57 protein-coding genes, 2 tRNA genes and 1 pseudogene (1 of these 60 cut by a window edge) are annotated in these 56293 nt (G+C 69.3%); 23 read left to right on the forward strand and 37 right to left on the reverse strand.

Annotated features, from left to right (window positions below; all coding sequences use genetic code 11):
* Positions 1-94: 94 nt before the first annotated feature.
* Positions 95-1075, reverse strand: coding sequence for an NAD(P)H-dependent glycerol-3-phosphate dehydrogenase (locus KIH27_RS10075; RefSeq protein WP_372451345.1), 981 nt, complete (start codon positions 1073-1075; stop codon positions 95-97).
* Positions 1076-1181: 106 nt separating this feature from the next.
* On the opposite strand from KIH27_RS10075, the gene cofC reads away from it, so the two are divergent.
* The 3 genes from cofC to mutT1 are packed head-to-tail and all read left to right on the forward strand — an operon-like array spanning position 1182 to position 5083.
* Positions 1182-1865, forward strand: coding sequence for a 2-phospho-L-lactate guanylyltransferase (gene cofC, locus KIH27_RS10080; protein ID WP_250149903.1), 684 nt, complete (start codon positions 1182-1184; stop codon positions 1863-1865).
* Entirely contained in the window at positions 1862-4090 is a 2229-nt protein-coding gene (locus tag KIH27_RS10085) for an RNA degradosome polyphosphate kinase (protein WP_214092814.1), read from the forward strand. Before cofC ends, KIH27_RS10085 begins: the two co-directional genes overlap by 4 nt.
* Positions 4091-4144: 54 nt before the next feature.
* A complete protein-coding gene (gene mutT1, locus KIH27_RS10090) occupies positions 4145-5083 on the forward strand; it encodes an 8-oxo-(d)GTP phosphatase MutT1 (protein WP_214092873.1) in 939 nt (312 codons plus the stop codon).
* An 82-nt stretch (positions 5084-5165) separates the two neighbouring features.
* Here mutT1 and KIH27_RS10095 read toward each other — a convergent pair whose 3' ends face one another.
* The 3 genes from KIH27_RS10095 to leuC form a co-directional block, all read right to left on the reverse strand.
* Positions 5166-5948 carry an HU family DNA-binding protein gene (locus tag KIH27_RS10095; RefSeq protein WP_214092815.1) on the reverse strand — a complete coding sequence of 261 codons (783 nt, stop codon included), beginning with the start codon at positions 5946-5948 and terminating at the stop codon, positions 5166-5168.
* 200 nt (positions 5949-6148) lie between these two features.
* A complete protein-coding gene (leuD, locus tag KIH27_RS10100) occupies positions 6149-6745 on the reverse strand; it encodes a 3-isopropylmalate dehydratase small subunit (protein ID WP_214092874.1) in 597 nt (198 codons plus the stop codon).
* 28 nt (positions 6746-6773) lie between these two features.
* Positions 6774-8198, reverse strand: a complete 1425-nt coding sequence (leuC, locus tag KIH27_RS10105; RefSeq protein ID WP_214092816.1) for a 3-isopropylmalate dehydratase large subunit — start codon at positions 8196-8198, stop codon at positions 6774-6776.
* A gap of 36 nt (positions 8199-8234) precedes the next feature.
* Between leuC and KIH27_RS10110 the strand changes: the two genes are divergently transcribed.
* Positions 8235-8933 (forward strand): IclR family transcriptional regulator, encoded by a 699-nt coding sequence (locus KIH27_RS10110; RefSeq protein ID WP_214092817.1) that lies wholly within the window; start codon positions 8235-8237, stop codon positions 8931-8933.
* A gap of 99 nt (positions 8934-9032) precedes the next feature.
* A complete protein-coding gene (locus KIH27_RS10115; RefSeq protein ID WP_214092818.1) occupies positions 9033-9533 on the forward strand; it encodes a PPOX class F420-dependent oxidoreductase in 501 nt (166 codons plus the stop codon).
* A gap of 59 nt (positions 9534-9592) precedes the next feature.
* On the opposite strand, the gene KIH27_RS10120 is transcribed toward KIH27_RS10115, so the two are convergent.
* The 4 genes from KIH27_RS10120 to KIH27_RS10135 all read right to left on the reverse strand — a co-directional run bounded on the left by KIH27_RS10120 (position 9593) and on the right by KIH27_RS10135 (position 12169).
* Positions 9593-9665 (reverse strand) — tRNA-Glu (locus KIH27_RS10120).
* A 74-nt stretch (positions 9666-9739) separates the two neighbouring features.
* A tRNA-Gln gene (locus tag KIH27_RS10125) sits at positions 9740-9811 on the reverse strand.
* 109 nt (positions 9812-9920) lie between these two features.
* Positions 9921-11384 carry a glutamate--tRNA ligase gene (gltX, locus tag KIH27_RS10130; RefSeq protein ID WP_214092819.1) on the reverse strand — a complete coding sequence of 488 codons (1464 nt, stop codon included), beginning with the start codon at positions 11382-11384 and terminating at the stop codon, positions 9921-9923.
* Positions 11381-12169: a fumarylacetoacetate hydrolase family protein gene (locus KIH27_RS10135; RefSeq protein WP_214092820.1), complete on the reverse strand. Its 789-nt coding sequence runs from the start codon at positions 12167-12169 to the stop codon at positions 11381-11383. Before KIH27_RS10135 ends, gltX begins: the two co-directional genes overlap by 4 nt.
* Positions 12170-12203: 34 nt before the next feature.
* Here KIH27_RS10135 and KIH27_RS10140 point away from each other — a divergent pair, with 34 nt between their 5' ends.
* The 6 genes from KIH27_RS10140 to KIH27_RS10165 all read left to right on the forward strand — a co-directional run bounded on the left by KIH27_RS10140 (position 12204) and on the right by KIH27_RS10165 (position 18054).
* Positions 12204-13457, forward strand: coding sequence for an MFS transporter (locus KIH27_RS10140; protein ID WP_214092821.1), 1254 nt, complete (start codon positions 12204-12206; stop codon positions 13455-13457).
* A 26-nt stretch (positions 13458-13483) separates the two neighbouring features.
* Positions 13484-13987 (forward strand): diaminobutyrate acetyltransferase, encoded by a 504-nt coding sequence (gene ectA, locus KIH27_RS10145; protein WP_214092822.1) that lies wholly within the window; start codon positions 13484-13486, stop codon positions 13985-13987.
* Between the two features lie 197 nt (positions 13988-14184).
* Positions 14185-15462: a diaminobutyrate--2-oxoglutarate transaminase gene (gene ectB / locus KIH27_RS10150; RefSeq protein ID WP_214092823.1), complete on the forward strand. Its 1278-nt coding sequence runs from the start codon at positions 14185-14187 to the stop codon at positions 15460-15462.
* Positions 15459-15866 carry an ectoine synthase gene (locus KIH27_RS10155; RefSeq protein WP_214092824.1) on the forward strand — a complete coding sequence of 136 codons (408 nt, stop codon included), beginning with the start codon at positions 15459-15461 and terminating at the stop codon, positions 15864-15866. Before ectB ends, KIH27_RS10155 begins: the two co-directional genes overlap by 4 nt.
* Complete coding sequence (thpD, locus tag KIH27_RS10160; protein WP_214092825.1) at positions 15863-16765, forward strand: ectoine hydroxylase; 903 nt, start codon at positions 15863-15865, stop codon at positions 16763-16765. Before KIH27_RS10155 ends, thpD begins: the two co-directional genes overlap by 4 nt.
* 92 nt (positions 16766-16857) lie before the next feature.
* Positions 16858-18054, forward strand: a complete 1197-nt coding sequence (locus tag KIH27_RS10165) for an MFS transporter (RefSeq protein ID WP_214092826.1) — start codon at positions 16858-16860, stop codon at positions 18052-18054.
* Positions 18055-18079: 25 nt separating this feature from the next.
* Here KIH27_RS10165 and KIH27_RS10170 read toward each other — a convergent pair whose 3' ends face one another.
* The 3 genes from KIH27_RS10170 to serA are packed head-to-tail and all read right to left on the reverse strand — an operon-like array spanning position 18080 to position 21547.
* Positions 18080-18943, reverse strand: coding sequence for a 3-hydroxyacyl-CoA dehydrogenase (locus KIH27_RS10170; protein WP_214092827.1), 864 nt, complete (start codon positions 18941-18943; stop codon positions 18080-18082).
* A gap of 10 nt (positions 18944-18953) precedes the next feature.
* Positions 18954-19964, reverse strand: a complete 1011-nt coding sequence (locus KIH27_RS10175; RefSeq protein WP_214092828.1) for a 3-isopropylmalate dehydrogenase — start codon at positions 19962-19964, stop codon at positions 18954-18956.
* On the reverse strand, positions 19961-21547 hold the full coding sequence (serA, locus tag KIH27_RS10180) for a phosphoglycerate dehydrogenase (protein WP_214092829.1): 1587 nt from the start codon (positions 21545-21547) through the stop codon (positions 19961-19963). The genes KIH27_RS10175 and serA overlap by 4 nt, the downstream gene beginning before the upstream one ends.
* Before the next feature lie 167 nt (positions 21548-21714).
* On the opposite strand from serA, the gene KIH27_RS10185 reads away from it, so the two are divergent.
* Positions 21715-22188 carry a DUF4262 domain-containing protein gene (locus KIH27_RS10185; protein ID WP_214092830.1) on the forward strand — a complete coding sequence of 158 codons (474 nt, stop codon included), beginning with the start codon at positions 21715-21717 and terminating at the stop codon, positions 22186-22188.
* Position 22189: 1 nt separating this feature from the next.
* Complete coding sequence (locus KIH27_RS10190) at positions 22190-23623, forward strand: phytoene desaturase family protein (protein WP_214092831.1); 1434 nt, start codon at positions 22190-22192, stop codon at positions 23621-23623.
* Positions 23624-23701: 78 nt separating this feature from the next.
* Here the strand turns inward: KIH27_RS10190 and ilvC are convergent.
* The 6 genes and pseudogenes from ilvC to KIH27_RS10220 form a co-directional block, all read right to left on the reverse strand.
* A pseudogene (ilvC, locus tag KIH27_RS10195) lies at positions 23702-24739 on the reverse strand (ketol-acid reductoisomerase); the annotation flags it as partial.
* 16 nt (positions 24740-24755) lie between these two features.
* A complete protein-coding gene (ilvN, locus tag KIH27_RS10200) occupies positions 24756-25277 on the reverse strand; it encodes an acetolactate synthase small subunit (RefSeq protein WP_214092833.1) in 522 nt (173 codons plus the stop codon).
* Positions 25277-27154, reverse strand: a complete 1878-nt coding sequence (locus KIH27_RS10205) for an acetolactate synthase large subunit (RefSeq protein WP_214092834.1) — start codon at positions 27152-27154, stop codon at positions 25277-25279. Before KIH27_RS10205 ends, ilvN begins: the two co-directional genes overlap by 1 nt.
* 210 nt (positions 27155-27364) lie before the next feature.
* Positions 27365-28219, reverse strand: a complete 855-nt coding sequence (locus KIH27_RS10210; protein ID WP_214092835.1) for a metal-dependent hydrolase — start codon at positions 28217-28219, stop codon at positions 27365-27367.
* On the reverse strand, positions 28209-28853 hold the full coding sequence (locus KIH27_RS10215) for a TetR/AcrR family transcriptional regulator (RefSeq protein WP_214092836.1): 645 nt from the start codon (positions 28851-28853) through the stop codon (positions 28209-28211). The genes KIH27_RS10210 and KIH27_RS10215 overlap by 11 nt, the downstream gene beginning before the upstream one ends.
* Positions 28854-28918: 65 nt before the next feature.
* Positions 28919-29458 (reverse strand): MTB12 C-terminal domain-containing protein, encoded by a 540-nt coding sequence (locus KIH27_RS10220; RefSeq protein WP_214092837.1) that lies wholly within the window; start codon positions 29456-29458, stop codon positions 28919-28921.
* Positions 29459-29600: 142 nt separating this feature from the next.
* Here KIH27_RS10220 and KIH27_RS10225 point away from each other — a divergent pair, with 142 nt between their 5' ends.
* Positions 29601-29939, forward strand: a complete 339-nt coding sequence (locus KIH27_RS10225) for a PH domain-containing protein (RefSeq protein ID WP_214092875.1) — start codon at positions 29601-29603, stop codon at positions 29937-29939.
* On the opposite strand, the gene KIH27_RS10230 is transcribed toward KIH27_RS10225, so the two are convergent.
* Positions 29936-30745 carry a DoxX family protein gene (locus tag KIH27_RS10230; protein ID WP_372451343.1) on the reverse strand — a complete coding sequence of 270 codons (810 nt, stop codon included), beginning with the start codon at positions 30743-30745 and terminating at the stop codon, positions 29936-29938. The genes KIH27_RS10225 and KIH27_RS10230 overlap by 4 nt on opposite strands.
* 149 nt (positions 30746-30894) lie before the next feature.
* Between KIH27_RS10230 and KIH27_RS10235 the strand changes: the two genes are divergently transcribed.
* Together KIH27_RS10235 and gjpA are read left to right on the forward strand one after the other, a co-directional pair.
* Positions 30895-32016 (forward strand): PQQ-dependent sugar dehydrogenase, encoded by a 1122-nt coding sequence (locus KIH27_RS10235; protein ID WP_214092839.1) that lies wholly within the window; start codon positions 30895-30897, stop codon positions 32014-32016.
* A gap of 285 nt (positions 32017-32301) precedes the next feature.
* The gene (gene gjpA, locus KIH27_RS10240; protein ID WP_214092840.1) at positions 32302-33294 is read left to right on the forward strand and encodes an outer membrane porin GjpA; all 993 of its coding nucleotides are present in this window, start codon (positions 32302-32304) and stop codon (positions 33292-33294) included.
* A gap of 59 nt (positions 33295-33353) precedes the next feature.
* Here gjpA and KIH27_RS10245 read toward each other — a convergent pair whose 3' ends face one another.
* The 3 genes from KIH27_RS10245 to tenA all read right to left on the reverse strand — a co-directional run bounded on the left by KIH27_RS10245 (position 33354) and on the right by tenA (position 36192).
* Positions 33354-33686, reverse strand: a complete 333-nt coding sequence (locus tag KIH27_RS10245) for a hypothetical protein (protein ID WP_214092841.1) — start codon at positions 33684-33686, stop codon at positions 33354-33356.
* A 307-nt stretch (positions 33687-33993) separates the two neighbouring features.
* Complete coding sequence (gene gatB, locus KIH27_RS10250; protein ID WP_214092842.1) at positions 33994-35496, reverse strand: Asp-tRNA(Asn)/Glu-tRNA(Gln) amidotransferase subunit GatB; 1503 nt, start codon at positions 35494-35496, stop codon at positions 33994-33996.
* Between the two features lie 27 nt (positions 35497-35523).
* Entirely contained in the window at positions 35524-36192 is a 669-nt protein-coding gene (tenA, locus tag KIH27_RS10255; protein WP_214092843.1) for a thiaminase II, read from the reverse strand.
* Between the two features lie 35 nt (positions 36193-36227).
* Here tenA and KIH27_RS10260 point away from each other — a divergent pair, with 35 nt between their 5' ends.
* The gene (locus tag KIH27_RS10260) at positions 36228-36614 is read left to right on the forward strand and encodes a DUF2237 family protein (RefSeq protein WP_214092844.1); all 387 of its coding nucleotides are present in this window, start codon (positions 36228-36230) and stop codon (positions 36612-36614) included.
* Positions 36615-36623: 9 nt separating this feature from the next.
* On the opposite strand, the gene KIH27_RS10265 is transcribed toward KIH27_RS10260, so the two are convergent.
* The 4 genes from KIH27_RS10265 to gatC form a co-directional block, all read right to left on the reverse strand.
* The gene (locus tag KIH27_RS10265; protein ID WP_250149905.1) at positions 36624-36998 is read right to left on the reverse strand and encodes a hypothetical protein; all 375 of its coding nucleotides are present in this window, start codon (positions 36996-36998) and stop codon (positions 36624-36626) included.
* A 76-nt stretch (positions 36999-37074) separates the two neighbouring features.
* Entirely contained in the window at positions 37075-38106 is a 1032-nt protein-coding gene (locus KIH27_RS10270) for an ATP-dependent 6-phosphofructokinase (protein ID WP_214092845.1), read from the reverse strand.
* A 111-nt stretch (positions 38107-38217) separates the two neighbouring features.
* Positions 38218-39708 carry an Asp-tRNA(Asn)/Glu-tRNA(Gln) amidotransferase subunit GatA gene (gene gatA, locus KIH27_RS10275; protein ID WP_214092846.1) on the reverse strand — a complete coding sequence of 497 codons (1491 nt, stop codon included), beginning with the start codon at positions 39706-39708 and terminating at the stop codon, positions 38218-38220.
* On the reverse strand, positions 39705-40004 hold the full coding sequence (gene gatC, locus KIH27_RS10280) for an Asp-tRNA(Asn)/Glu-tRNA(Gln) amidotransferase subunit GatC (protein WP_214092847.1): 300 nt from the start codon (positions 40002-40004) through the stop codon (positions 39705-39707). The genes gatA and gatC overlap by 4 nt, the downstream gene beginning before the upstream one ends.
* A gap of 103 nt (positions 40005-40107) precedes the next feature.
* On the opposite strand from gatC, the gene KIH27_RS10285 reads away from it, so the two are divergent.
* Positions 40108-40767 carry an ACT domain-containing protein gene (locus KIH27_RS10285; protein ID WP_372451344.1) on the forward strand — a complete coding sequence of 220 codons (660 nt, stop codon included), beginning with the start codon at positions 40108-40110 and terminating at the stop codon, positions 40765-40767.
* A gap of 6 nt (positions 40768-40773) precedes the next feature.
* Here the strand turns inward: KIH27_RS10285 and ligA are convergent, their stop codons facing one another.
* From ligA to KIH27_RS10300, 3 genes are all read right to left on the reverse strand, one after another.
* Complete coding sequence (gene ligA / locus KIH27_RS10290) at positions 40774-42879, reverse strand: NAD-dependent DNA ligase LigA (protein WP_214092849.1); 2106 nt, start codon at positions 42877-42879, stop codon at positions 40774-40776.
* Positions 42880-42988: 109 nt separating this feature from the next.
* The gene (locus KIH27_RS10295) at positions 42989-43315 is read right to left on the reverse strand and encodes a hypothetical protein (RefSeq protein ID WP_214092850.1); all 327 of its coding nucleotides are present in this window, start codon (positions 43313-43315) and stop codon (positions 42989-42991) included.
* 119 nt (positions 43316-43434) lie between these two features.
* Positions 43435-44448, reverse strand: coding sequence for a uroporphyrinogen decarboxylase/cobalamine-independent methonine synthase family protein (locus KIH27_RS10300; protein ID WP_214092851.1), 1014 nt, complete (start codon positions 44446-44448; stop codon positions 43435-43437).
* A 31-nt stretch (positions 44449-44479) separates the two neighbouring features.
* Here KIH27_RS10300 and KIH27_RS10305 point away from each other — a divergent pair, with 31 nt between their 5' ends.
* Complete coding sequence (locus KIH27_RS10305; RefSeq protein WP_214092852.1) at positions 44480-45118, forward strand: sensor domain-containing protein; 639 nt, start codon at positions 44480-44482, stop codon at positions 45116-45118.
* Here the strand turns inward: KIH27_RS10305 and KIH27_RS10310 are convergent.
* From KIH27_RS10310 to KIH27_RS10350, 9 genes are all read right to left on the reverse strand, one after another.
* Positions 45115-45399, reverse strand: coding sequence for a type II toxin-antitoxin system RelE family toxin (locus KIH27_RS10310; protein ID WP_214092853.1), 285 nt, complete (start codon positions 45397-45399; stop codon positions 45115-45117). The two genes, KIH27_RS10305 and KIH27_RS10310, sit on opposite strands and share 4 nt — an antisense overlap.
* Positions 45396-45671 carry a type II toxin-antitoxin system Phd/YefM family antitoxin gene (locus KIH27_RS10315; RefSeq protein WP_214092854.1) on the reverse strand — a complete coding sequence of 92 codons (276 nt, stop codon included), beginning with the start codon at positions 45669-45671 and terminating at the stop codon, positions 45396-45398. Before KIH27_RS10315 ends, KIH27_RS10310 begins: the two co-directional genes overlap by 4 nt.
* A gap of 65 nt (positions 45672-45736) precedes the next feature.
* Positions 45737-46813, reverse strand: coding sequence for a tRNA 2-thiouridine(34) synthase MnmA (gene mnmA / locus KIH27_RS10320; RefSeq protein ID WP_214092855.1), 1077 nt, complete (start codon positions 46811-46813; stop codon positions 45737-45739).
* A complete protein-coding gene (locus tag KIH27_RS10325) occupies positions 46810-47997 on the reverse strand; it encodes a cysteine desulfurase family protein (protein ID WP_214092856.1) in 1188 nt (395 codons plus the stop codon). Before KIH27_RS10325 ends, mnmA begins: the two co-directional genes overlap by 4 nt.
* Before the next feature lie 34 nt (positions 47998-48031).
* Positions 48032-48607, reverse strand: coding sequence for a sugar O-acetyltransferase (locus KIH27_RS10330; protein ID WP_307856839.1), 576 nt, complete (start codon positions 48605-48607; stop codon positions 48032-48034).
* The gene (locus tag KIH27_RS10335) at positions 48555-49385 is read right to left on the reverse strand and encodes a lysophospholipid acyltransferase family protein (protein WP_214092857.1); all 831 of its coding nucleotides are present in this window, start codon (positions 49383-49385) and stop codon (positions 48555-48557) included. Before KIH27_RS10335 ends, KIH27_RS10330 begins: the two co-directional genes overlap by 53 nt.
* The gene (locus tag KIH27_RS10340; RefSeq protein WP_214092858.1) at positions 49382-50227 is read right to left on the reverse strand and encodes a GNAT family N-acetyltransferase; all 846 of its coding nucleotides are present in this window, start codon (positions 50225-50227) and stop codon (positions 49382-49384) included. Before KIH27_RS10340 ends, KIH27_RS10335 begins: the two co-directional genes overlap by 4 nt.
* Positions 50228-50393: 166 nt before the next feature.
* A complete protein-coding gene (locus KIH27_RS10345) occupies positions 50394-51350 on the reverse strand; it encodes an electron transfer flavoprotein subunit alpha/FixB family protein (protein ID WP_214092859.1) in 957 nt (318 codons plus the stop codon).
* 29 nt (positions 51351-51379) lie between these two features.
* Entirely contained in the window at positions 51380-52165 is a 786-nt protein-coding gene (locus KIH27_RS10350; RefSeq protein WP_214092860.1) for an electron transfer flavoprotein subunit beta/FixA family protein, read from the reverse strand.
* A 195-nt stretch (positions 52166-52360) separates the two neighbouring features.
* Here KIH27_RS10350 and KIH27_RS10355 point away from each other — a divergent pair, with 195 nt between their 5' ends.
* The 4 genes from KIH27_RS10355 to KIH27_RS10370 all read left to right on the forward strand — a co-directional run.
* Positions 52361-53146, forward strand: coding sequence for a class I SAM-dependent methyltransferase (locus KIH27_RS10355; protein ID WP_214092861.1), 786 nt, complete (start codon positions 52361-52363; stop codon positions 53144-53146).
* 32 nt (positions 53147-53178) lie between these two features.
* The gene (locus KIH27_RS10360; protein ID WP_214092878.1) at positions 53179-54684 is read left to right on the forward strand and encodes a 1,4-alpha-glucan branching protein domain-containing protein; all 1506 of its coding nucleotides are present in this window, start codon (positions 53179-53181) and stop codon (positions 54682-54684) included.
* A gap of 115 nt (positions 54685-54799) precedes the next feature.
* The gene (locus KIH27_RS10365) at positions 54800-56044 is read left to right on the forward strand and encodes a glycosyltransferase family 4 protein (protein ID WP_214092862.1); all 1245 of its coding nucleotides are present in this window, start codon (positions 54800-54802) and stop codon (positions 56042-56044) included.
* A 5-nt stretch (positions 56045-56049) separates the two neighbouring features.
* Positions 56050-56293: the 5' portion of an LLM class flavin-dependent oxidoreductase gene (locus KIH27_RS10370; protein WP_250149908.1), read on the forward strand. 731 nt of this gene lie beyond the right edge of the window; only the first 244 of its 975 coding nucleotides appear in the window; the start codon lies at positions 56050-56052; the stop codon falls past the right edge of the window.

The raw sequence follows: 56293 nt of genomic DNA on the forward strand, positions 1-56293 counted from the left end.
CCCACCGCCTGCTTGACAAGACCTACAGCCAGTTAGCAAGGCTCGACGTAGGAGAGGCGAAGCTGGACCGCCCCATCAGGTCCGGCGGGTCGCCTCACTCCGGTTTGGTGCGGCGGCCCAGCAACCGGGCGACCGCCTCGTGCACCGACAACCCCTGGTGGCAGACCCGCTCCACCGCATCGGTGAGCGGCATCTCCACGTCGTAGCTGGACGCCAGCGCCAGCACCGACTGGCAGGAGGCCACCCCTTCGACGACGTGGCCGCCCTTGGCCTTGGTGGCCGACTCGATGGTCTCGCCGCGGCCCAGCAACTCGCCGAACGACCGGTTGCGGGACTGCGGCGACGAGCAGGTGGCCACCAGGTCGCCCACCCCGGCCAGCCCGGCCAACGTGGTCTCCTTGGCGCCGAGCGCGACGCCGAGTCGGCTGATCTCGGCTAGCCCGCGGGTGATGATCGCCGCCGCGGTGTTCTCCCCCAGTCCGACGCCGGCCGCCATCCCGCAGGCCAGCGCGATCACGTTCTTGCAGGCACCGCCGATCTCGGTGCCGACCACGTCGGCGTTGGTGTACGGGCGGAAGTAGCCGACGTTGAGCATCCGCTGCAGCGCCACCGCGCGACCGGAGTCCGGGCAGGCGATGACGGTGGCGGCGGGTTGCCCGGCGGCGATCTCGGCGGCCAGGTTGGGGCCGGACAGCACCGCCACCTGCGACGGGTCCACCGCCGTGACCTGGACGATGACCTGGCTCATCCGCATCAGGGTGCCCAGTTCGATGCCCTTGGCAAGACTGACCAGGGTGGCGCCGTCGGCGAGCAATCCGGTCCACGTCTCGAGGTTGGCCCGCAGGCTCTGCGCGGGCACTGCGAGCAACACCGTCGTCAGACCGTCCAGCGCCTCGGCCGGATCCGCGGTGGCCTGCACGCCACTGGGCAGCGGCACCCCCGGCAGGTAGTCGGCGTTGTGCCGGGTCTCGTTGATCTGCGCGGCGACGTCGTTTCGCCGGGCCCACAGTCGAACCCGGCTGCCGCCGTCGGCGAGCACCTTGGCCAGCGCGGTCCCCCACGCGCCGGCTCCCATCACCGCGACCGTGCCTTCGGTGCCGACCACCCGCATCACCTCCCGTGTAGGGGCTTCACCCTAACTTGGGGCGGGTTCGACGACAGCCGAACCCGCCGCTGGCAGGATGGCCGTTGTGAACTCCACCCGGGTCGACCAATCCGGCGTCGGCATGATCATCGCCGTCAAGCGGCTGACGGTTGCCAAGACCCGGCTGGCATCGACTTTCGCCGCCCCGACGCGCGAGGCCGTGGTGCTGGCCATGCTGACCGACACGATCGCCGCGGCGTCGGCCGTGGACGCCCTGAGCCGCCTGGTGGTGGTCACCCCCGACGAGGCGGCGGCCGCCGCCGCGACCGAACTCGGCGTCGACGTGCTGACCGACCCGACCCCGGCGGGTCACGCCGATCCGCTGAACAACGCGCTGATCGCCGCCGAACGGTCGTTGGCCGGGTCGGTGCCGAACATCGTTGCCCTGCAGGGCGACCTGCCCGCGCTGCAGACCTATGAGCTGGCCGAGGCGATCACCGCCGCCCGCAGCCACCCGCGCAGCTTCGTCACCGACCGGCACGGCACCGGCACCGCCGCGCTGTTCGCGTTCGGCACCCCCCTGGACCCGCGTTTCGGCCGGGATTCGGCGGTCCGGCACCGCCGTTCGGGCGCGTTGGAACTGACCGGCGCGTGGCCCGGCCTGCGCTGCGACATCGACACGCCCGAGGATCTGAGCGCCGCGCGGGTGCTCGGCGTCGGCCCGGCGACCGCTCGCGTGCTCGGCCGCCAGCAAGCCGGTGGTGGCAGTCGCCCCCGATGATGAGTAATGATTTCGGGGTGACCGAAATCGAGACTGGCCAGCTCGCTGAGAAACGCACCGACGAAACCGAATGGCGTCCCAACGACGCCGCACCGGCCGCACCGCCGGCCGCGACCGCGGCCGCGTCGGTCGACACCGACGACGGGCTGCCGCAGGACCGGTACCTGAACCGGGAGTTGAGTTGGCTGGACTTCAACGCCCGGGTGCTCGCGCTGGCCGCCGACACGTCGCTGCCGCTGCTGGAGCGGGCGAAGTTCCTGGCGATCTTCGCCTCCAACCTCGACGAGTTCTACATGGTGCGCGTCGCCGGGCTCAAGCGGCGCGACGAGATGGGATTGTCGGTGCGCTCAGCCGACGGCCTGACGCCGCGCGAGCAGTTGCGCCGCATCGGTGAGCAGACCCAGCAGATCGCGACCCGGCACGCACGGGTGTTCCTCGACTCGGTGCGCCCGGAACTCGCCGCCGAGGGCATCCACATCGTCACCTGGGCGGACCTGCAACCCAGCGAGCGCCAACAGCTTTCGACGTACTTCCACGAACAGGTGTTCCCGGTCCTCACCCCGCTGGCCGTCGACCCGGCACATCCGTTCCCGTTCGTCAGCGGGCTCAGCCTGAACCTCGCCGTGACCGTCAAGCGCCCCGAGGACGGCGGCAACCACTTCGCCCGGGTGAAGGTCCCCGACAACGTCGACCGATTCGTCGAACTCGGCGCACGTTCCGACGGCGCCGACGGCGATGAACGCAGCGAGGTTCGTTTCCTGCCGATGGAGGAGTTGATCGCGGCGTTCCTGCCGTCGCTGTTCCCCGGCATGGAGATCGTCGAGCACCACGCGTTCCGAATCACCCGCAACGCCGACTTCGAGGTCGAGGAAGACCGCGACGAGGACCTGCTGCAGGCGCTGGAACGGGAGTTGGCCCGCCGCCGGTTCGGGTCACCGGTGCGCCTCGAGGTCGCCGACGACATGACCGAGAACATGCTGGAGTTGCTGCTGCGCGAACTCAGCGTTCACCCCGGCGACGTCATCGAGGTGCCCGGCCTGCTGGACCTCTCGGCGCTGTGGCAGGTCTACCGCCAGGAGCGCCCGGACCTCAAGGACCGCACATTCGTGCCGGCCACCCACCCGGCGTTCGCCGAACGGGAAACTCCGAAAAGCATTTTCGCAACCCTGCGTGAGGGCGACGTGCTGGTCCACCACCCCTACGACTCGTTCTCGACCAGCGTGCAGCGGTTCATCGAGCAGGCCGCCGCCGACAAGAACGTGCTGGCGATCAAGCAGACGCTCTACCGCACGTCCGGCGATTCGCCGATCGTCACGGCGCTGATCGACGCCGCCGAAGCCGGCAAGCAGGTGGTGGCACTGGTCGAGATCATGGCCCGGTTCGACGAGCAGGCCAACATCAAGTGGGCCCGCCAACTGGAGAACGCCGGCGTGCACGTGGTGTACGGCCTGCTGGGCCTGAAAACCCATTGCAAGACCGCGCTGGTGGTGCGTCGGGAGGGGTCGACGATCCGGCGCTACTGCCACATCGGCACCGGCAACTACAACAGCAAGACCGCACGGCTCTACGAGGACGTCGGGCTGTTCACGGTGGACCCGGACATCGGCGCGGACCTCACCGACCTGTTCAACTCGCTCACCGGTTACTCGCGCAAGATGGAGTACCGCAACCTGCTGGTGGCGCCGCACGGAGTCCGGGCCGGGATCATCGAACGCATCGAACGGGAGGTGGCCGCGCACCGCGACGGTGACGGCACCGCGGGGCGGGGCCGGATCCGGCTGAAGCTCAACTCACTCGTCGACGAGCAGGTGATCGACGCGCTGTACCGGGCATCGCAGGCCGGGGTGCGCGTCGAGTTGGTGGTGCGTGGGATCTGTGCGCTGCGCCCCGGGGTCCCGGGGTTCTCCGAGAACATCACCGTCCGATCGATTCTCGGCCGTTTCCTGGAGCATTCCCGCATCATCCACTTCCGGGCCATCAACGAGTTCTGGATCGGCAGCGCCGACATGATGCACCGCAACCTGGACCGCCGCGTCGAGGTGATGGCTCAGGTCAAGGACCGGCGGCTGACTGCGCAACTCGACGACGTCTTCGAGTCCGCACTAGATCCGGCGACCCGCTGCTGGGAGCTGGGGCCGGATGGCCAGTGGACGGCGCGACCGCAGGCCGGGGCGACCGTGCGCGATCATCAGGTGTCGCTGATGGAGCAGCACCGCACCCCCTGACGACCGGTAGCCGTCCAGCGCCGACGAGGCCCGAATTAACCTGCAGGAGTGAAGGTGCCGAAAACGACCTCGTCCGAACCCGCGGTGGCGCAGCGCACCGTCTACGCCGCGGGCGCGGTGCTGTGGCGGCCGGGCCGAACGCCGCGCAAGCCGATTGAGGTGGCGCTGGTCCACCGTCCCCGCTACGACGACTGGTCACTGCCCAAGGGCAAGGTCGACCCCGGTGAGACCGAACCGGTGACGGCGGTTCGCGAGGTTCTCGAGGAGACCGGCCGGCACGCGCACCTGGGCCGGCGGCTCGGCGCGGTCAGCTACCCGATCCAGCAGGGTGTCAAGAAAGTCCGGTACTGGGCCGCGCGTGATCTCGGCGGCGACTTCACCCCGAATCGCGAAGTCGACGACCTGGTCTGGCTGCCGGTCGCCGATGCGATGAAAGAGGTCGCCTACCCCTACGACCGGAAGATCCTGCGGCGGTTCGCCAAACACCCGGCCGACACCCAGACCGTGCTGGTCGTCCGGCACGGCACCGCCGGGCGCAAGGCCCGTTACTCCGGCGACGACACGCAGCGCCCGCTGGACAAGAAGGGCCGGGCGCAGGCCGAGGCGCTGACCGGTCTGCTGCTCGCGTTCGGCGCCGCCGACGTCTACGCAGCGGACCGGTTGCGCTGCCATCAGACGGTGGAGCCGCTGGCCGCCGAACTCGGCGTCGTGATCGCCAACGAGCCGTCACTGACCGAGGAGGCGTACGCCGACAACCCGAAGAAGGCCCGCCGCCGGGTGATCGAGATCGCCAAAGCGGGCGGCACACCGGTGATCTGCACGCAGGGCAGGGTGATCCCGGATCTGATCGAGTGGTGGTGTGCACGCGACGGGATCCGTCCGGACAAATCGCGTAACCGCAAGGGCAGCACCTGGGTGCTGTCGCTGGCGAACGGCCGACTGGTGGCCGCCGATCATCTGGGCAGCCCGCTGGCGGCGCGGGCCGCTGTGTGATTCGGTCCGACCGCAACTGAGTCCGGCTACGAGTGGGCGCCGCGGGAGATTCCCGCGGCGCCCATCGATGCTGTCTACCTGATTATTTGCGGCCCTTGCGGGCGGGAGCCTTCTTGGCAGGCGCCTTGGCGGCGACCTTCTTCACCGCGGCCTTCTTCGCCGGGGCGGCCTTCTTCACTGCGGCCTTCTTGGCCGGAGCCTTGGTGACCGCCTTCTTCGCGGGAGCTGCCTTCTTGGCAGGCGCCTTGGTGACCGCCTTCTTCGCGGGAGCTGCCTTCTTGGCAGGCGCCTTGGTGACCGCCTTCTTCGCGGGAGCTGCCTTCTTGGCAGGCGCCTTGGTGACCGCCTTCTTCGCGGGAGCTGCCTTCTTCGCCGGCGCGGCCTTCTTCGCGGCGGTCGCCTTCTTGGCGGGAGCGGCCTTCGTCGCGACGGCCGCCTTCTTGGCGGGAGCGGCCTTCTTCGCCGGCGCGGCCTTCTTCGCCGGGGCCGCCTTCTTGGCTGCAGCCTTCTTCGCGGGTGCAGCCTTCTTCGCCGTTCCGCCGGCCGCGGCGCCGCGCTTGACCGCCAGTCCGTCGCTCGGGACGCGCTGCGCGCCAGAGACAATCGCCTTGAACTGCGCGCCGGGGCGGAACGCCGGGACAGACGTCGGCTTCACCTTGACGGTCTCGCCGGTGCGGGGATTGCGGGCGACACGAGCAGCGCGACGCCGGCGTTCGAAGACTCCGAACCCGGTGATCGTAACGCTCTCACCCTTGTGTACCGCGCGCACAATGGCGTTCACGAAGTGCTCGACGGCATCGGTCGCCGACCGGCGGTCGGTGTCCAATTCCTTTGTGAGCACGTCGATGAGCTCTGCTTTGTTCATCCGATCCCTCCGAAACCAGTGGCTCTCGTTGAGCCGACTAGAGCACACGGTAAACCTTGATACCACTGATATCCAAGAGCCACGCGCAATTTCAGCGGAGATTATCGGGAATTCGGGCAATGCGACGGCGGCCGTTAGTCGCCGGCGAAGCCTCGATATCGCGGGTCCGGCGAGGTGAATTCGCCGCACCCGCGAGGCGGTCAGGAGGCCTGCACGGTGCGCGGCTTCCAGCCCGGCCGGGATGCCTCGAAGGAGTCGATCTCGTCGAGTTTCCGCAGCGTAAGGCCTATGTCGTCGAGCCCTTCGGACAGTCGCCAGGCGGTGTAATCGTCAATCGTGAACGGCACCACCGCCGTTCCCGCGGTGATAATTCGATCTTGAAGATTGACAGTGATTTCCAGCCCCGGACTCTGCTCGATGAGCTTCCACAGCAGTTCCACGTCATCCTGGGCGACCTGGGCGGCCAGCAGCCCCGCCTTGCCCGCGTTGCCGCGGAAGATGTCGGCGAAGCGCGACGAGATCACCACCCGGAAGCCGTAGTCCAGCAGCGCCCAGACCGCATGTTCCCGAGATGATCCCGTGCCGAAGTCCGGTCCGGCCACCAGCACCGAACCCCGGTCGAACGGGCTGAGATTCAGCACGAACGAGGGATCGGTCCGCCAGGTGGCGAACAACCCGTCCTCGAATCCGGTCCGGGTGATTCGCTTCAAATACACCGCCGGAATGATCTGGTCGGTATCGACATTGGACCGCCGCAGCGGAACGCCGATTCCCGTGTGGGTCTCAAAAGCTTCCATGATCAAACTCCTTTAAATCCCGTGGCGGTCAGTTCAAGTCGGCCGGGGCCGACAGCGTCCCGCGGACCGCGGTGGCCGCGGCGACGATCGGCGAGACCAGATGCGTCCGTCCGCCCTTACCCTGCCGGCCCTCGAAGTTACGGTTGGACGTGGACGCGCACCGCTCGCCCGGGGCCAGCTGGTCGGGGTTCATGCCCAGGCACATCGAACAACCGGGCTCGCGCCATTCGGCCCCGGCCGCCACGAAAATGTCGGCGAGCCCTTCGGCTTCCGCCTGTTTGCGCACCCGCATCGAGCCCGGCACGATCAGCATTCGCACGCTGTCCGCGACATGGCGCCCACGCAGCACCGCCGCCACCGCACGCAGATCCTCGATGCGGCTGTTGGTGCAGGATCCGACGAACACCGTGTCGACCGCGATGTCGCGCATCGGGGTTCCCGGCGTGAGATCCATGTAGGCCAGCGCCTTCTCGGCGGCCGCCCGGTCGTCGTCGTTGGTCATCAGCTCCGGGTCGGGCACCGCCTCACCCAGCGCCACACCCTGGCCCGGGTTGGTGCCCCAGGTGACGAACGGCGTCAGCGCGGTCGCGTCCAGGTGCACCTCGGCGTCGAACTCCGCGCCCGGTTCGGTGCGCAGACTCTCCCAGTAGGCGATCGCCGCATCCCAGTCCGCACCGGTCGGCGCGTGCGGACGGCCGCGCAGATATTCGTAGGTGGTCTCGTCCGGGGCGACCATGCCGGCCCGGGCACCCGCCTCAATGCTCATGTTGCAGATCGTCATCCGCGCTTCCATCGACAGCGCCTCGATGGCGCTGCCCCGGTACTCGATGACATAGCCCTGGCCGCCGCCGGTCCCGATCTGGGCGATCACCGCCAGGATGATGTCCTTGGCCGTCACCCCCGGCGGCAGCCCGCCGCCGGCCAGCCCCTCCACGTTGACCGCCATCGTCTTGAACGGCCGCAACGGCAGCGTCTGGGTGGCCAGCACGTGCTCGACCTCTGAGGTCCCGATGCCCATCGCCAGGGCGCCGAACGCGCCGTGCGTGGAGGTGTGGCTGTCACCGCAGACCACGGTCATGCCCGGCTGGGTGAGGCCCAGTTGCGGGCCGATGATGTGCACGATGCCCTGGTCGATGTCGCCCATCGAGTGCAGTCGGATGCCGAACTCCGCGCAGTTGTGCCGCAGCGTCTCCACCTGGGTGCGCGACACCGGGTCGGCGATCGGCTTGTCGATGTCGATCGTCGGCACGTTGTGGTCCTCGGTGGCGATCGTCAGATCCGGGCGCCGCACCGGCCGGCCGGCGAGCCGCAGCCCTTCGAACGCCTGCGGGCTGGTGACCTCGTGGATCAGGTGCAGGTCGATGTAGATGAGGTCGGGTTCGGTTCCGCCACCGGACGACACGACGTGGTCCGCCCAGACCTTCTCGGCCAGGGTGCTAGGCTTCTGCGTCATTGACTTTCCCACATTCTGAGACGTTAGTATCTGTATATGGGACAGCATAGCGGCGTCGGCGTTCTCGACAAAGCGCTGGTGGTGCTGCACACGATCGCGGATTCCCCGTGCGCGCTGGCCGAGCTGTGCGACCGCACCGGCCTGCCGCGGGCGACCGCGCACCGGCTGGCCGCCGGCCTGGAGGTGCACCGGCTGCTGACCCGCGATGACGACGGCCGCTGGCAGATCGGGCCCGCGGTCACCGAACTGGCCGCCCGTGCCGACGACCCGCTGCGGGTCGCGGGGGCGACGGTGCTCCCCCGGCTGCGCGAGATCACCGGGGAGAGCGTGCAGCTGTACCGGCGGGAAGGCACCTGGCGGGTCTGTGTCGCAGCGCTGGAACCTCCTGCGGGGCTTCGCGACACCGTCCCGGTCGGGGCCCGGCTGCCGATGACGGCCGGTTCCGGCGCCAAGGTGCTGCTGGCATACGCCGATCCGGCCGTCCAGCAGGAAGTGTTGCCGCACGCCAAGTTCACCGGCCGCACCCTGGCCGACGTCCGTCGCCGCGGCTGGGCGCAGAGCGTCGCCGAGCGTGAGCCGGGGGTGGCAAGCGTCTCGGCACCGGTGCGCGACCACCGCGGCACGGTGGTGGCCGCGATATCGGTGTCCGGCCCGGTCGACCGGATGGGCCGGCGGCCCGGGGCGCGCTGGGCGGCCGACCTGATCGACGCCGCCACCGCACTCACCGCCCGGTAGTAGTGGCGAGCAGACGTCAAAGCGCCCATTTCGTGCCGAGATCGGGCGCTTTCGCGTCTGCTCGCCGAATCATGGTGACCCACCTGACACACTGCAGGCATGGGAACCAAGCAGCGTGCGCAGATCGTCATGTCCGACACCGAAGTCGCCGATTTCATCGCCACCAGTCGAACCGGGACACTGGCCACCATCGGACCGGACGGGCAGCCGCATCTGACCGCGATGTGGTACGGGGTGCTCGACGGTGAGATCTGGCTGGAGACCAAGGCCAAGTCCCAGAAGGCGGTGAACCTGCGCCGAGACGCCCGGGTCAGCTTCCTGCTGGAGGCAGGAGACACCTACGACACGCTGCGCGGAGCGTCGTTCGAGGGGGTGGCCGAGATCATCGACGACCCGGACACCGTGTTCCGGGTCGGGGTCAGCGTCTGGGAGCGCTACACCGGTCCCTACACCGACGAGATGAAGCCGGGCGTCGACGCGATGATGAACAACCGCGTCGCTGTGCGGATCGTCACACACCGCACCCGGTCCTGGGACCACCGCAAGCTGGGCCTGCCCGCGATGCCGGTGGCCGGCTCCACCGCGCCGGCCGCCGACTGACCCGACCCCGACAACGCAGCAGGCCCCACCTCGATCGAGGTGGGGCCTGCTGTTCGGTGTACCCCCGATGGGATTCGAACCCACGCTACCGCCGTGAGAGGGCGGCGTCCTAGGCCGCTAGACGACGGGGGCTAGAACATTTCCGGGTTGCCAGCATAGCTCAACCCGAATGACCCGCCTAATCCGTTGGGAGAAGGCCGGTTTTGCTGGGGTACCAGGACTCGAACCTAGAATGGCTGAACCAGAATCAGCTGTGTTGCCAATTACACCATACCCCATTGACCTATTCGGTCTGGCCCGAAACCGCTGGTCACGACGCCCGGTGGGGCACCTTCACCAGCCGCTGCGGGCCGACGAGCAGACTACCAAACTTCTGGCGCAGAGTACTCATCGCGCTGCTCGGGCGGCCCGCAGCCGTTGCAAACTGCGGTCGGCGCCCAGCAATTCCAGCGACTCGAACAGCGGCGGGCTGACCTGAGCGCCGGTCGCCGCCACCCGGATCGGCCCGAACGCCTTGCGCGGTTTGAGCTCCAGACCGTCCAGCAGTGCGGCTTTCAGCGCGGCCTCGATGTTCTCGACGGTCCAGGCCGGCACGGCCGCCAGCGCCGCGATGGCCGCATCGAGGGTGGCCGCGGAGTCCGGCCCCAGTTCCTTGGCGGCGGCTCGCGGGTCGAGGGCGTACTCGGCGTCGTTGAAGAACTTCAGCAGCCCCCACGCGTCGCCGAGCACCACGATGCGGGTCTGCACCAGGGCCGCGGCCGTCGCGAACGAGGCGTCGTCCAGGCCGGTGTCATGGCCGTGCGCGTCCAGGTAGGCCCGCAGCCGGGCGGTGAAGTCCTCGGCGGTCAGCAGGCGGATGTGCTCGGCGTTGAGCGCGTCGGCCTTCTTCTGGTCGAAGCGGGCCGGGTTGGAGTTCACGTCGGCGACGTCGAACGCCGCGACCATCTCGGCCATGCTGAAGATGTCGCGGTCGTCGGCGATCGACCAGCCCAGCAGCGCCAGGTAGTTCAGCAGCCCCTCCGGGATGAAGCCGCGGTCGCGGTGCGCGAACAGGTTCGACTGCGGGTCCCGCTTGGACAGCTTCTTGGTGCCCTCCCCCAAGACCGTTGGCAGGTGGGCGAATTCCGGGATCCGCTCGGCCACCCCGATGCGGATCAGCGCCTGGTACAGCGCGATCTGCCGCGGCGTGGACGGCAGCAGGTCCTCGCCGCGCAGCACGTGGGTGATCTTCATCATGGCGTCGTCGACCGGGTTGACCAACGTGTAGAGCGGGTCACCGTTGGCGCGGGTCAGCGCGAAATCCGGAACGGTGCCGGCCGGGAAGGTCGTCGGTCCGCGCACCAGGTCGGTCCAGCCGATCTCACCGTCGGGCATCCGCAACCGCAGCACCGGCTTGCGTCCCTCAGCCCGGTACGCGGCGCGCTGCGCCTCGGTCAGGTCACGGTCGAAGTTGTCGTAGCCCAGCTTGGGATTCCGCCCGGCGGCCAGATGCCGGGCTTCGACCTCCTCCGGCGTGGAGAACGCCTCGTAGGCCTCCCCCGCGGCCAGCAACTGGGCCACCACGTCCCGGTGGATGTCGGCGCGCTGCGACTGCCGGTACGGGGCGTAGGGACCGCCGACCTCGGGGCCCTCGTCATAGTCGAGCTGCAGCCATCGCAGTGCGTCGAGCAGCGCCTGGTAGCTCTCCTCGCTGTCCCGCTGGGCGTCGGTGTCCTCCACCCGGAACACCAGCTTCCCGCCGGTGTGCCGGGCGTAGGCCCAGTTGAACAGGGCGGTGCGGATCAGTCCGACGTGCGGGGTGCCGGTCGGCGACGGGCAGAACCGGACCCGGACTTGCGAAGGTGTGCTCACGACTTTCCTTTACGGACAACGGGATTGGTCAAAGTTCCGATTCCCTCGACGGTGATCGACACGGTGTCGCCGTGTTCGATCGGCCCGACGCCGGCCGGGGTGCCGGTGAGGATCAGGTCGCCCGGCAGCAGCGTCATCACCGCGGAGACCCATTCGATGATCGCGCCGACACCGTGGATCATCTGCGACGTGCGGCCGTCCTGCTTGACCTCGCCGTTGACCTCGGTGCGGACCTCGAGGTCGGCCGGGTCGACGTCGGTGACGATCCACGGCCCGACCGGACAGAAGGTGTCATGTCCCTTGGCGCGGGTCCATTGCCCGTCGCTGCGCTGCTGGTCGCGGGCGGAGACGTCGTTGGCGATGGTGTAGCCGAGGATGTTCTCGGCGGCCCGTTCGGCCTTCACGTCCTTGCACGGCCGCGAGATCACGACGGCCAGTTCGCCCTCGTAGTGCACCTCGGTGCTGCTGGGCGGCAACTGAATTGCGACGTTCGGGCCGACGATCGCGGTGTTGGGTTTGAGGAACATGATCGGGTCCGCCGGTGCCGCCCCGCCCATCTCGGCGATGTGGTCGGCGTAGTTCTTCCCGATGCAGACCACCTTCGACGCGAGGATCGGCGCCAGCAGTCGCACATCGGCCAGCGGCCAGGACCGTCCGGTGAACTCCGGCGTGCCGAACGGATGCTCGGCGATCTCACGGGCGGTCATCTGATCGGGCTGGTCCGGATCGCCTTCGATACTCACGAAGGCGACACCGTCCGGGCTGGCAATTCGGCCTAGTCGCATTCGTCAGAGCGTAGTGCTATGCCACGATGACGGCGTGCCCACGCAGTCGCTCAGCACCGCCGCGCGCTGGTCGATCATCGTGATCGCCCTGGTGGCGACGATGTGCGCATTCGTGTTCATCAACGGCATCGCGTTCGTCATCCCGATGCTGGAGACCAAGCGGGACACCAACCTCGCGGTGGCCGGTCTGCTGGCGTCGATGCCCAGTTTCGGAATGGTGCTGACGCTGTTCTCCTGGGGCGCCCTGCTGGACCGGATCGGTGAGCGGATCGTGCTCGCGGTCGGCCTGGCGCTGACCGCGGCGGCCACCTACGCGGCGGCCTCGATGCAGTCGCTGGTCGCCGTCGGCGCGTTTCTGTTCCTCGGCGGGATGGCGGCCGCCAGCGCCAACAGTGCCAGCGGGCGACTGGTCACCGGGTGGTTCCCGCCGCACCAGCGGGGCCTGGTGATGGGCATCCGGCAGACCGCGCAGCCGCTGGGAATCGCCCTGGGCGCCGCGGTCATTCCCGAACTCGCCGAGCACGGCCTGGCGCGGGCGCTGATGTTCCCGGCGACACTGTGCGCACTGTCGGCGGTGGCCTGCGCCATCGGGGTGCTCGACCCGCCCCGGCGACCGCGGTCGTCGGCGACCGATGCGGAACTCGCCAGCCCCTACCAGGATTCGAAGGTGCTCTGGCGCATCCACCTGTCGTCGGCGCTGTTGATGGTGCCGCAGTGCATGCTGGCCACCTTCATGCTGGTGTGGCTGATCGTCGACACCGACTGGTCGATCGCCGGCGCCGGCGCTCTGGTGACGGTGTCCCAGCTGCTCGGCGCGCTGGGGCGGGTGCTGGTCGGACGCTGGTCGGACCGGGTGCGCTGCCGGCTGCGGCCGATCCGCACCGTCGCCGCCACCAGCGCGCTGGCGATGCTGGCGCTGGGGATCACCGACCATCTGCACTCGCACCTGGCCGAGGTCGCGATGGTCGTCGCCGCGGTGATCAGCGTGCTCGACAACGGGTTGGCGTCCACCGCGGTCGCCGAACTCGCCGGACCGTACTGGAGCGGCCGGGTGCTCGGCATCCAGAACACCACGCAGCGCCTGACCGCCGGGATCGCGCCACCGGTGTTCGGGGCGGTGATCGGCGTGCTGGGCTACCCGGTGGCGTTCGCGGCCTGCGGACTGTTCCCGCTGTTGGCGTTGCCCCTGGTCCCGGTCTCCGCGGAACCGAAAGGCCGCTCAGCACTGGAGGCGCTGCGTACCATCCGGGTTCCGCCGGGCCCCACCGACCCGGAGGGGCAGTCCTGATCCGGCCGCCCAGTACCGTCGAAACGATGACCGACACCGCCGACATCGTGCTGCGACGCCCTCGGGTAGCCGACGGCCCCGCACTGTGGCAACTGGCCGTCGACAGCGTCACCCTCGACGTCAACTCCCCCTACGCCTACATTCTGTGGTGCCGCGACTTCGCCGCCACCTCGGTGATCGCCGAGGTGAACGGGGAACCGGCCGGGTTCATCACCGGGTACCACCGCCCCGACGAGTCGACCACCCTGATGGTGTGGCAGGTCGCGGTCGACAGCGCGCACCGCGGGATGGGTCTGGCCGGCCGGATGCTCGATCACCTGATGACCGAATCACTGCCCGGCGGGATCTCCCACCTGGAGACGTCGATCACGCCCGACAATACGGCCAGCCGGCGGCTGTTCAGCGCCTTCGCCCGCAGGTGGGGCGCGGATTTAGTGTGTCGCGAATTGTTCTCAGCGGAACTGCTGGGCGACGGTCACCTGGCCGAGGAATTGTTTCGGATCGGGCCGGTGCGGGTATCCGCGTCATGACGACTGCGGGCGTGGCAGGGTTGCAGATCACGAATCCATATCGGTAGGGTCACGAGCGCGCAAACGTGAGCCCCCACGGACCGAGGTGGGGCGCCCCGAGCGGGGTGATAGGTCGAGCGTGTCACCCGCACCAGAGAAGCCAGCCCTCGACCTGTTGTTCCGTTCCGTTGTTGATGAGACCGACGGACGGAGGAAGCATGAACATCTTTGAATCCCTGGAATCCGATGTACGAAGTTATTGCCGATCCTGGCCGGTGACATTCGACCGGGCCAGCGGATCCCGCATGTGGGACACCGATGGCAAGGAGTATCTCGACTTCTTCGCCGGCGCCGGCGCCCTCAATTACGGGCACAACAATCCGGAGCTGAAAAAGCCGCTGCTGGAGTACCTGACCTCTGATCGGGTGGTGCACAGCCTGGACATGCACACGATCGCCAAGGAGCAGTTCCTGGAGCGGTTCGACGAGGTCATCCTCAAGCCGCGTGACCTGGACTACAAGGTGCAGTTCCCCGGCCCCACCGGGACCAATTCGGTGGAATCCGCGCTGAAGCTGGCCCGCAAGATCACCGGCCGGGAGAGCATCATCAGCTTCACCAATGCCTTCCACGGCATGACGCTGGGCTCGCTGAGCGTCACCGGCAACTCGATGAAGCGCGGCGGCGCCGGCATCCCCCTGGTGCACGCCACGCCGATGCCGTACGACAACTACCTCGACGGGGTCACACCGGACTTCCTCTGGTTCGAGCGGCTGCTGCAGGACAGCGGCAGCGGTCTGAACGACCCGGCGGCGGTGATCGTGGAGACCGTGCAGGGCGAGGGCGGAATCAATGTGGCCCGGCTGGAATGGCTGCGCGGGCTCGAGGACCTGTGCCGCCGGCACGAGCTGCTGCTGATCGTCGACGACGTGCAGATGGGCTGCGGGCGCACCGGACCGTTCTTCAGCTTCGAGGCCGCCGGAATCACCCCGGACATCGTCTGCATGTCCAAGTCGATCAGCGGCTACGGCCTGCCGATGGCGCTGACGCTGTTCCGCCGGGACCTCGACGTCTGGGAGCCCGGTGAGCACAACGGCACCTTCCGCGGCCAGAACCCGTCGTTCGTCACCGCCACCGCCGCACTGAACTACTGGGCTGACGACCAGTTGGAGAAGGCGGTGCTGCGCAAGGGCGAGCAAGTCGACCAGGCGCTGCACGAGGTCGTCGACCCGATCGAGGGTGTGAAGACCCGCGGTCGCGGCCTGATCCGCGGCGTCGCCTTCGAACGGGGCGACCTGGCCAACGAGGTGTGCCGAGAGGCGTTCAACCGGGGGCTGCTGCTGGAGACTTCTGGGCCGGAAGGTGAAGTAGTGAAACTGATGCCACCGCTGGTGATCGACGACGACGACCTCGCTCGGGGGTTGGCGATCACCGCGGAATCGATCAAGGTGGTCGCCGGGCGGGAGCTCGTCGGCGCCTCTGGAGGGAGTAAACGATGATTGTCCGCACGCTTGCCGAGATCAAGGGCACCGACCGCGACGTCCAGTCCAAGACCTGGAACAGTCAGCGGCTGCTGCTGGCCCGCGACGGGCAGCGGTTCTCGATGCATGAGACCATCCTGTACGCCGGCACCGAGACCTCGATGTGGTACGCGAATCACGTCGAGGCGGTGTACTGCGTCGGCGGCGAGGGCGAACTGGTCAACGACGAGACCGGTGAGGTCCACCCGCTGGCCGACGGCACCCTGTACCTGCTCGACGGCCATGAGCACCACACCGTGCACGCCCACACCGACCTGCGCATGGTGTGCGTGTTCGACCCGCCGGTCACCGGACGGGAGGTCCACGACGAGACCGGGGCCTACCCGCTGCTCGTGGAGGAGGCCGTGGAGGCGACTTCGTGACCGGAGCCGTCGATGAAGTGGTCGCCGACCGCTACCCGACCCGCAGTTCCGTTCGGGTGGGCATCGAACCCCGCCACGACCCGGTGGTGTGGGTTCGCGACGACCGCGGCGGGCCGCTGGCCGGCGACGACGTCGACCGTTTCGACTGCGACGGGTTCCTGACCGTCGAGTCGCTGCTGGCGCCCGACATCGTCGCCGACCTACGCGCGGAACTGGACCGGCTGCGGTCTGACCCGGTGCTGGCCGCCGACGAACGCTCGATCTCCGAGCGTGACAGCGGTCAGATCCGTTCGATCTTCGAGGTGCACCGGATCAGTACGGCTTTCGCCGCACTGATCGCCGACCCGCGACTGGTCGGCACAGCCCGGCAACTGCTGGGCTCGGAGGTGTACGTGCATCAGAGCCGGGTCAACTTCAAACCGGGTTTCAACGGCCGGGAGTTCTACTGGCACTCCGACTTCGAGACGTGGCACGCCGAGGACGGGATGCCCACCCCGCGCGCGGTCAGCGTGTCGGTGGCACTCACCGAGAACCTGGATTCCAACGGCTCGCTGCTGATCATGCCGGGCTCACACCGCTGGTTCGTCTCCTGCCCGGGCGAGACGCCGCCGGAGCACTACCGATCGTCGTTGCAGCAGCAGGTGATCGGAACCCCAGACGACGCGAGCCTGACCCACCTGGCCGACCAGCACGGCATCCGGCAGATCACCGGGCCGGCCGGGTCAGCGGTGTTCTTCGACAGCAACTGCATGCACGGCTCGGGCAGCAACATCACGCCCTACTCGCGGTCGAACGTCTTCATCGTCTACAACAGTGTGGAGAACACGCTGGTCGCGCCGTTCGGGGCGGCGGCGCCGCGGCCGACGTTCATCGCCAGCCGCACCTTCGACCCGGTGTAGCGCGGCGCCCGTTTCCCCCGCGATCGTGCACGTTTCACCGGCATCGGCCCAGGTGGGGTCGGTGAACTCTGCACGCGCGGATAAGGTACGACATGACCACTGATGCGACCGAGATCGTCAGCGCCGCACGACGCTGGTCGATCCTGGCGCTGGCACTGGTGGCGACCATGTGCGCCAACGTGTTCATCAACGGCGTCGCATTCCTGATCCCCGTCCTGCACTCCGACCGCGGCCTGAATCTGGCTCGGGCGGGCCTGCTTTCAGCACTGCCGAGCTTCGGCATGGTCGTCACGCTGATCGCCTGGGGCTACCTGGTGGACCGGTTCGGCGAACGGCTGGTGCTGGTGGCCGGCTCGGCACTGACCGCCGGCGCGGCTTTCGGTGCGGCCCTGACGGATTCACTCATCACCACCGGGGCGTTCCTGTTCCTCGGCGGGATGGCGGCCGCGAGCAGCAACACCGCCAGCGGCCGGCTGGTGGTGGGGTGGTTCCCGGCGCAGCAGCGTGGACTGGCGATGGGCATCCGCCAGACCGCGCAACCGCTGGGAGTCGGGTTGGGCGCGTTGGTGATTCCCCGGCTGGCCGAGCACCACGGGATCGGCGCCGCACTGCTGTTCCCGACGGCGGTGTGTGCGTCCGCCGCGCTGGCCTGCGCCGTGGGAGTGATCGATCCGCCCCGACCGCCGCGCGCCGAGGCGCCAGCCGAGCATCTTGCCAACCCCTACCGCGGGTCGGCGCTACTCTGGCGGATCCACGCGATGTCGGCGCTGCTGGTGGTGCCGCAGGTCATGGTGTGGACGTTCATGCTGGTGTGGTTGATCGCCGATCGGGGGTGGTCGGCGAGTGCTGCCGGCGTCCTGGTCACGGTGAGTCAGCTGCTGGGCGCCGCGGGCCGGATCGGGGCGGGCCGCTGGTCGGATCACGTCGGTTCGCGGTTGCGGCCGATCCGGACCATCGCGGCGGCCGCGGCGGTGTCGATGCTGGCACTGGCGGTCACCGACTGGCGCGGCTGGTCGGTCAGCGTCGCGGTCATGGTCGTGGCGTCGGTGATCACGGTGTCCGACAACGGGTTGGCGTTCACCGCGATCGCCGAGATCGCCGGCCCGTTCTGGAGCGGCCGCGCACTGGGCACCCAGAACACCAGTCAGCTGTTAGCCGCCGGGATCGGTCCGCCGCTGTTCGGGGCGCTGATCGGGGTGGCCGGCTACCCGGTGGCGTTCGCGCTGTGCGCACTGTTCCCGCTGACGGCCCTGCCGGTGGTACCCGCCGACACTACCGACATCCGCTGAACGTTCGAATCCGTTCTCGCCCAGCCTAATCGGCGGGGTATTTGTAGAACCCCTCGCCGGTCGCCACACCGAGCTTGCCCTTGTCGATGTAATTCTCCTTGAGGTACGCGGCGAATCGTTGCGCATCCGCGTTGCCGGCCCGACTGATGTTGTAGGCCGTCGTCAATCCCACGACGTCGTAGATCTGGAACGGCCCCAGCGGTGACCCGGTGGCGATCTTCCAGGTCTTGTCGACCATCTCCGGGTCGGCGTAGCCGTCGGCGACCAGCATTCCCGCGGCGTTCAGGAACGGCACCAGCAGGGAATTGAGCAGGTAGCCTGCCTTCTCCTTCTTCAACGGGATCGGCACCATGCCGATCGCCGACGCGAAGTCGACGACGGTGTCATAGACGGCGGGATCCGTCGCAGCGGTACCCATGATCTCGGCGGTGTTGTGCGCCCACACCCGGTTGGCGAAGTGCAGCGCCAGGAACTTCTCCGGGCGGCCGGTGAAATCAGCCAGGTCGCTGGGCAGCAGCGTCGAGGAATTGGTGGCGAAGATCGCTGCGGCCGGTGCCGCTTCGGAAAGCGCGGAATAGGTGTCGCGTTTGATCTGCAGATCCTCGGGCACCGCCTCGATCACCAGATCGGCGTGCTTGACCGCCTCGACAAGATCGCAGCTGAGCGACAGCCGGCCCAGCGCCGCCTCCGCTTCGCCGTCGGCGGCCCCGGATACCTCACTGCGGTACGTCTCGGCCAGGGCGTCGAACCGCTGCCGCGCCTGCTGCAGGGCGTCGTCACTGATGTCGTAGCTGACCACATCGAAACCGCGGTAGGCGGTCTGGAACGCGATCTGCGAACCCAGCACGCCGGTTCCCAAAACGGTGACGTTGCGAATCCGGTGACCCATGACAGCCTCCCTACAGCAGATTCAGGATCCGATCCCCCACCGCGCCGGTGGACAGCTTGGCCTCACCGCGGGTCGCCAGGTGCCCGGCGACGGCGTTGTCCACCTTGGCGGCCGCAGCGTCCTCACCGATGTGGTTGAGCAGCAACGCAACCGACATGATCGCCGCCGTCGGGTCGGCGATCCCCTGCCCGGCGATGTCCGGTGCGCTGCCGTGCACCGGCTCGAACATCGACGGGTTGGCGCCGGTGGCGTCGATGTTGCCCGACGCGGCCAGCCCGATCCCGCCGCAGACCGCGGCGGCCAGGTCGGTGACGATGTCGCCGAACAGGTTGTCGGTGACGATCACGTCGAACCGGCCCGGGTCGGTCACCAGGTAGATGGTGGCGGCGTCGACGTGGCAGTACGCGGTCTCGACGTCCGGGTAGTCTTTGCCGATCTCGGCGACGGTGCGGGTCCACAGGGAACCGGCGAACGCCAGCACGTTGTTCTTGTGCACCAGGGTCAGGTGCTTACGCCGGGTGCGAGCCTTTTCAAACGCATATCGCACCACCCGGGCCACCCCGAACGCGGTGTTGACGCTGACCTCGGTGGCCACCTCGTGCGGCGTACCGACCCGCAGCGCACCGCCGTTGCCGGTGTAGGGCCCCTCGGTGCCCTCGCGGACCACCAGGAAGTCGATCTCCGGGTTGCCGGCGAGTGGGCTGGACACACCCGGGTACAGCCGGCCCGGCCGCAGGTTGACGTGGTGGTCGAGGGCGAATCGCGTCGTCAGCAGCAGCCCGCGCTCCAGCACACCGGACGGCACCGACGGGTCGCCGATCGCGCCGAGCAGGATCGCGTCGTGGCCGCGCAGCTCGTCGAGGACGCCGTCGGGCAGCACCTCGCCGGTGGCGTGGTAGCGCCGCGCACCCAGGTCGTATTCGGTCTTCTCGACGCCCGGCAGCACCGCGTCGAGCACCTTGACGGCCTCGCCGATGACCTCCGGGCCGATCCCGTCGCCGGGAATGACTGCGAGTTTCACGACAGGTCCACCTCTTCGAGCTTGTTCGCGCCGACGGCGTCGATGATCGCCGCACGCACCTCGGCGGGCACGTCACGGTCCAGCCGCAGCAGGATCGTCGCACCGGGGCCCTCGGCGTCCTCGGAGAGCTGCGCGGCGTGGATGTTGATGCCGTTGGCGCCCAGCAGGGTGCCGATCTTGCCGAGCGCACCGGGCTGGTCGGAGTAGTTGATGATCAGGTTCACGCCTTCGGCGCGCAGGTCGAAGTGCCGGCCGTTGATCTCGACGACCTTCTCCACCTGCTGCGGTCCGGACAGGGTGCCGGCCACCGTGACCGCCGTCCCGTCCGCGCCGACGGCCTTGAGCTCGACGACGCTGCGGTGGTTGGGGCTCTCGGTGGCGGTACCGATCTCGGCGGCCACGCCGCGCTCGGCGGCCAGCGCCGGGGCGTTGACGAACGTCACCTGGTCCTCGATGAACCCGGAGAACAGCCCGCGCAGCGCCGAAAGCCGCAGCACGCCAACGTCTTCGGAGGCCAGCTCACCGCGCACCTGCACGCTCAGCGACACCGGCAGCTCATCGGCGAGCGCACCGGCGAGCACCCCGAGCTTGCGGGCCAGGTCCAGCCAGGGGGCGACCTCCTCGCTGACCGCTCCCCCGCCGACGTTGACCGCGTCGGGCACGAACTCGCCGGCCAGCGCCAGCTTCACGCTGGCGGCGACGTCGGTGCCGGCCCGATCCTGCGCCTCGGCGGTGGAGGCGCCCAGGTGCGGGGTGACCACGACCTGCGGCAGGTCGAACAGCGGCGAGTCGGTGCACGGCTCGGTGGCGAAGACGTCCAGGCCGGCGCCGCGGATGTGCCCGCTGGTGATCGCGTCGGCAAGCGCGGCCTCGTCGATCAGCCCGCCGCGGGCGGCGTTGACGATGATCGCGCCCTTCTTGGTCTTGGCCAGCGCTTCCTTGCCGATCAGCCCGGCGGTCTCCGGGGTCTTCGGCAGGTGCACCGAGATAAAGTCGGCGCGGGCCAGCAAGTCGTCGAGGGGCAGCAACTCGATGCCGAGCTGGGCGGCGCGGGCAGCCGACACGTACGGGTCATAGGCGACGATGTGGGCGCCGAACGCCGCCAGCCGGGCGGCGACCAACTGGCCGATGCGGCCCAGGCCGACCACGCCGACGGTGTGGTCGAAGATCTCGGTGCCGGAGAAGGACGAGCGCTTCCACTCGTGGTTGTGCAGGGTGGCGTCGGCGGCCGGGATCTGCCGGGCGGCGGCCAGCATCAGCGCGATCGCGTGCTCGGCGGCGCTGTGGATGTTGGAGGTCGGGGCGTTGACGACCAGCACGCCGCGGGCGGTGGCGGCGTCGACGTCGACGTTGTCCAGGCCGACCCCGGCGCGGGCGACGATCTTCAGCTTGGTGCCCGCGGCCAGCACCTCGGCGTCGACGGTGGTGGCCGAGCGCACCAGCAGCGCGTCGGCATCGGGCACCGCGGCCAGCAGCGCGGCGCGGTCCGGGCCGTCCACCCAGCGGACCTCGACCTGATCGCCGAGTGCGGCGACGGTCGATTGGGCGAGTTTGTCGGCGATCAACACAACAGGCAAAGTCACCCGAACAGCCTAGTGGGCGACCACGAGCGCGGCGGAGCCGGGCGCAGGGGGTCGGCCACCGACAGCACAGTAGGACGGGTTGCGCACCGCTGAGCCGGGCGGCGAGCCCCACTTGTCGGTACCCGGGTGGACCCTGACGTCAAGTACCACGACGAGAGGGGAAACCCATGTGCTGGAAGTGCGATCACCCGGAGGCCACGATCGAGGAATGGATCGATGAGATCCGAGCGAAGAAGGACAGACTCGGCTGGGCGATCCAGTACGTCGAGGACGATCGCCGCCCGTTCGCCTACACGATCGGTCTGCATGAGCACGGCCTGCCGGAGTTGCTGGTCACCGGACTGACCCCGGAGGACACGGTACGGGTGCTCAATGGAGCGGCCCAGTACCTGGTCGACGGTGGCCGACCCGTCCCGGGTCACACCATGTCGATCGGCGACGGTCCACTGATGGAAATCGTCCAAGTGGAGCACCCGGCCGCTCACCTGAACATGGCGGTGGCGCTCTACGGTCCCGGCATCAAGGCGTTGCAACTGGTCTGGCACGACGATCACGACCACAGCCCGTGGTGCCCTGACTTCTGCAACGGCGATGCTCGGCAACCGGTGCTCGGGGTCCGGTTCGGCTCTTTATCCTCATGAGGTGGACGTCACCGTCGTCGGTAGTGGACCCAACGGCCTGGCCGCAGCCGTCGTCTGCGCCCGCGCGGGCCTCTCGGTGCAGGTTCTCGAAGCCCAGCCCACCTTCGGCGGCGGTGCCCGCACCGCGGCCGACCCGGAGTTCACCGGGGTCAGCCACGACATCTGCTCGGCAGTGCATCCGCTGGCACTGGCGTCACCGTTCTTCGCCGAGTTCGATCTGCGGGCTCGCGGTGTCGAACTGGTGGTGCCGGAGGTCTCCTACGGCAACCCGCTGGACGGCCTGCCGGCCGCGATCGCCTACCGGGACCTGAACCGCACCTGCGCGGAGTTGCAGCACGGCGCCGGGTGGCGCCGGTTGCTCGGCCCGCTGGTCGAGCACTCCGAGGCGGTGGTCGGGTTCCTGCTCGGCGACAAACGCTCGGTGCCGTCCGGCGTCGGCACCGTCGCCCGACTCGGTCTGCGGATGGCCGGGCAGGGAACGCCGGCCTGGGATGCGGGCCTGGCCGGCGCCGATGCGCGCGCGCTGTACACCGGCGTTGCCGCGCATACGATTTCGCGACTCCCATCGTTGACGTCGGCGGGTGCGGGGATGCTGCTGGCCACCCTCGGACACACGGTGGGCTGGCCGGTCCCGGTCGGCGGCAGCCAGGCGATCACCGACGCACTCATCGTGGATCTGCGCGCCCACGGCGGGCAGTTGACCGCGGGCACCGAGGTGACCACACCCCCGACGGGCACCGTGGTTTTCGACACCGCCCCCACCGCGTTGCTGTCGATCTACGGCGCCGCGCTACCGCCGCGGTACGCAAAAGCGCTGCGGCGCTACCGATTCGGTTCAGCAGCGGCCAAGGTCGACTTCGTGCTCTCCGACGAGATCCCGTGGGCCGATCCACGGTTGGCGGCCGCACCCACGCTGCACCTCGGCGGTGACCGCGCCCAGATGGCGCACGCCGAAGCCGAGGTCGCCGCCGGCCGGCACGCGGCGCAGCCGATGGTGCTGGCGGCGCAGTCGCATCTGACCGATCCGTCGCGCATCGACGCCGCGGGGCGGCGCCCGCTGTGGGCATACGCCCACGTGCCGGCCGGCTCAACCGTGGACCAGACCGCGGCGGTGACCGCCGCCGTCGAACGGTTCGCCCCGGGGTTCCGGGACATCGTGGTGGCCACCCGTTCCGTCCCGGCCGCCGGGCTGGCCGAGCACAACGCCAATTACGTCGGCGGCGACATCGGCGTCGGTGGCAACAACGCCTGGCGGGCGCTGGTCGGTCCGACCCCGCGCTGGGACCCGTGGTCGACCCCGCTGCCCGGGGTGTATGTGTGCTCGGCGGCTACTCCCCCCGGCGCCGGTGTGCACGGGATGGCCGGCTACTACGCCGCCCGCAGCCTGCTCAGACGCGAGTTCGGGATCCGCGAGCTGCCCAGCCTGGCCCCCTAAACCACCGCGAACGTGCACAACTGTCCGGTATTCCCCCAGGTGGGGGCGGACAATTGTGCACGCTCGCGAGGGAGGTAACTAGGCGGTCTCGGTGATCGGCCGGTCGACCCAGCTCATCAGGTCGCGCAGCTTCTTGCCGGTGACCTCGATCGGGTGCTCGGCGTTGGCCTTGCGCAGCCCCTCGAGCTCCTTGTTGCCGCCCTCGACGTTGGCGACCAGCCGCTTGACGAAGGTGCCGTCCTGGATGTCGGTGAGAATGTCGCGCATCCGCTGCTTGGTGCCGGCGTCGATGACGCGCGGGCCGGACAGGTAGCCGCCGAACTCCGCGGTGTCGCTCACCGAGTAGTTCATCCGCGCGATGCCGCCCTCGTACATCAGGTCGACGATCAGCTTCAGCTCGTGCAGCACCTCGAAGTAGGCCATCTCCGGGGCGTAGCCGGCCTCGACCATGACCTCGAAACCGGTCTTGACCAGTTCCTCGGTGCCGCCGCAGAGCACGGCCTGCTCGCCGAAGAGGTCGGTCTCGGTCTCCTCTTTGAAGGTGGTCTTGATGACGCCGGCCCGAGTGCCGCCGATCGCCTTGGCGTAGGACAGCGCCAGCGCCTCACCGGCACCGGTCGGGTCCTGGGCGACGGCGATCAGCGCGGGCACACCCTTGCCGTCCACGAACTGCCGGCGCACCAGGTGGCCGGGACCCTTCGGCGCGACCATCGCGACGGTGATGTCGGCGGCCGGCTTGATCAGGCCGAAGTGGATGTTCAGGCCGTGGCCGAAGAACAGCGCGTCACCGGCCTTGAGGTTCGGCTCGATGTCGTTGGTGAAGATCGAGGCCTGCGCGGTGTCCGGCGCCAGCACCATGATGACGTCGGCCCACTTGGCGACCTCGGCCGGCGTGTCGACCTCCAGACCCTGCTCGGCGACCTTCGCACGGGACTTGGAGCCCTCCTGCAGACCCACCTTCACCTGCACACCGGAGTCGCGCAGGCTCAGCGAGTGCGCGTGCCCCTGGCTGCCGTAGCCGATGACCCCGACCTTGCGGCCCTGGATGATCGACAGGTCGGCGTCGTCGTCGTAGAACATCTCAACTGCCATGCGTGTTGCTTCCTTCTGTTTTCTCGTGAACTCAAAGAGGTTATTTGGCGGTGCCGATGCCGCGCGGACCGCGAGACAACGACACTAGTCCGGACTGGACGATCTCCCGCACCCCGTAGGGTTCGAGCACCCGCAGCAGGGCGTCGAGCTTGCCGGCCGTTCCGGTGGCCTCGATCGTCAGCGATTCCGGCGACACGTCGATCACCTTGGCGCGGAACAGATTCACCGCCTCGACGATCTGACCGCGGGTTCCGGCGTCGGCCCGGACCTTGATCAGCGCCAGTTCCCGGGAGACCGAGTTCTCGTCGTCCTGCTCGACGATCTTGATGACGTTGATCAGCTTGTTGAGCTGCTTGGTGATCTGCTCCAGCGGGGTGTCCTCCACCGAGACGACGATCGTCATCCGGGACATGTTCTTGACCTCGGTGGCGCCGACGGCCAGCGACTCGATGTTGAAGCCGCGCCGGGAGAACAGCGACGCCACCCGCGCCAGCACGCCGGGGGTGTCTTCGACCAGCACCGACAGCGTGTGGGTGGTCGGGGCCGAGTTGTGTGCGGACATCAGGCGTGCCCCTCGTTGTCGTCGTCGTCGAACAGCGGCCGGATTCCGCGCGCCGCCTGGATCTCGTCGTTGCTGGTGCCGGCGGCCACCATCGGCCACACCTGCGCGTCCGCGCCGACGACGAACTCCACCACCACCGGCCGGTCGTTGATCGCCCGCGCCTGGTTGATCACGTCTTCGACGTCTTCCTCACGCTCGCAACGGAATGCGGCGCAGCCCAGCGCCTCGGACAGCATCACGAAGTCCGGGATGCGGCGCGAGTGGGTGGCCAGGTCAGTCTGCGAGTAGCGCTCGCCGTAGAACAGCGTCTGCCACTGGCGCACCATGCCCAGGTTGCCGTTGTTGATCAGCGCGACCTTGATCGGGATGCCCTCGATGGCGCAGGTGGCCAGTTCCTGATTGGTCATCTGGAAGCAGCCGTCGCCGTCGACCGCCCACACCTCGGCGTCCGGGCAGCCCATCTTGGCGCCCATCGCCGCCGGCACGGCGAAGCCCATCGTGCCCAGCCCACCGGAGTTCAGCCAGGTGCGCGGCTTCTCGTATTTGACGAACTGCGCGGCCCACATCTGGTGCTGGCCCACGCCGGCGACGTAGATCGCGTCCGGCCCGGCGATGCGGCCGAGCGCCTCGATCACGAACTCCGGGCCGAGGCTGCCGTCGCTCTGCGGGCCGTAGCTCAGGGGGTAGGTGGTGCGGATCTCGTCGAGCCCGGCCCACCAGTCCGTCAGGTCCAGCGACACGTCGTCGTGGCGCAGTGCCGCGATCAGCTCGGTGATGACGGCTTTGACGTCGCCGACGATCGGCACGTCGGCGTGCCGGTTCTTGCCGATCTCGGCCGGGTCGATGTCGGCGTGGATGACCTTGGCGTCCGGCGCGAACGAGTCCAGCTGGCCGGTGACCCGGTCATCGAAGCGGGCGCCGAGCGTGATCAGCAGATCCGAGCGCTGCAGGCCGGCCACTGCCGCGACCGCGCCGTGCATGCCGGGCATGCCCAGGTGCTGCCGGTGGCTGTCCGGGAACGCGCCGCGGGCCATCAGCGTGGTGACCACCGGGATGCCGGTCAGCTCGGCCAGCTCCAGCAGTTCCTCGGTCGCGTCGCCGCGGATCACGCCGCCGCCGACGTAGAGCACCGGCTGGCGGGACGCGGCGATCAGCTTGGCGGCCTCCCGGATCTGCCGGTTGTGCGGCCGGGTGGTGGGCTTGTAGCCGGGCAGGTCCAGCCGCGGCGGCCAGGCGAACGTGCACTGGCCCTGCAGCACGTCCTTAGGGATGTCGACGAGGACGGCTCCGGGCCGCCCGCTTGCGGCGATGTGGAACGCCTCGGCGATCACCCGGGGGATGTCGTCGCCGCGGCGAACCAGGAAGTTGTGCTTGGTGATCGGCATGGTGATGCCGGAGATGTCGGCTTCCTGGAAGGCGTCGGTGCCGATCAGCGACCGGCCAACCTGCCCGGTGATGGCGACGACGGGAATCGAGTCCATCTGCGCGTCGGCCAGCGGGGTGACCAGGTTCGTGGCGCCGGGACCGGAGGTGGCCATGCACACCCCGACCCGACCGGTGGCGTGCGCGTAACCGCTGGCGGCGTGGCCGGCGCCCTGCTCGTGGCGGACCAGCACGTGGCGCAGTTTCTGCGAGTCGTAGAGCGGGTCGTAGACCGGCAGCACCGCACCCCCGGGGATGCCGAAGATCACGTCGACGTCGAGTTCCTCCAGCGAGCGGATCACCGACTGGGCGCCGGTCATCTGCTGCGGCGCGACGCGCTTGGCCGGCGTCTTGGTCGGGTCAGCGGTCGGGTCGGCGGCCGACTCCCCATTGGCCGGTGTCCGCTCCTGGGTTGCGGCGGCTCGCTCCGGGGGCCGCGCGGTGGGTGCGCTCACGTTGCTTCCTTCATGTCTTCGTGCCTGCGGTATCGGTGACAACAAAAAACCCCCGCCAGCTCAGCTGCTGTACGAGGGTTGCGCGTTGATGCTTGAAGCTAGCCAGCAACCAACGCGCTGACCGGTACTACAAGCATTCCGCGGTTCATCATGATGCTCGACAGTAGCTTCCGCACAGGTCAGCCGTCAAATCCGGACCGGTGCGGCAGGTCACTGCAAATGGTCGACCAGCGATCCGTGCTCACCGAACAGTTCCGCGGTCCAGCGAGTGAGCAGCGCAGTGTTGTCGACGTCGTCGGGATGGAACCCGACCCGGGTGTAGTCACCGACCCGGCGGAAGACCGCCCGGGTCAGAAACGGCGAGTGCCGCAGCGCCGCCAGGCTGCGGAACAGCCGGACCGGGTGATAGGTGGCGCGATCGCCGAGCAGCGAGATGATCGAGTAGATCGCGACGCTCAGCGGAAAACTGAACCGGATGAATCGCATCACCCGAATGCGCCGAGCCTCACTGCCCCCGACGGCGCGGTACACGTCGAACGCCACCGACCGGTGCTCCGATTCCTCGATCGCGTGCCACAGCAGCATCGACCGGACCTCGGTCGTCCCGAGCAGCGCTTGCGCACGCTCATCGGACAGCAGGGTTTCGGCGAAGACCGCGGTGAAATGCTCGTCGGCTGCGGTCATCGCCAGGCAGGTCAGCGGCGACAGCCGCCGTTCGACGAACTTCAACTGCCGGCGGACCATCCGATCCACCCGAGCGGTGGGATAACCCATCTGAGCAAGCCGTTCGTTGAGCGAGCGGTGTTCTCGGCCGTGGGTGATCTCCTGGCCGACGAACCCCTTGACCCGTTCCTTGAGTTCGGGGTCGGTGATCTGGTCGGCGTAGTGGCGCACCGACCGGACGAAGAACTCCTCGCCCTCCGGGAAGACGGCCGACAGATGGGCGATCACGTGACTCATCACCAGATCGCCCTGTACGAAGTGCCGGTCCAGCGAGGCCACCGGGTAGTTGAACCGGATCCGGCGGGCGTGCACCGCCGGGTGCCCGGTGTGATCAGCGGTCATGGTGCTCCTCGGGATGGTCGGGCGGGTCGATCAGCGGACGGATCAGCGCCTTGAAGGCGGCCAGGATGTCGGCGGTGGCCAGCGGCTCGTAGCCGTCGATCGACCGGGTCATCGCCAGGCCGTTCATCAGCGCGAAGACCATTTGTGGGCCGAGCCGGGAACCGGCCGGGGCGGCGGGGCTCTCCGGGGCGAGCATCTCGGTGTAGACCCGGTTGCAGGCCTCGTTGAACTGCCGGTCGGTCTCGATGACCGCGGCCGCCAACTCACGGTCGGTGCGAGCGGCCGCCCACAGTTCCTGGCACGCGGTGAACGTCGGTCCGGCGAACATCGACCAGAGCAGGTCGAACGCCTCGTCGAGCTTGTCGGCAGCCGGGTTCAGTCCGGCCATCAGCACCTCGAACTCTTCGACGCGACGGCCCAGCGAGTACTCGACGGCCGCCGTCAGCAGTTCGATCTTCGTCGGGAAGTGGCCTTGCAGGGCGCCGACCGACACCCCGGCGCGGCGCGCCACCTCGGTGGTGGTGGTGGCTTTGAAGCCGACCTCGACCAGTGCGGCGAGCGTGGCGTCCAGCAGTGCCCGACGAGTCTCGGCGGTCCGCTCGGCCTGGGTGCGGCGCGGCTTCGTGGGCGGCATCGCCCCATCCTGCGCCACTAAAAATAAGTCCGCAATATTTATTTTTTCGGTATCGCCGGGCGGCGCTAAAAGCAGTAGTAGCGCTTCCAGACCGGGAATCCGGGGTGGTGACACTCCGCGAGCTTCTCCATGGTGTCGGCTTCCGAGTCGACGTTCGGATTGTGGGTGATCAGCCAGTCACCGCCCCGGTCGACGAGCACGATCGGCCAACGTCGGGGATAGGGACTCTTTGGTCCGGTGACGGCAACCGTCGCGCCGGCCAGGTTGTCAGGCGCCGGTTCGATGTCGGTCACGGTGAACGTGAAGGGCAGTTTCCCGTCGGCGCCGAGTTGCCCCAGTTCGTCGTCGAGTTGCTGCCCCTCATCGGGGGTGAACCCGTTCTCAACGACGTCGGCCTTGTCCTGGTAGGGGATGCTCGGGTCGATCAGCTTGGTCAGTGCTGCCTCCACCCGGTCGGCAGTGGGAACCGGACCGGTGCAGGCCGGTTGCCCGGGGTCTCCGCAGTCCGCCCGGGCCGGCGCCGTCGCCCCGACCGGGACGATCAGTCCGATCAGCACCACCAGCACCGCTGCGGCACCGGATCGCACAGCCCCATCGTCGGCCACAGGCCGCAGCATAGGCGACCGGACCTGCGGTGGAGTGCCGTTACGACCAGCCGGGTGGCATCATGCGTGGGTGCCAGCCGACTCAACCCAGCCCCCGGAACCCACCGCACCGGCCAAGCCACTGGTGCTGCGAATCTCGCCGATGGCCCACTTCGCGGTCGGCTTCCTTGCCCTGGGGCTGCTGATCCCGGTGCTCGCCTGGCCGCTGACCGCACCGCTGCTGGTGATTCCGGCGCTGCTGGCCGCGTTGATCGTCCGACTGCGCACCGTCGCCGATGCCGAGACCGTCACGGCGCGGTCCCTGCTGGGGGCCCGCACGGTGCCGTGGACGGAGATCTCCGGCCTGGGGTTCACCGGCGGTTCCTGGGCGCGCGCCCACCTCACCGGCGGTGAGCAACTGCGGTTGCCGGCGGTCACGTTCGCGACGCTGCCGCTGCTCACCGAGGCCAGCGCGGGACGGGTGCCGAATCCCTATCGCTAGCTCAGCGGGTTCGCCCCGTTGAGGAACACCCACATCGCCACCCCACCGGCGATCCCGAGCACCAGTGCCGCGAAGGATCCGATGAACGGCCGCCGGGCCCAGCCGCGGTCCCCGTCCAGCCCGTAGCGGCCCGGGCCGACCAGCACGATCGCGACTGCGATCACGATCAGCATGATGTGGTACTCGTGCCCGTCCGGCAGGAAGAACGCGAACCGGCCGTGGTCGTGGGAGACACCGGCGAGCACCCCGTTGATCAGGTAGGCCAGCGCGCCCGCCGCCGCCAGCGGTGTGAACAGTCCGAGTACCAGCAGCAGGCCGGCGGCGATCTGCCCGCCGGCGGCCGTGTAGGTCAGGATGTCGGCGTGCTGATAGCCGGCGTCGGCGATCGAGCTCTTGAAACCGGACAGGCCCTGCCCGCCCCACCAGCCGAACAGCTTGCGCAGCCCGTGCGCGATCAGCAGCACACCCAGCCCCGCCCGCAGAATGAGCAGGCCCAGATCCTGGGTGCCGCGCCGGTCCACCGGCTGGAACGGGTCGTCGCCCGAGTCGGTCCGAGCGTTCGTCGACGTGCGGGCCGCGGCGGACTGCGGCTCGCTGTAGGGCAGCGGGTGGTAGTCGCCACCCAGGGACGGTGAGACGGTCGGTTCGTAGGGCGGAATGGCCGTGGTCTCGAAATCACCGCTGTACGTCGGTGAGGGCATGTCGTCCTCCGGATCTACCAGGCGCGCTGACTCCGGCTTCTGTCCGCCCGCCGAGGCCGCACCACGTGGTCGACCCCAGCGTGAGTGCTCACCTTCACTGGTCACGATGCTCAGGGTAAGGGCAAGCCCGGTTGGATTGGGGATTTGAAGGCCTTCGTTAGCGAATCGATTCCGGACCGGTTCGGGCCGTGGCGACACCGCTTTCCGGCAACCGTCGTGGCACCCCCGACCGCGGTGTCCGTAATCTGACGGGCATGCGGATGCGCGGGGCGGTTCACCGGATGCCTGCTGTGCTGTGCTCGGCGCTGCTGGTGCTCACCGGGTGCGCGCACTTCAACGATGCGCAGTCGGAGCCGTTCACCACCGTGCCGCGCCGCGGGATGGCGCCGCCCTCGACGACCACCCCACCACCGCCGTTGCCGCCCAATCCCTTCCCGAAGATCTGTCCGGCCCCGGGGGTCATGCAGGGCTGCCTGGAGAGCACCAGCGGCTTGATCATGCACGCGGACAGCAAGTCCGCGCTGGTCGCCGAGCGGACCACCGGCGCGGTCAAAGAGGTGTCGCTGAACGCCGAGCCGAAGGTCAAGACCGTCATCGGCGTCGACCCGTCCGGCGACGGCGGGCTGATGGACATCGCGCTGTCGCCCACCTACGCCCAGGACCGGCTGATGTACGCCTACATCAGCACCCCCACCGACAACCGGGTCGTCCGGATCGCCGACGGCGACGTCCCCAAGGACATCCTGACCGGAATCCCCAAGGGGGCCACCGGGAACACCGGCGCGCTGATCTTCACCAGCCGCACCACGCTGGTGGTGCTCACCGGTGACGCCGGCGATCCGGGCGCCGCCAACGACCCGGGTTCACGCGCCGGGAAGGTGCTGCGCATCGAACAGCCGACCACCGTCGGCCAGGCGCCGCCCACCACCGCGCTGAGCGGGATGGGTGCCGGCGGCGGGCTGTGCATCGACCACGTCGACGGCTCGCTGTACGTCACCGACCGCACCCCCAGCGGCGACCGCCTGCAGCGCATCACCAAGGACTCCCAGGTGTCCACGGTGTGGACCTGGCCGGACAAGCCGGGCGTGGCCGGTTGCGCCGCCCTGGACGGCATCGTGCTGGTCAACCTGGTCAACACCAAGCAGACGGTGGCGGTGCGACTGGCATCGGGCACCGGTTCGGTCACCAGCGAGCCCGAGGTCATGCGCCAGGACACCCACGGGCATGTGTGGGCGGTGAAGATGTCCCCGGACGGCAACGTCTGGGGTGCCACCGTGAACAAGACCGCCGGCGACGCCGAGAAGCTCGACGACGTGGTCTTCCCACTGTTCCCGTCCGGCGGCGGCTTCCCGCGCGCCAACGACGACAAGGACTAGCGGCGGGACTAGGCGGGTCTGGCCGCACCGGCCAGAGCTGCGCACGCCCCCGTCCACACACACCTGATCTCCCCTGCTGTCACTTCTGTCACTGCAGGTGGGCGATTTAATCTAAGCGCGCACTGTTACCTATTCAGGTCGGCTTACGTTACTCACGCCAAGCAGCGGATTAAAAGGCTTTAGCCTCGAAAAATCCGTATCAGTTGACTTACATGTACTCAGTCTACTATTAAGTAATATTACCGAGCATGTGGCACCCGCCACGGTCGCGCAATAAGGAGACCCATGCAACCCCTCGCCCACTCCCCCTGGATCGCCGCCGGCGTCGCTCTGGTCGGTGCCGGAGCGATCGCCGCCACCCCGGTGGTGGCGTCGACACCCGCGCTGAGCGGACTGCCGTCCCACACCGTGCAGTTGACCGCCGGCCTGGACCTGTTCGGCGCCTGGCAGGACGTCTTCGACACCGCCAAGGCCAACGCCACCGTGCTGTCGGACAACGCCGACGGCGCCTCCGCGGCGGTGGGGCAGCTGATCGCCGATCTGGTCCACGGCACGAAGATCGACCCGAAGGACGTGCTCGACGCCATCGCGCAGCCCAGCCTCGACGGCTCCATATCGCCCTCCCCGCTGTCGCTGAGCAACGACCTGCAGGCACTGATCCCGCTGGTGCTGCCGGGGCAACTGCCCGACGATTTCCCCCTCACCGCCGAGCAGCTCACGCCGATCCTGTCCTTCGCCTCGTCACCGCTGAGCGGGGTGCTGATGGGCGCGCTGGGGCCGTCCATCGCCCCGATGGTTGCGCTGTTCAACAGCCTCGAGGACATCCACAGTGCACTGTCCGGCAGCACGCCGGACACGGCCGCGGCCCTGCAGGATCTGGTCAACATCCCGGCCAACATGGTCGGCGGCCTGCTCAACGGGGCCACCATCGACCTCACCGGCCTGATCCCGACCCTGACCGAAGCGGGCCTGCTGCCCGCGGCTATGGACGTCACCCAGCTGAGCTTCGCCTTCGGCGGGCTGCTGTCGCCGGGATACACCGGCAATGACGTCGAGGGCTTCCTCAACGGAGTCGAGGATGGCAGCAGCCCCGGCATCGGCGGCTCGATCATCAACAGCCTGGGGCTCACCACCGGTCTGATGGGCTTCCCGCTGGTGATGGATCCCCACGGCGTCGGGCCGATCGGCGCCATGGAGAGCCTCCAGGAGATCATCGCCATGGCCCTCGGCTGGAACGGCGTCGACAACCCGCTGGACGGTCTGGACGGTGGTCTGTAACCACCCAGGCAGTATCGAGTGGCCCCCTTTTCGAAGGGGGCCACTCGCCTTCTGCGCCCTCAGCGCGGCACCAGTTCGATCCGCGCTGTGCCCTGCGGACACCACAGTTCGGCCCAGGGGCGCTCCGCGAACTGGCGGCTGACCAGGTCGGCGATCGGCACCAGATGCTCGTAGGTCACGAAGTCGATCCCCAGGTCATGCAGCGCCGACTCGACACCGCAACCGAGGAACACCGTCCCCGCCGGCCCGTCGGCGTCCAGGTAGTCACCCAGAATCCGGCCGGCGGGCGGGCTCTGTGCGTTGCGCGGTGTCCAGGTCACCCGGCAGCGAGCATCGTGGAAGCCCGGCGCCCGGGGCTCGGCGGCGATGAAAGGTCGCGTCTGGTAGCTCATGGTGGCCCAGCCTGGCACCGGCGTCCGACAAGCCGGCCGATCGGTTCTCACAGAAGTATTACTGACTCCGCCCGGATGCCTTAAATATCGCGCCTACCTTGAGTGTCAGGTCGAGAGTGCTCGACCGGCAGGATCGTCTGACGAAAAAGGTGGCGACACAATGTTGATCGACGTTCGGTGGCTGCAGGTCATTTTCGGCCAGCGGGGACACCAGCCCGCTCGCCGGCTGCCGTAGGTTCGCGGCGGCGTCGCGCGCTGCGGCGGCCGGTCACCTGACCCGGCCGGCCGCGCGTGCGGACTGTGATTGTTAGCCGCAGGCGGCCAGCACCAGTTCCCGCACCCGTGCCGCGTCCGCCTGCCCCTTCGTCGTTTTCATCACCGCTCCGACGATCGCCCCTGCGGCCTGTACCTTGCCGCTCCGAATCTTCTCGGCCACATCGGGATTGGCGGCCAGCGCTTCATCGATAGCAGCCTGGATCAGCGAATCGTCACGCACCACGACCAGACCCCGGTCGGTCATCACCTGCTCTGGCTCCCCCTCACCGGCCAGGACCCCTTCGATCACCTGGCGGGCCAGTTTGTTGGAGAGCTTGCCCGAATCGACCAGTGCCACCACCGCGGCGACCTGTGCCGGTGTGATCGCCAGCGCGTCGAGTTCGACGCCGGCCTCGTTGGCCTTCTGGACCAGGAAGTTGCCCCACCAGGCGCGGGCGGCCTCGCTGGACGCCCCGGCCGCCACGGTGGCGGCGACCAGTTCCACCGCGCCGGCGTTGACCAGATCGCGCATCACCTCGTCGGAGATGCCCCAGTCGGCCTGAATCTTGTTGCGCACCAACCACGGGAGCTCCGGGATCGTGGTACGCAACCGCTCCACCAACTCCGCTGACGGCGCCACCGGCTCCAGGTCGGGCTCCGGGAAGTAGCGGTAGTCCTCGGCGGTTTCCTTGGCCCGGCCGGCGCTGGTGTAGCCGGCCTCGTGGAAGTGCCGGGTCTCCTGACGGATGGTGCCGCCACCGACCAGCACCGCTGCCTGCCGGCGCATCTCATAGGTGACCGCGACCTCCACGCTCTTGAGCGAGTTGACGTTCTTGGTCTCGGTGCGGGTGCCGAATTCCGCCTGCCCGGTGGGCTTCAGCGACACGTTCGCATCGCAGCGCATCGACCCCTGGTCCATCCGCACATCGGAGACGTCGAGGCCGCGCAGCAGATCCCGCAGCGCGGTGACATAGGCCCGGGCGATCTGCGGCGCCCGGTCACCGGCGCCCTCGATGGGCTTGGTGACGATCTCGATCAGCGGCACGCCGGCCCGGTTGTAGTCGACCAGGGATTCGGTGGCGTCGCCGATCCGGCCGCTCTCACCGCCGATGTGGGTGAGCTTGCCGGTGTCCTCCTCCATGTGCGCCCGCTCGATGTCCACCCGCCACACCGAGCCGTCCTCCAGCGGGACATCCAGGTAGCCGTTGAACGCGATCGGCTCGTCGTACTGGGAGATCTGGTAGTTCTTCGGCTGGTCAGGGTAGAAGTAGTTCTTCCGCGCGAACCGGCACCAGGTGGCGATCTCGCAGTTCAGCGCCAGCCCGATCCGGATCGCCGATTCCACCGCGGCGGCGTTGAGCACCGGCAGCGATCCGGGCAGCCCCAGGCAGGCCGGGCAGACCTGCGTGTTCGGGTCGGCGCCGAACGTCGTCGAGCAGCCGCAGAACATCTTGGTGGCCGTCGACAGCTCGACGTGCACCTCCAGGCCCAGCACCGGGTCGAACCGGGCGATGACGTCGTCGTAGTCGAGCAGATCGGCGGCAGCAGCGGTCATGCCCGGAAGTCTAGGTGACCGCACACGTCACACCGGCCAGTCCTCCAGCCGGTACGCCCCATCCCAGAACATCCACTCGTAGCGCGCCGCGGTGTGGAAGTGCCGGCGCATCAGTTCCCGGTCGGAGGCCGACGCCGCGGCGCCGACCCGGTCTGCCACGTCGAGCACCGCGTCGACCACCGCCTGGAACTGCGGACCGGCGTAGGCGTCGATCCAGCGCTGGTACAGCGGGTCCGGTGAACCGTGCCGCTGCAGGTACTCCCCCACCCGGGCGTAAACCCAGTAGCAGGGCAGCACCGCGGAGACAGCCTCGGCGTAGGAGCCGGACGCCGTGATCGCCAGCAGGTAGCCGGTGTAGGCCTGGGTGGCCGGGGCGATCGGCAGCGCCGCGGCCTCGTCGGCGGTGCACCCCAGGCCGGCCAGCAGCTCGGCGTGCAGATCGCGTTCGGCGGTGATCGCCGCGCCGGCGTGCTCGGTGAACATCACCAGGTCGGCCTCGTTCGGCGCCTTCGCGGCGCAGAACGCCAGTGCGCGCGCATACCCGCGCAGATAGTGGGCGTCCTGAACGATGTAGTGCCGGAACCGGTCGCGGCCCAGCGATCCGTCGGTCAGCCCGGTGATGAACGGATGCGCGCAGATCCGCCGGTAGATCTCGGCGGCGTCGCCCCAGAGTGCGTCACGGGTCCGCTCGGTCATGCCCCACGGTAACCGGATGGTTTTAGACTGGCCGAATGGCTGACCGCAACGTCCTTGGCGAGCCGCTGCAGCCGTGCGGCACCGATCCGGTGACCGGCTTCTACCGGGACGGCTGCTGCTCGTCCGGTCCGGAGGACATCGGCCTGCACACGATCTGCGCGGTGGTGACCGCCGAGTTCCTGGCCCACCAGCGGTCGATCGGCAACGACCTGTCCACCCCGATGCCGGCCTACCGGTTTCCCGGTCTGGTGCCCGGCGACCGCTGGTGCGTCACCGCGGTGAACTGGCTGCGCGCCCATCACGACGGCCAGGCCGCCCCGGTGGTGCTGGCCGCCACGCATCAGCGCACCCTCGACGTAGTGCCACTGGATGTGTTGCGCGCGTACGCCGTTGACGTTCCCGACGATCCGGGCGAACTCTGACCGGAGTCGTTACATGCCGGCGATGGCGCCGACGCCGCCGCCTGACTGCCGGTGCTGCATGTACCAGATGAACTCCTCGACCAGGTCACCGTCCTGCGGGCAGAACGTGGTGACCGACCCCGCGAGCAACCGGCCGGTCTGATCCTGCGGCAGCTCACTCGTCGCCAGGATGTGGTCGACCGCGTCCCTGACCCCGGCCAGATTGTGCTGGGCGGTCATGTAGTCGCAGACCTCCCCGCCGTGGCCGCCGATGTATCCGCTTATCGCGTCGCCGTCGGCGTGGGCCGGTACGGCGAGGACGAGACTGAGCGGCAGTCCGTATAACACCGCCGCCACGCGTGCCAGCTTCTGCATCTCCACCTCCCGCCGTTGGCCGTCCAGCAACCGGACGACAGCCTGCCCGAATATGTCCCGACCATTCTGCGACCGTTAGCGCCGGTTGTCATCCGCAAACACGCAATCAACCGAAGAAAGCGGCGGCGTCATCGTAACGGCTCTGCGGCACCACCTTGAGTTGCCGCACCGCGTCGGCCAGTGCAACCCGGCCGATGTCCTGCCCGCGCAGCGACACCATCATTCCGTACTCGCCGGCGTGCGCGGCGTCGGCGGCGTTGACCCCGAACCGGGTGGCCAGCACCCGGTCGTAGGCAGTCGGAGTGCCGCCGCGCTGCACATGCCCGAGCACGGTGGTGCGCACCTCCTTCTTGACCCGTTGCTCGATCTCGACGGCGAGTTGGGCGGCCACCCCGGTGAACCGCTCGTGGCCGAACTCATCGAGACCGCCGGCGCGCAGTTCCATCGAACCGGGGGCCGGCTTGGCGCCCTCGGCGACCACGCAGATGAAATGCGAAGAGCCGTGCTGGAAGCGCTGTTTGACCAGCCGGCAGACGTCGTCGATGTCGAACGGCTGCTCGGGGATCAGCGTCATGTGCGCCCCGGAGGCCAGACCCGCGTTCAGTGCGATCCACCCGGCGTGCCGGCCCATCACCTCGACCAGCATCACCCGCTGGTGGGATTCGGCGGTGGAGTGCAACCGGTCGATGGCGTCGGTGGCGACCTGCAGCGCGGTGTCGTGGCCGAAAGTCACATCGGTGCAGTCGATGTCGTTGTCGATGGTCTTGGGCACCCCGACCACCGGGACGTTCTCCTGCGACAGCCAGTGCGCGGCGGTCAGCGTGCCCTCCCCGCCGATCGGGATCAGCACGTCAATGCCATTGTCGTCGAGGGTCGCTTTGATCTGGTCCAGGCCGGCGCGCAATTTCTCCGGGTTGACCCGCGCGGTGCCGAGCACGGTGCCGCCCTTGGCCAGCAGTCGATCGTTGCGCTCGTCGTTGGCGAGTTGGATGCGCCGGTTCTCCAGCAGGCCACGCCAGCCATCCTGGAAGCCGACCACCGTGGAGCCGTAGCGGGCGTCGCAGGTGCGCACCACCGCCCGGATGACCGCATTCAGCCCGGGGCAGTCACCGCCGCCGGTGAGGACTCCGATCCGCATGGCCTCATCTTGCCGGTTGGCCCGCAACCGCGCGCCGAGATCGACGTGAGCGCGCCGGCTTCTCGGCCTTTTCCGCGCTGCCGTCGATCTCGGCAGGGCCGGTGGGGCCGGTCAGAGGGTCGGGACCACCGGCAGCGACCCGCGGGCTGCTTCGTAGGCCGCGCCCACCCGGTACAGCCGGTCGTCGGCCAGCGCCGGCGCCATGATCTGCAGGCCGACCGGCAGCCCGTCGTCCGGGGACAGCCCACTGGGAACCGACATGCCGCAGTGCCCGGCCAGGTTCAGCGGCAGCGTGCACAGGTCGAACAGGTACATCGCCAGCGGGTCGTCGACCTTCTCCCCCAGCTTGAACGCGGTGGTCGGGGTGGCCGGCGAGATCAGCACGTCGACGGACTCGTACGCGCGGTCCAGGTCGCGGGCGATCAGCGTGCGGACCTTCTGCGCCTGGTTGTAGTAGGCGTCGTAGTAGCCGGCCGACAGCGCATAGGTGCCGAGCATGATGCGGCGCTTGACCTCCGGGCCGAAACCGGCCGCCCGGGTCAGCGCCATCACCTCCTCGGCGCTGTGGGTGCCGTCGTCGCCGACGCGGAGCCCGAACCGCATCGCGTCGAAGCGGGCCAGGTTGGACGACACCTCTGAGGGCAGGATCAGGTAGTAGGCGGAGAGCGAGTAGTCGAAGTGCGGGCAGTCGACCTCAGTGATCTGCGCGCCAAGCGATTTGAGCTGTTCGACGGCGGCGTTGAACGACGCCAGCACGCCCGGCTGGTAGCCCTCACCGGTGTGCAACTGACGCACCACCCCGATGCGCACGCCCGAAAGGTCCCCGGTCGCACCGGCTTTCGCGGCGGCGACGACGTCGGGCACCGGCGCGTCGACCGAGGTCGAGTCACGCGGGTCGTGCCCGGCGATCACCGAGTGCAGCAGCGCGGTGTCGAGGACGGTGCGCGCGCACGGCCCGCCCTGGTCCAGTGACGACGCGCACGCCACCAGCCCGTAGCGGCTGACGGTGCCGTAGGTCGGTTTGACGCCGACGGTGGCGGTCAGCGCGGCCGGCTGACGGATGGATCCGCCGGTGTCGGTGCCGATCGCCAGCGGCGCCTGGAACGCCGCCAGTGCCGCGGCGCTGCCGCCGCCGGAGCCGCCCGGCACCCGCTCGGTGTCCCACGGGTTGCGGGTCACCTGGTAGGCGGAGTTCTCCGTGGAGGAGCCCATCGCGAACTCGTCCATGTTGGTCTTGCCGAGGATCGGGATGCCCGCCGCGCGCAGCCGCGCGGTGACGGTCGCGTCATACGGTGCCTGCCAGGCCTCCAGGATCTTCGACCCGCAGGTGGTGGGGGCGTCGACGGTGGTGAACACGTCCTTGAGCGCCAGCGGCACCCCGGCCAGCGCCGACGGCAGCGCCTCGCCGGCGGCCCGCGCCTTGTCGACGGCGGCCGCGGCGGCCAGCGCCTCCTCGGCACCGACGTGCAGGAACGCCCCGTAGGTGTCGTCGGTGGCGGCGATCTGGTCCAGATGCGCCTGCGTGACCTCGACCGAAGAGACCTCACCGTCGGCGATCCGCGCGGCCAGCGTGGCGGCGTCGGAGCGGATCAACTCGCTCATGAGCTCTCCCCCAGGATCTGCGGGACCGCGAACCGGTTCTCGGCGGCCCGTGGCGCGGCGGCCAGTGCCTGCTGCTGGGACAGGCCGGGAATGATCTCGTCGGGCCGGGTGACGTTGACGTCCTTGAGCGGGTTGTCGGTGGCCTCCACCCCGGTGACGTCGACGGCCTGGATGGTGCTGACGTGGGTGAGGATCGCGTCGAGCTGGCCGGCGAAGCCGTCGAGTTCGGCGTCGGTCAGTGCCAGCCGGGCCAGCCTGGCCAGGTGCGCTACATCGTCTCGGGAGATCTGGGACACGACTGGCAAGCCTAGCCGGGTGCCGACGCCCGCGGTGACGCTAGGTGCGGTGCCCGGGCCCGATGGTGAACCCGGCGGGCCGAGCTGTGGAACAGTGGGAGCCGTGCCTTCCTATCTGCTGCGCGTCCAGCTCGAGGACCGGCCCGGCAGCCTCGGCTCTCTGGCCGTGGCGCTCGGTTCGGTAGGCGCCGACATCCTGTCGCTGGATGTGGTCGAACGCGAATCCGGCGCCGCGGTCGATGATCTGGTCGTCGAACTGCCGACCGGGTCGATGCCCGACGTGCTGATCACCGCCGCCGAGGCGCTAGCCGGCGTGCGGGTCGACAGCCTCCGGCCGCACACCGGCCTGCTGGAGGCCCACCGCGAACTGGAGTTGATCGAAAGTGTGGCCACCGCCGGCGGGCGGGCGGCGAAACTTCAGGTGCTCGCCGATGACGCGCCCCGGGTACTGCGGCTGAGCTGGTGTCTGGTGCTGCGCGCATCGGCGTCCGGATCCGAGCAATTGGCCCGCAGTCTCGGTGCGCCGGAGACGGTTCCGGACACGCTGTCGTGGCTGCCGCTCACCCATGCCGCCGCGCTGGACGGCACCGCCGACTGGGTGCCGCAGGTGTGGCGCGACATGGATACCGCGCTGGTCGCGGCGCCGCTGGGTGACCCGAACACCGCGATCCTGCTGGGCCGATCCGGCGGTCCGGAGTTCCGGCCCGCCGAGGTGTCCCGCATCGGGTATCTGGCCGGGATCGTGGCGGCGCTGCTGCACTGAGCGGCGTCAGTCCTCCGTGTCCGCCTCGTCGGGTGCCACCGGCGGCCCGTCGGCCAGCAGTTTCCGGAACCCGTCCTCGTCGAGGATCGGCACCCCCAGTTCGACGGCCTTGTCGTATTTCGAGCCCGGTGCGTCACCGGCGACGACATAGGCGGTCTTCTTCGACACCGACCCGGCCGCCTTGCCGCCGCGCACGATGATCGCCTCCTTGGCCGCGTCCCGGGAGAACCCGGCCAGTGAACCGGTCACCACGATCGACAGCCCCTCGAGGGTGCGTTCGATGCTCTCGTCGCGCTCGTCGGCCATCCGGACCCCGGCGGCCCGCCACTTGTCGACGATCGCGCGGTGCCAGTCGACGGTGAACCATTCGCTGACCGACTCGGCGATGGTGGGGCCGACGCCCTCGACCGCCGCCAGCTGCTCGGTGGAGGCGGCGATGATCGCGTCGAGGCTGCCGAACTCGGTGGCCAGCGCGCGCGCCGCGGTCGGCCCGACGTGGCGGATCGACAGCGCCACCAGCACCCGCCACAGCGGTTGCGCCTTGGCCTTCTCCAGATTGGCAAGCAATTGCGCGCCGTTCTTGGACAGCGCGCCGTTCTTGGTGGTGAACAGTTCGGTGCGCAGCAGGTCATCTGCCGTCAGCGTGAACAGGTCGCCCTCGTCGGTGATGACGTGCGAGCCCAGCAGGGCGATCGCAGCCTCGTAGCCGAGTGCCTCGATGTCGAAGGCGCCGCGGCCGGCGACGTGAAACACCCGCTCGCGCAACTGCGCCGGGCAGTTGCGGTTGTTCGGGCAGCGGATGTCGGCGTCGCCCTCCTTGGCCGGTGCCAGCGGCGCTCCGCACTCCGGGCAGTGCGCGGGCATGACGAACGCGCGCTCGGTGCCGTCGCGCAGGTCGACGACCGGACCGAGCACCTCGGGGATGACGTCACCGGCCTTGCGGATCACCACGGTGTCGCCGATCAGCACACCCTTGCGCTGCACCTCCGACGCGTTGTGCAGGGTGGCCAGCCCGACAGTGGAGCCGGCAATCTTCACCGGGGTCATGTAGGCGAACGGGGTGACCCGACCGGTGCGGCCGACGCTGACCCGGATGTCGAGCAGCTTGGTCTGCGCCTCCTCCGGCGGGTACTTGTAGGCCACCGCCCAGCGCGGCACCCGGGAGGTGGCGCCGAGCCGGCGCTGCAGCGCCAGGTCGTCGACTTTGATGACGATGCCGTCGATTTCGTGTTCGACGTCGTGGCGGTGCTCGTGCCAGTAGTCGATGCGGTCCAGCACCGCGCCGATCCCGGCAGTGCTGTCGAGCCGGGTGGTGTGGGTGGAGACCGGCAATCCCCAGGCCTGCATCGCCAGGTAGGCGTCGTGCAGGGTGGCCGGTTCGAAGCCCTCGGTGTAGCCCAGCCCGTGGCAGATCATGTGCACGTTGCGCTGCGCGGTGATCGCCGGGTTCTTCTGCCGCAGTGAGCCGGCCGCGCAGTTGCGGGGGTTGGCGAACGGCGGTTTGCCCTCAGCCACCAGACCGGCGTTGAGCGCCTCGAAGTCGGTCAGCCGGTAATAGACCTCGCCACGCACCTCCAGCACCGCCGGGATACCGAACTCGGTGTCGGGGTTGAGGAATTCGGGGACGCCGGTGATGGTGCGCGCGTTGAGCGTGACGTCCTCACCGACCCGGCCGTCGCCTCGGGTGGCGCCACTGACCAGGCGGCCGTCCCGGTAGACCAGCCCGAGCGCCACCCCGTCGATCTTCAACTCGCACAGATACGCCGGCTCACCGCCGACCTCGCCGCGCACCCGGGCAGCCCAGGCCAGCAGTTCGTCGGGTGAGAAGACGTCCTCCAGCGACAGCATTCGCTCCAAGTGCTCCACCGACGCGAAATCGGTGGTGAATCCGGCGCCGCCGACCATCTGCGTGGGTGAATCCGGGGCGCGCAGTTCGGGGTTGGCGTCCTCCATCGCGAGCAGCCGGTTGAACAACTCGTCGAATTCGCCGTCGGAGATGATCGGGGCGTCTTTGACGTAGTAGCGGAACTGGTGTTCGCGCACCTCGTCGGCGAGTTCGCGCCATTGCCGGCGCAGGTCCGGCGGCACCGGGTCGGTCTGTGCTGAGGTCACCTTCGCAGGTTAGCCGCTCTCGACAACCCACCGCCGTCGACGACTTGCCGGAAGGCCGGTGTCGACGACCCGGGCTCGTCGTCTCCGGGTACAGACACCACCCAGCCCATCACCAAGTTCCAGAGCGAAGCCTGATCGTTTCAAAATTCTTCACGTTGTAGTATTTCTCGGCCCAATATCCATTGGCTTTGGGGTTGCGACCTTTCTGCATATTCAATTCGGAAATCAAACCATCACACCCCCAGTAGCCGAGGCAGGCCGCCTGGGCGCCCTTCTGGTTCAGTTCGACGCGACCGACCTTGACCCATGTGTGTGAGATTTTGCCACCGACATCAGGGGTGATGCCGCCTTCGGACGCATCCGCAACGCCGGCGCCGACAATCGCCAGTGCGGCACCGATACCAATTGCTGACATGCACGCGAAATTCCGTTTCATGACCTCACCCGCTCTGCGTACCGTTGACATTGTCGCCAATTTACCGACCTTCAGACATATCGTCTGTCGTCCGTTCGGCTTAATTCAATGCACTCGATACGGGCAGTGTCAGACGGTGTTCAGATAGCCGCCGGGTCGGCGGTGAGCGCCTCGGCGATCCGGCGGGACAGCGAGATCGCGGTGCGCGCCCACTCCGGCGTGGCGCGGGCCAGCCCGCAGGCCGGGCTGATCCCGATCCGCTCCCCCAGCACCGAACGGGGGAACCCGATCCGGTCGGTGAACGCGGCCGCGGCCTGCGCGATCTCCTCCATCGACCGCTTGCGCGGCGGCGCGGTTGATGCGAGCAGCCCGAGCACGGCGGTGCGGCCGGAGTCGATGAATTCAGCGATCCCGTCGTAACCCGCGTCGTCCAGCAGCGCGGCATCCACGGCTACGGCGTTGATGCTGCTGCGCTGCAACACCTTCCACGGGATCGCGCCGGCGCAACTGTGCACCAGCACCGCACCGCCCGCCCCGGCCGCGCAGCCGTCGAGCAGTTCGGTGGCCAGCGACTCCTCCACCGCGGGCACCGGGGACAGCGCGGTCACCCCCGCCAGCCGCCCGGCAACCGCGGCCGGCAGCGACGGTTCGTCGAACTGCACCACGACCTCGGTGTCCAACCGCCGGGCCAGGTCGGCGCGGTGCGCGGCGAGCCCCTCAGCCAACGATGCCGCGAGATCCCGGACCGCACCGGGATCGGTGAGCACCCGGTGGCCGTTGGCCAGCTCCAGCTCCGCGGCCAGCGTCACCGGCCCGGGGGCCTGCACCTTCACCGGGTGGCCGCTGCCACGCAGGCCGGCCTTCTCCCAGGCCTCCTCGAAGGCGTCGGTGTCCTCACCGAGCAGGCTGATCGCGCGCCGGGTGACCGCCCCGGGCCGTGCCGCCAGCCGGTAGCCGCGGGTGGTGGTGTCGATGGCCAGATCCACCAGCAGCGCACCGGCTCGCCCGATCAGGTCGGCCCCGACCCCGCGGGCCGGCAGTTCCACCAGGTGCGCCAGCGTGCCGCCCAGTTCACCCACCACCACCTCGGCCGCCGACCGCGCCGTCGTACCCGGCCAGGAACCGATCCCGGTGCCGGTGGCGAAAACACTCACCCGGCAACCGTATCGGGCTAGCCTTCGACGGGTGAAAGCACCGCGGTCGACGGCGTTGTGCGCGCTGGCCGTGACCCTGGTCGGCTGCACCCGGCTGATCGGCGGCGGGGCGGAGCTACCGAACACCCAGAAGCCCGGACCGCTGCCGCCGGACGGCATCGACGTCACCCGGATCATGCTGGGGCCGGTGCGGATGCGCGCACTGACCGGGGCGGACGACCAGCTGACGATCATCCCGACGATGGACACCCGGACCCCGGTCGACGTCGATCCGCTGGCCGGCACGGTGCCGGCCGAATGCCGGTTCAGCTACGCCGAGACCGCGGTGTTCGGCACCGCGTTCAGCGAATTCCACAAGACGACGTTCCAGTACCCGCCGCAGTCAGCGCTGATCTCGGAGGCCGCCGCGGCCTACCGCGACGCCGACACCGCACAGCACACGTTCGACGCCCTGGTCGGCACCGTCGCCGGCTGCGCCGACAGCCCGGCCGGTGCGACCGTGGTCGGCGAATGGAGCGCCGACGCGGAGTCGTTGCGGTCCCGGTCCGGCCGGTGCGCCACCGAATACCGGGTCCGGTCCGCGGTGCTGCTGGAGGTCACCGCCTGCGGGTTCGCCGAGTCGGTGCCGGGCCTGGTGATGACCAACCTGGTGGCCGGCATGCCGGGTTAAGTCCGACGACGGTAGGCGTGGGCGCGGTGTTTGATGCCGCCGACAAGCACTACCCGCCGAGCATCGTCGATGCGGAACACGACCCGGTAATCACCGCGTCGGGCACTACGGTAGGACGCCAGTTCAGCGCGCAGAGGTTTGCTGAGGCGGTGCGGGTTGTCGGCGAGGGCACCGGTGATGAACTCCACCATGGCCGCAGCTATCTTGTGCGGGAGTCGTTCAAGGTCGCGGCGCGCGGATCCATCAACTTCGATGCGATATGGACCCTCATGCGCCGTCATCGTGGCGGCAGTCCGAATTGGTCTCGCAGTTCATCGCCACTGGTGGTCGAACCCTCGGCGTACTCACGCTCCGCTTGCGCTAAGTCGGAGAGGATTCCGGGCTGAGAGAGCCAGTAAACAGTCTCCTGCAGCGATTCGAGGTCGTCAGCGGACATGAGCACAGCAGCGGGACGACCATGCTTGGTGATCGTGATGATGTCGTGCGTCGATTCGGCGTCGTCGACGAGCGCAGAGAGCGTGTTCTTGGCCTCACCCAGCGGTACGGAACGCATGCCGAGATTATAGCCATATCTTTAGCCAAAAATCGGGTCCATGCCCATGACGAGGTGGGCCGCGATCAGGCCCCGGTGGCGGCGATGGTGGCGCTGGCGACCACCTCGTCACCGTCGGGGTCGACGCGGTAGCAGGCCATGGTCTGGCCGCGCGCCACCCCCTTGAGCGGTTCGAGCACCCGCACCCGGAGTTCGCCGTCGACGACCTCCGCGACCGCCGGGGCGATCCCACCGTGGGCGCGCACCTGCACCTTGCACTCCAGCGGGCCGGTGAACGGCGTGCCGGAGGTGAACACCGGTGTGCGGCCGGTCAGCACCTGCACGTTCAGGTCGGCGATGGAGCCGACGGTGACCGTGGAGGTGGCGGCATCGATACCGGTGACGTAGCGGGGTTTGCCGTCCGCACCCGGCCCGGCGATGCCCAGGCCCTTGCGCTGGCCGATCGTGAAGCCGTGCACGCCTTCGTGTTCGGCGAGCTTGGCGCCGCTGGCGTCGACGACCGCACCGGGGCGCACCCCGATCTTGCCGCCGAGGAACGCCCGGGTGTCCCCGGTGGGGATGAAGCAGATGTCATGGCTGTCCGGCTTTTTCGCCACCGCCAGGCCGCGCTCGGCGGCCTCGGCGCGGATCTGTGTCTTCGGGGTGTCCCCGATCGGGAACGCCGCGTGGCTCAACTGCTCGGCGGTGAGCACCGCCAGCACGTAGGACTGATCTTTGTCGGCGTCGACCGCGCGGCGCAGCCGACCGTCCACCAGCCGGGCGTAGTGCCCGGTGGCGACCATGTCGAAGCCGAGCGCCAGCGCCCGAGCGGCCACCGCGGAGAACTTGATCTTCTCGTTGCAGGTGATGCACGGGTTCGGGGTCTCGCCACGCGCGTAGGCCTCGACGAAGTTGTCGATGACGTCGGTCTTGAACTGCTCGGAGAAATCCCAGACGTAGAACGGGATACCGAGCACGTCGGCGACCCGCCGGGCGTCGTCGGAGTCCTCCTTGGAGCAGCACCCGCGCGAGCCGGTGCGCAGCGTGCCCGGGTTCTGCGACAGCGCCAGGTGCACGCCGACGACGTCGTGCCCGGCGTCGACCATGCGCGCCGCAGCCACCGAGGAGTCCACCCCGCCGCTCATCGCGGCGACCACCTTCACTTCGACACCCCCGCTCCCGCCATTGAGGCCAGCATCGCCTGCCGGGCCCGCGCCACCGCGCCGGGCAGCACCGCCAGCGCAGCGTCGACGTCGTCGTCGGAACTGGTGTGCCCCAGCGACAGTCGCAGCGATCCGCGGGCGACGACCGAGTCGGCGCCCATTGCCATCAGCACGTGCGACGGCCGGGCCACCCCGGCGGTACAGGCGGAACCGGTAGAACACTCGATTCCATTGGCATCCAACAACATCAGCAGGGAATCCCCTTCACAACCGGAAAAAGTGAAATGCGCGTTACCCGGCAGCCGGTGCGCGCGTGAGCCGTTGACCCAGGTGTCGTCGATGGTGGCGAGCACCCCGTCGATCAGCCGGTCCCGCAACCCCGTCAGTCGGTCGGCGGTGGTCGCCAGGGTGCCGACGGCGATCCGCAGGGCCGCCGCCATGCCGACCGCGCCGGCCACATCGGGTGTGCCGGAACGGATGTCACGCTCCTGACCGCCGCCGTGCGACAGCGGGACCACGGTCACGTCGCGGCGCACCAGCAGGGCGCCCGCCCCGCACGGACCGCCGAACTTGTGGCCGGTCAGACTCATCGCCGACAGCCCGCTGGTGGCGAAGTCCACCGGCAACTGTCCGACCGCCTGCACCGCGTCGGAGTGCATCGGCACACCGAATTCACTTGCCACCGCGGCCAGTTCGGTGATTGGCATGACGGTGCCGACCTCGTTGTTCGCCCACATCACCGACACCAGTGCGACGTCATCGGTGTCGGCCAGTGCGGCGCGCAGCGCCTCCGGCGACACCGACCCGTCGGCCCCGGTCGGCAGATAGGCCACCTCGGCGCCCTCATGCTTGGCCAGCCAGGTCACCGAGTCCAACACGGCGTGATGCTCGACCTCGGTGGTGATGATGCGGCGGCGGCGCGGGTCGGCATCCCGGCGCGCCCAGTAGATGCCCTTCAGCGCCAGATTGTCGCCGTCGGTGCCGCCGCCGGTGAAGATCACCTCCGAGGGCCGTGCCCCCAGTTCGGCAGCGATGGATTCGCGGGACTCCTCCATGCGGCGCCGCGCGGTGCGGCCGGCGGTGTGCAGGGAGGACGCGTTGCCGACGGTGCCCATGACAGCACTCATCGCCTCGATGGCCTCGGGGTACATCGGGGTGGTGGCGGCGTGATCCAGGTAGACCATGACCCGACCAGGATACCGGCCCGCCCAGGCGCTTCTACCTGGGCCGATTACTACCGGTGGCCCGGATCACCCGGCACGGGTTGCCGGCGGCCAGCACCGCCGCCGGTACGTCCCGGGTCACCACGCTGCCGGCGCCGACCACCGCGTCGTCGCCGATGGTGACACCGGGGCAGACGATGACTCCGGCACCCAGCCACACGTTGTCCCCGATCACGATCGGCGCCGCCGACTCCCAGCCCTGCCGCCGGGCGTCGTGGTCGTCGACCGGGTGCAGCGCGGTGAGCAGTTGCACGCGGGGGCCGATCTGCACGTGGTCCCCGATGCGGATCGGTGCGCAGTCCAGCAGGATCGCGTCGTAGTTGATGAAACAGTGCGCGCCGATGGCGATCTGGGTGCCGTAGTCGCAGGCGAACCGCGGCAGGATCTGCGACCCCTCCCCCAGTGACCCGAGCAGCTCGCCCAGCAGCTGGTGCCGTCGGCTCTCCTCGTCGGCGCCGGTGGCGTTGAACACCGCCAGCTGCCGCTGGCAGGCCAGACGGTCGGCGACCAGGTCGGGGTCACCACCCCGATACGGCTCCCCGTTCAGCATCCGTTCGCGCTGACTGCCCACGCCGTCCATAGTGGCCCACCGCGGCCTGACAGCGCCGGGCCAGCTCCCGCCGGTCGGCGCCGGGCAGTTGCAGGGGCCCGACCTGTACCCGGGCCACGGTGCGCCGCGCGGTCAGCAGCCTGCCGATCGAGGCGAGCAGCGTGTCGTCGCCGACGAAGGCGGGCAGCGTCGACGGCGCATCCTCGCCATCGCGGTAGTCGATCCGCAGTGGCTGCACCGGCCGGGCCGCATCCACGGCGGCCTGGAACAGCGCGGGGTGGAACACCCCGCGCGCCCGCCCACACCAGGTGGTGCCCTCCGGGAAGGCCACCACGGTCGCACCGGCGCGCAGCCGGGCGGCGACGGCGTCGACCACGGTCGGCAGCCCGCGCAGGCTGTACCGGTCGATCGGGATGATCCGCATCAGCCGGGCCAGCAGTCCCAGCACCGGCCAGCGGATCAGGTCGGCCCGCGCCACGAACGACCCCGGCGACAGCGCCCCGATCACGAAGACGTCCAGCCAGGACACGTGTCCGCTGACCACCAGCACCCCGGACAGGTTACGGATCGGTCCGTCGACGGTGCTGACCCGAACGCCGAAGCAGCGCAGCACCAGTCGGCAGCAGCCGCGCTGGATCCGTGGCCGGCCCGGCAGCGGCACCCCCAGCAGGGGAAGCAGTGGCGCCACCAGCACCACCGCGGCGATTCGCAGCGCCACCACCGCGGGCGACGCGCGCCGCACACCGGCGTGCACACAGTCCGTGGTGCAGACCGGCGCCGGGAACCAGGCGTGGGTCATGCCGGGGCGTCGGCGCCCAGTTCCGCGGCCTGGGCCACCGACCGCAGCCGGTGCAGGTAGCGGACGTCGGCTTCACGCCGGGACAGCAGCGCCGGGAAGTCGGCCACCCCGAACGCCGGGTCGTGTGCCGGTTCGCCGCAGATCTTCGCGCCGAGACGCAGGTAGCCGCGCAGCAGCGGCGGCAGCGCCGGGCGGGCCGGCGCCGCGATGTCGTCGAGCCCGCGCCCGTCGAGCACCACCGGCCGGTGCGGCGTCAGCTGATAGGGCGAGGCGTGCCGGCGGCGCACGAAGTCCCGCACACCGCGGATCTGGCTGCCGGGCGCACCGTCGCCGGCCACCGGGACCGAGACGCAGCCGGTGACGAAGTCGTAGCCCCGCCGGTCCAGGTAGGCCAGGATTCCGGCCCACATCAGCAGCACGACCGCGCCGTTGCGGTGCCCGGGCCGGACCACCGCACGGCCCATCTCGACCAGTGACGGCCGCAGCGGGTCCAGTGGGGAGACGTCGAATTCCGTTGCGGCGTAAAGCCCCCCGGCGGTGATCGCGCCGGTCGGTGGCAGCATCCGGTAGCAGCCGACCAGCGCGCCGCTGGTGTCGTCGCGGACCAGCAGGTGCTCGCAGTGCTCGTCGAAGCGGTCGGCGTCGATGCCGGGTCGCCCGTCGGCGGTGTCGGTCAGGGCGAAGCCGGGTTCGGTGCTGAACACCTCGTAGCGCAGCCGCTGGGCGGCCTCGATCATGGCGGGGTCGGTGGACAGCAGCAGCGAGTAGCGCGGGGTGTCGGTCCCGGAAACGGGAGAGGTGGGTGTCGGGTCGGCGGCGATGAGGACGGAACCGTTGCTCACAAGCGCCACGGTGACGCGGCAACGCTGCCGCAAGGCAATCGCCGGGTGACACGCCGATGCACGCTGGGTGACGGTTTCCCTATCTGCCGAGCAGACGCGAAAGCCCCCATTCCGGCGTCGAAATGGGGGCCTAAGCGTCTGCTCGCGCAGAGGGAGTGGGCGGAGATTAACCCTTGCGGGCCTTGATCGCGTCGGTCAGCTGCGGCGCCACCTTGAACAGGTCGCCCACGATGCCGTAGTCGGCGATCTCGAAGATCGGCGCTTCCTCGTCCTTGTTGACCACCACGATGGTCTTCGAGGTCTGCATGCCGGCCCGGTGCTGGATCGCGCCGGAGATACCCAGTGCGATGTACAGCTGCGGCGACACGGTCTTGCCGGTCTGACCGATCTGGAACTGGCCCGGGTAGTAGCCCGAGTCCACCGCGGCACGCGAGGCGCCGACGGCCGCACCGAGCGAGTCGGCCAGGTCCTCGACCACCTTGAAGCTCTCCGCGCTGCCGACGCCGCGGCCACCGGCCACGACCACGGCCGCCTCGGTCAGCTCCGGCCGGTCACCGGCGACGGCCGGCTCCCGCGAGGTGATCTTGGTGGCGTTCTCGGCGGCGGCGGGCACCTCGACGGTGACCTGCTCGCCCGCGCCGGCGGCCGGGGCAGGCTCGACCGAACCGGCCCGCACGGTGATCACCGGGGTGTCACCGGTGGCCTCGGCGTCGACGGTGAACGCGCCACCGAAGATCGAGTGGACGACCTTGCCGCCGGCCTTGACCTCGACGGCGTCGACCAGCAGGCCCGACCCGATGCGCGCGGCCAGCCGGCCGGCGATCTCCTTGCCGTCGGCGTTGGCGGCGATCAGCACCGCGGCCGGGGTGGCCGACTCGGCGAGCGCGGCCAGCACGTCGACGTACGGGGTGATCAGGGTGTTGGCCACCGTGTCGGACTCGGCGACGTAGATCTTCGCGGCGCCGGCCTCCTTCAGCCCGTCGACCAGCGGAGCGGCGGTGCCGGGGGCACCGACGACGACCGCGGACGGCTCACCGAGGACCCGGGCGGCGGTGATCAGTTCGGAGCTGACCTTTTTGATCGCCCCATCAGCGTGCTCAACGAGCACCAGTACTTCAGCCATGTTCGTATTCCCTTTGAGTCCGGATGTCGCTAGATGAGCTTCTGGGCAACCAGGTAGTCGGCGATCTTGGTGCCGCCGTCGCCTTCGTCGGCCACCTTCTCACCGGCCGTCTTCGGCGGCTTCGGGGTCGACGCGGTCACCTTGGAGCCGGCGTTGGCGACACCGACCTCGTCGGCCTCGACACCGATCTCGGCCAGGGTGAGCACCTGAACTTCCTTCTTCTTCGCGGCCATGATGCCCTTGAAGGACGGGAAGCGCGGCTCGTTGATCTTCTCGTTGACGCTCACGATCGCCGGCAGCGTCGCCTCCAGCGCGAACACGCCCTCGTCGGTCTCGCGCTCGGCGGTGACCTTGTCACCGTCGACGGTCAGCTTGCGCACGTGGGTCAGCTGCGGCAGGCCCAGGTACTCGGCGATGACGGCCGGCACCGCGCCGCCGACGCCGTCGGTGGACTCGTTGCCGGCGATGACCAGTTCGGTGCCCTCGATGGCGCCCAGCGCCCGGGCCAGCGCCCAGCCGGTCTGCACCAGGTCGGAGCCCTTCATGCCGTCGTCGAGGATGTGCACGGCCTTGTCGGCCCCCATCGACAGCGCCTTGCGGATCGCCTCGGTGGCGCGCTCGGGGCCGGCGGTCAGCACGGTCACCTCGCCGCCGTTCTTCTCCTTGATCAGCAGCGCCTCTTCCACGGCACGCTCGTTGATCTCGTCGAGTACGGCGTCGGCGGCCTCACGGTCCAGCGTGAAGTCACCGTCGGTGAGCTTGCGCTCCGACCAGGTGTCAGGGACCTGTTTGATCAGGACCACGATGTTCGTCATGAGTGTGGTTCGTCCTCCTCGAAGGGGTCCTGCGACGACGGGCCACAGGACTGGGTCGCGATTCGCGCCACCGCGCAAGGCGTTACTCGTGGGTAACTTAGCGCGGTTTGCGGTTACAGCGTAGCGGGTCGTGATATGGCCGCTGCGGGGTAGCCGGTTCGCGCACCCCGTGCTTCGCGTTAGCCTGCCTGTGCGATGAAACCCACGAACACCCCCACCCCCGCCGATGACGCCCTGCCACTCACCGGGGAACGCACCATCCCCGGCCTCGACGTCGAGAACTACTGGTTCCGCCGGCACGAGGTGGTCTACGAGTGGCTGGCGCCGCGCTGCGCCGGCCTCGAGGTGCTGGAGGCCGGGTTCGGTGAGGGTTACGGCGCCGATCTGATCGCCGGTGTGGCGGCGAAGGTGACCGGGGTGGACTACGACGATTCCGCGGTCGCCCACGTGCGGGCCCGCTACCCGCGGGTGGAAGTGGTGCAGGGCAATCTCGCCGACCTGCCGCTACCGGACGCGTCGGTGGACGTGGTGGTGAACTTCCAGGTGATCGAACATCTCTGGGATCAGGCACAATTCATCGCCGAATGCCACCGGGTGCTGCGCCCGGGCGGCGTGCTGATGATCTCCACCCCGAACCGGATCACGTTCTCCCCCGGCCGCGACACCCCGATCAACCCGTTCCACACCCGTGAGCTCAACGCCGACGAGCTGACCGAGCTGCTGATCGACGGCGGCTTCGCGATGGACGGCATGCACGGGGTGTTTCACGGACCGACACTGCGCGAAATGGACGCCCGGCACGGCGGGTCGATCATCGACGCCCAGATCGAACGCGCGCTGGCCGACGCACCGTGGCCCGAGGAACTGGTCCGCGACGTCGCGGCGGTGGCCACCGCGGACTTCGACATCGTGGCGGCCACCGAGGCCACCCACCCCATTGATGACAGCCTGGACCTGGTCGCGATCGCGGTGCGGCGGTGACCTCACGTCCATCCAGCGGCGCGGCGCCGGGGATGTTCACCCTGGTGCTGCACACCCACCTGCCGTGGCTGGCCCACCACGGCCGCTGGCCGGTCGGCGAGGAGTGGCTGTACCAGTCCTGGTCGGCGTCGTACCTGCCGCTGCTGCGGGAGCTGCGGGAGCTGGCCGGCGAGGGCCGGCGCGGGCTGCTGACGCTGGGCGTCACCCCGGTGGTCGCCGCCCAACTCGATGACCCGTACTGCCTGGACGGCATGGAGCACTGGCTGGCGAACTGGCGGCTGCGCGCGCTGCAGGCCAGTACGCTGCCCGACCTGCGCGACTTCGGGATTCGGGAGTGCACCGCCGCCGAGCAGGCCCTCGACGAGTTCGCCGTCGACTGGCGGCACGGCGCCAGCCCGCTGCTGCGCGAGCTGGTGGCCGCCGACACCGTGGAGTTGCTCGGCGGCCCGCTGGCGCACCCGTTCCAGCCGCTGCTGAACCCGCGGCTGCGTGAGTTCGCGCTGCGCGAGGGGCTGTCCGACGCCCGGGCGCGGCTGGCGCACACCCCGTCGGGAATCTGGGCGCCGGAGTGCGCCTACGCGCCGGGGCTGGAACGCGACTACGCCGCTGCCGGGATAACGCACTTCATGGTCGACGGGCCGTCGCTGCACGGGGACACCGCGCTGGGTCGCCCGGTCGGCGACTCCGACGTCGTCGCCTTCGGCCGTGACCTGCAGGTCAGCTATCGGGTGTGGTCGCCGAAGTCGGGCTACCCGGGGCACGCCGCCTACCGGGACTTCCACACCTACGACCATCGCACCGGGCTGAAGCCGTCCCGGGTCACCGGCCGCACCGTCGAACCGGCGGACAAGGCGCCCTATGACCCGGCGCGCGCCGACGCCGCGATCGACACCCACGTGGCCGACTTCGTCGAGGTGGTCCGCGATCGGCTGGCCTCCGAATCCGAGCGGATCGGCCGGCCCGCGCACGTGGTCGCGGCGTTCGACACCGAACTGTTCGGGCACTGGTGGTACGAGGGGCCGACCTGGCTGGCGCGGGTGCTGCGGGCACTGCCGGAGGCCGGGGTGCGAGTCGGGACGCTGGCGCAGGCGATCGACGCCGGGTTCGTCGGCGAAGCCGTCGACTTGCCGCCGAGCTCCTGGGGGTCGGGCAAGGACTGGCAGGTGTGGTCCGGCGAGCAGGTCGCCGACCTGGTCGCACTCAACACCTCCGTCGTCGACACCGCGCTGAGCGCCGTGGACAAGGCGTTCGGCCAGGCGGGCCGTGGTCCGCTACCCCGCGACCGGGTCGCCGACCAGCTCCTGCGGGAGGCGCTGCTGACGGTCTCCAGCGACTGGCCGTTCATGGTCAGCAAGGACTCCGCCGCCGGTTACGCCCGCCACCGCGCGCATCTGCACGCGCACGCCACCCTCGAGATCGCCGACGCGCTCACGGCGTCGCTGGGGGGCCGCCGGGAGGCCGCCGAGCGGCTGGCCGAGGGCTGGAACCGCGCCGACGGTGTGTTCGGCGCACTGGATGCCCGTAGGCTGCCACGGTGACCCCCTTGTTCCGCGAGCGTGCCGACACCCGGCCGGCACGCCGCACCCGTACTCGGATCTGCGCTTCCCCGCACCTCTGCGGCGCCTCCGGGTCGCACCCGTCGGGAGCCTGCACATGAAGATCCTGATGGTGTCGTGGGAGTACCCGCCGGTCGTGATCGGCGGCCTGGGCCGGCACGTGCATCACCTGTCCACCGCACTGGCCGCAGCCGGTCACGAGGTGGTGGTGCTGGCCCGCCGGCCGTCCGACACCGACCCCTACACCCACCCGTCGTCGGATGAGGTCAGTGAGGGCGTGCGCGTCGTCGCCGCGGCGCAGGACCCGCATGAATTCAACTTCGGCGACGACATGATGGCCTGGACGCTGGCGATGGGTCACGCCATGGTCCGCGCCGGGTTGTCACTGAAAACCGATGGCGGGCAGCGTCTTTGGCGACCGGATCTGATTCACGCCCACGACTGGCTGGTGGCGCACCCGGCCATCGCGCTGGCCGAATTCCACGACGTGCCACTGGTCTCCACGATCCACGCCACCGAGGCCGGCCGGCATTCCGGCTGGGTGTCCGGCCGACTCAGCCGTCAGGTGCACGCGGTCGAGTCCTGGCTGGTCCAGGAGTCGGACTCGCTGATCACCTGTTCGGCGTCGATGACCGACGAGATCACCGAGCTGTTCGGCCCCGAACTGGTCGACAACACCGTGATCCGCAATGGAATCGATGTCACCCGTTGGCCTTTCGCTGAGCGGACGCAGCGCACCGGGGCGCCGGAGCTGCTGTATGTGGGGCGGCTGGAATATGAGAAGGGCGTGCAGGAGGCGATCGCGGCGCTGCCGCGCATCCGTCAGGACTACCCCGGCACCACCTTGACCATCGCCGGCGACGGCACCCAGTTGGAGTGGCTGACCGAGATCGCCCGCAAACACCGGGTGCTCAAGGCGACCCGGTTCGTCGGCCGCGTCGACCACGCGGAACTGCTGGACCTGCTGCACTCCGCCGACGCCGCGGTACTGCCCAGCCACTACGAACCGTTTGGGCTGGCGGCGCTGGAAGCCGCCGCCGCCGGCACCCCGCTGGTGACGTCGAACGTCGGCGGCCTCGGCGAGGCGGTGATCCACGGCGAGACCGGACTGTGCTGCCCGCCGCGCGACGTGCCCGCGCTGGCGGAGACGGTCTGCACGGTGCTGGCCGATCCGGCGGCCGCCCAGCAGCGCGCGGTGGCCGCCCGGGAACGGTTGTCGGCGGACTTCGACTGGGACAACGTCGCCGAGGAGACCGCCCAGGTGTATCTGGCGGCCAAACGCCGGGAGCGCGAACCGCAGCCGCGCCGGCCGATCGTCGAGCACGCCCTGCCCGACCGGTAAAAGCGATGCTGACCGCGCTGCGGCTGAACATGACCGGCGTGCCCGACCCGGCCGCCGACCACGGCGAACGCTATCGGGCCGCCCTGGACATGGCCGCCTACGCCGACGAGCACGGCGTCACCGCGATCAGCTGCGAGGAGCACCACCTGGCGGCCACCGGCTGGCTGCCGTCGCCGCTGCTGCTGGCCGCCGCCGTCGCCGGACGCACCCGCAGAACCCGGATCAGCGTCAACGCTCTGCTGGTCCCGC

This window comes from Mycolicibacter acidiphilus (assembly GCF_018455725.1).
Classification (GTDB): Bacteria; Actinomycetota; Actinomycetes; order Mycobacteriales; family Mycobacteriaceae; genus Mycobacterium; species Mycobacterium acidiphilum.

Bases quoted from the DNA above. Each gene is read 5' to 3' on its own strand.
- KIH27_RS10075 (WP_372451345.1), bottom strand. From the start codon at position 1,075: ATGGGAGCCGGCGCGTGGGGGACCGCGCTGGCCAAGGTGCTCGCCGAC.
- cofC (WP_250149903.1), top strand. From the start codon at position 1,182: ATGGCCGTTGTGAACTCCACCCGGGTCGACCAATCCGGCGTCGGCATG.
- KIH27_RS10085 (WP_214092814.1), top strand. From the start codon at position 1,862: ATGATGAGTAATGATTTCGGGGTGACCGAAATCGAGACTGGCCAGCTC.
- KIH27_RS10095 (WP_214092815.1), bottom strand. From the start codon at position 5,948: ATGAACAAAGCAGAGCTCATCGACGTGCTCACAAAGGAATTGGACACC.
- leuD (WP_214092874.1), bottom strand. From the start codon at position 6,745: ATGGAAGCTTTTGAGACCCACACGGGAATCGGCGTTCCGCTGCGGCGG.
- leuC (WP_214092816.1), bottom strand. From the start codon at position 8,198: ATGACGCAGAAGCCTAGCACCCTGGCCGAGAAGGTCTGGGCGGACCAC.
- KIH27_RS10110 (WP_214092817.1), top strand. From the start codon at position 8,235: ATGGGACAGCATAGCGGCGTCGGCGTTCTCGACAAAGCGCTGGTGGTG.
- KIH27_RS10115 (WP_214092818.1), top strand. From the start codon at position 9,033: ATGGGAACCAAGCAGCGTGCGCAGATCGTCATGTCCGACACCGAAGTC.
- KIH27_RS10135 (WP_214092820.1), bottom strand. From the start codon at position 12,169: ATGCGACTAGGCCGAATTGCCAGCCCGGACGGTGTCGCCTTCGTGAGT.
- ectA (WP_214092822.1), top strand. From the start codon at position 13,484: ATGACCGACACCGCCGACATCGTGCTGCGACGCCCTCGGGTAGCCGAC.
- ectB (WP_214092823.1), top strand. From the start codon at position 14,185: ATGAACATCTTTGAATCCCTGGAATCCGATGTACGAAGTTATTGCCGA.
- KIH27_RS10155 (WP_214092824.1), top strand. From the start codon at position 15,459: ATGATTGTCCGCACGCTTGCCGAGATCAAGGGCACCGACCGCGACGTC.
- KIH27_RS10165 (WP_214092826.1), top strand. From the start codon at position 16,858: ATGACCACTGATGCGACCGAGATCGTCAGCGCCGCACGACGCTGGTCG.
- KIH27_RS10170 (WP_214092827.1), bottom strand. From the start codon at position 18,943: ATGGGTCACCGGATTCGCAACGTCACCGTTTTGGGAACCGGCGTGCTG.
- KIH27_RS10185 (WP_214092830.1), top strand. From the start codon at position 21,715: ATGTGCTGGAAGTGCGATCACCCGGAGGCCACGATCGAGGAATGGATC.
- ilvN (WP_214092833.1), bottom strand. From the start codon at position 25,277: ATGTCCGCACACAACTCGGCCCCGACCACCCACACGCTGTCGGTGCTG.
- KIH27_RS10210 (WP_214092835.1), bottom strand. From the start codon at position 28,219: ATGACCGCTGATCACACCGGGCACCCGGCGGTGCACGCCCGCCGGATC.
- KIH27_RS10215 (WP_214092836.1), bottom strand. From the start codon at position 28,853: ATGCCGCCCACGAAGCCGCGCCGCACCCAGGCCGAGCGGACCGCCGAG.
- KIH27_RS10225 (WP_214092875.1), top strand. From the start codon at position 29,601: ATGGCCCACTTCGCGGTCGGCTTCCTTGCCCTGGGGCTGCTGATCCCG.
- KIH27_RS10235 (WP_214092839.1), top strand. From the start codon at position 30,895: ATGCGGATGCGCGGGGCGGTTCACCGGATGCCTGCTGTGCTGTGCTCG.
- gjpA (WP_214092840.1), top strand. From the start codon at position 32,302: ATGCAACCCCTCGCCCACTCCCCCTGGATCGCCGCCGGCGTCGCTCTG.
- KIH27_RS10245 (WP_214092841.1), bottom strand. From the start codon at position 33,686: ATGAGCTACCAGACGCGACCTTTCATCGCCGCCGAGCCCCGGGCGCCG.
- gatB (WP_214092842.1), bottom strand. From the start codon at position 35,496: ATGACCGCTGCTGCCGCCGATCTGCTCGACTACGACGACGTCATCGCC.
- tenA (WP_214092843.1), bottom strand. From the start codon at position 36,192: ATGACCGAGCGGACCCGTGACGCACTCTGGGGCGACGCCGCCGAGATC.
- KIH27_RS10260 (WP_214092844.1), top strand. From the start codon at position 36,228: ATGGCTGACCGCAACGTCCTTGGCGAGCCGCTGCAGCCGTGCGGCACC.
- KIH27_RS10270 (WP_214092845.1), bottom strand. From the start codon at position 38,106: ATGCGGATCGGAGTCCTCACCGGCGGCGGTGACTGCCCCGGGCTGAAT.
- gatA (WP_214092846.1), bottom strand. From the start codon at position 39,708: ATGAGCGAGTTGATCCGCTCCGACGCCGCCACGCTGGCCGCGCGGATC.
- KIH27_RS10295 (WP_214092850.1), bottom strand. From the start codon at position 43,315: ATGAAACGGAATTTCGCGTGCATGTCAGCAATTGGTATCGGTGCCGCA.
- KIH27_RS10310 (WP_214092853.1), bottom strand. From the start codon at position 45,399: ATGACGGCGCATGAGGGTCCATATCGCATCGAAGTTGATGGATCCGCG.
- KIH27_RS10315 (WP_214092854.1), bottom strand. From the start codon at position 45,671: ATGCGTTCCGTACCGCTGGGTGAGGCCAAGAACACGCTCTCTGCGCTC.
- KIH27_RS10325 (WP_214092856.1), bottom strand. From the start codon at position 47,997: ATGGTCTACCTGGATCACGCCGCCACCACCCCGATGTACCCCGAGGCC.
- KIH27_RS10335 (WP_214092857.1), bottom strand. From the start codon at position 49,385: ATGACCCACGCCTGGTTCCCGGCGCCGGTCTGCACCACGGACTGTGTG.
- KIH27_RS10345 (WP_214092859.1), bottom strand. From the start codon at position 51,350: ATGGCTGAAGTACTGGTGCTCGTTGAGCACGCTGATGGGGCGATCAAA.
- KIH27_RS10350 (WP_214092860.1), bottom strand. From the start codon at position 52,165: ATGACGAACATCGTGGTCCTGATCAAACAGGTCCCTGACACCTGGTCG.
- KIH27_RS10355 (WP_214092861.1), top strand. From the start codon at position 52,361: ATGAAACCCACGAACACCCCCACCCCCGCCGATGACGCCCTGCCACTC.
- KIH27_RS10360 (WP_214092878.1), top strand. From the start codon at position 53,179: ATGTTCACCCTGGTGCTGCACACCCACCTGCCGTGGCTGGCCCACCAC.
- KIH27_RS10365 (WP_214092862.1), top strand. From the start codon at position 54,800: ATGAAGATCCTGATGGTGTCGTGGGAGTACCCGCCGGTCGTGATCGGC.